The following is a 57,671-nucleotide window of genomic DNA, read 5'->3' as shown; positions in this document are numbered from 1 at the left end:
AAAAGTTAGTCTCTTCGTACATTTGACGTTATTTGGTATTAAAGGAATTAAATCAATGTTAGTTTCAACAAAAAAGGCAGATAAATAACTATCTGCCTTTGTGAAAATTGAAAATTTTTCTGATCTATTGCCTGTCCTAAACGGCTATTGCTTCTTCGACAATGTCTTTTTCTACTTTTAGATTATCAATGATAAACTGTTGCCTGTTGGGTGTGTTTTTTCCCATATAATAGCTTAAAAGGTTTTTAATATGCGTATCCTTATTAAGAATAATTGGGTCAAGTCGGATATTATCTCCAATAAAATTACCAAACTCATCCGGGGAAATTTCTCCAAGTCCCTTAAACCTGGTAATTTCTGGTTTGTTGCCCAGTTGGTCAATGGCTTTTTGTTTTTCTTCCTCCGAATAGCAATAGATTGTTTTTTTCTTGTTCCTTACCCTGAAAAGCGGAGTTTCTAGAATATATAAATGGCCTCCTCTTACCAAATCGGGGAAGAACTGCAAGAAAAATGTGAGCATAAGCAGCCGGATATGCATACCATCCACATCGGCATCAGTAGCGATTACTACCCGGTTGTACCTTAAGCCATCCAGTCCGTCTTCTATATTTAGCGCATGCTGAAGGAGGTTAAATTCCTCGTTTTCATAAACTACCTTTTTGGTTAAGGAATAACAGTTTAGGGGTTTTCCTCTCAAACTAAATACTGCCTGAGTATCCACATTTCTGGATTTTGTGATACTACCACTTGCAGAGTCACCCTCCGTAATGAACAAGGTACTGTTAAACTTTAATTCGTCATCTTTCTTTTTGTCATTAAGATGAGTCTTACAATCCCGCAATTTTTTGTTATGAAGGTTGGCCTTTTTAGCTCTATCATTAGCCAGTTTTTTTATTCCTGCAATATCCTTTCTTTCCCTTTCCGACTGTTGAATTCTCTTCAACATGGCCTGAGCGGTTTCCGGATTTTTATGCAGAAAATCATCTAATTCCTTTTTAAGGAAATCAACTACAAAACTCCTTACTGTAGGCCCTTCTGGTCCAATATTATTAGATCCTAATTTTGTTTTTGTCTGAGATTCAAAAACAGGTTCCTGCACTCTTACGCTTATGGCGCCAGCAATAGAAGCCCTTATATCAGCTGCGTCAAAGTTCTTGTTAAAATGCTCTCTTACAGTTCTTACAATTCCTTCTCTAAAAGCCGAAAGGTGAGTTCCTCCCTGAGTGGTGTACTGGCCATTTACAAAAGAATAGTATTCTTCTCCATATTGGTTGGTATGGGTAAGGGCAATTTCAACATCATTTCCTTTCAGGTGGATAATGGGATACCGCATACTTTCGACCTCAATCTTTCTTGAAAGCAGATCGTATAACCCTTTCTCTGAAAAATATTTCTTCCCATTGTAATTAATGGTAAGACCTGAATTTAGAAATGCGTAATTCCAAATTTGATTTTCAAGATATTCCGGGATAAACCTGAAATTTTTGAAAATAGTGCCATCCGGCTGGAAATGAACGGAGGTTCCGTTTTTACCTTTACTCGATTGAACCTTATGATCTTTGATGAGTTTACCCTGCTCAAATTCGGCCACCTTTTCCTGACCATCCCTGGTGGAAGTTACTTTAAAGTATTTTGATAAAGCATTTACTGCTTTGGTACCCACACCATTCAGTCCAACTGATTTTTGGAATGCATTAGAGTCGTATTTTGCTCCAGTGTTAATTTTTGATACACAATCTACCACCTTCCCCAATGGAATTCCCCTTCCAAAATCTCTTATCTCCACGTGATCTTCAGTGACCACAATATCAATAGACTTCCCAAAACCCATCATGTGTTCGTCAATACTATTATCAACTACCTCCTTCACCAATACATAAATGCCATCATCAGGAGCTGATCCATCTCCGAGCTTTCCGATATACATTCCAGGCCTCAGCCTGATATGTTCTCTGGGTTCTAAGGATTTTATGCTGTCTTCTGTGTAATTATGGTTTTGTGCCATTAATAATATCGATTAAAACAGTTTTGAAAAATATGACCTGAAATTTATAAGAGGAAAAAGTAAAATACAATCTTTAGGGAAATACTATTTCACAAAAAAATTACAAGAAAAATAGGTTGCTATTTTTTTAAACAAAGCTAACATAAATAGCATTGTAATGCTAACAAAAGCTTTGGAAATCTGAAAAACCAGAAGTGATGAAATTTAATATGGTAAATGAATGATGATTTTTTGAGTTTGGTGCTTGGGTCTTTTTAAAATTCAGGTTTGAACTGTTGGACTATACTATGTGCCACAGTAGCTAAATATATAGTTAAATTGTTGTGGTAATCAGTTGGTGACCCTACAACCTCACTTATTTCGTGTTATTCGCACGAATTAGAATTTATTTTTCCACATCATAGATTCCACAGGCTTCACTGTTCGGGTATTGTATTTGGCACTTCCTTTAATATTGTAATAGTTATTAATCTCTCCGTCAACCTTAAAATAAATCAATTGCCCAATTGGCATATTACAATAAATTCTAACAGGCTGGGTGGCAGAAATTTCCAATGTCCAGGTATTGCAAAAACCAACATCTCCTTTTCCCGCAGTAGCATGAATATCTATCCCCAATCTCCCTACACTTGATTTTCCTTCTAAAAATGGGACATGGGCCAATGTTTCAGTGTATTCCTTGGTAACACCTAAATAAAGTTTATTAGGATGAAGGACATAGCCCTCCTCCGGAATTTCAAACACCTCAATTTCATTATGCATTTTGGCATCCAATACCTCATCTTTATAAACAGCAAGGTATTTCCCAAGATGCACATCATAGGAATTGGTTCCAAGGCATTTTGGATCAAAAGGCTCAATTAAAATATTGTTATTTTCAATTTCTTTTAATATCTGTTTGTCGGATAAAATCATGTTTGCTTATTATTGTAGAATCTAAAAAAACCTTTTGTATTAATGCTATATTACTGAATTTGGAAATCAATGGAATAGCATTTTTAGGGCGCTATAGACCATTTATTCAAAAATATTGGTATATAATTTACTTGTTTCAGAATACTGACCTTTGACGGAAAATGAACTTGAAAAAGGGTTCAAATTTATAAAGTTTTGAAGGAAAAAAATGGGTTTTTTAAAATTCTTAGAAACTATTTTTTTAGGAGAAATTGATATTTTCTTATTTCAAAAAGAATAAAATTTAAAAACTCCAAATTTTAGCCTGATAAACAATGAGTTAGAAAACAGGCAGCGCTCCGTCTTGTCGAATTAAGAAGAAGGGTTTTTATAATAAAATAAAAGGTCCTCTCTGCAATTTTCCGTTTTTTCCAAATATCCCTGTAGCCGAGGGGCGGGAATTCCCTTTCCAAATTGAGTTTTACTTTTAAATACTCTTGCCTCATCCCATAAGTTACTTTCGATAAAAGCATTTAAGGTCTGGCTACCCCCTTCAATAATTACCGATTGCAAATTTTTAGCATTTAAATCGGAAACCAGGTTTTGAATAAAGTTATTTTTATCTAATTGAACAAACTCCAGGTTTTCCGAAACCTCACTTTTCATCAGGTTATAACAAAAGGTTTGCTGTTGCTGATTAAACAGGTTCAGTCCTTTATCAAGCTTTAATGATTTATCAATTACTATTCTTACCGGGTTTTTGCCAGTCCAATCCCGCACATTGAGACGGGGATTGTCATATTTGGCTGTATTTGTACCCACAAGTATAGCATCTTCTTCTGCCCGCCACTTATGCACCAGTTTTCTTGAATAAGTGTTACTGATCCATTTTGAATCGAAATTTTCCCTTGCTACAAATCCATCTCCGGTTTCCGCCCATTTCAGGATGATATAAGGCCTGTGTTTCAGGATTGAAGTGAAAAAACCTTTATTTAACATTTTACCCATCTCTTCCAAAATCCCGGTTACCACCTCAATTCCTGCATCCTTTAATTTTTTAATACCCCTTCCCGCAACTAATGGGTTAGGGTCGGTATTGCAGATAAACACTCTCGGAATTTTATGAGACACAATCAGGTCGGCACATGGAGGTGTTTTACCATAATGGCTGCAGGGTTCCAGGCTTACGAATAAAGTAGCCTCTTTAAGCAGATCTGTTTTTTTTACGTTATTTATAGCATTTACTTCCGCATGGGCTTCTCCATACTGCCTATGAAATCCTTCCCCAATAATTTCGCCCTGATGAACAATTACACAGCCAACCATTGGGTTTGGACTTACATTTCCCCTGCCTAATTCCGCTAAGGAAATAGCTCTCTGCATGTATTTTTCAATTTCCTCCAATGGATTTTATTTTTTGAGTTATTATCAAGAATTTTTGAAAATACAAAGGTTGTCAATTAAGGGAAATTTTTGCTACCTTTCTGACTTAAATTAAATCTAAATTATCAGAAAATGAAGAAAAACAGACGTACATTTATCAAGAATGTCGGGCAATATTCAGCAGGAATAGCACTTTTTTCCCAAGGTGCCATTTTATTAAATTCTTGTGGTAAGTCAACACAAGGTGAAGAGGGTGGAGAGGAAGTTGCCAAAGAAGAGACGGTGGTAAAGGAAGCTGCTCCAGGCTTATTTTTCGAAATATCTCTGGCTCAGTGGTCTTTGCACAAAGCATTTTTTGCCGGTGAACTGGATAATCTTGATTTTGCTGCCAAAGCCAAAAATGATTTTGGAATAAGTGCGGTGGAATATGTAAATCAGTTTTTCAAAGATAAAGGAAAAGATAAAGCCTATTTGGGGGAAATGAAGAAGCGCGCAGCGGATAATGGTGTGAAAAGTGTGCTGATCATGGTAGATGGTGAGGGAAATCTTGGTTCTACAGATGAGGCAGAAAGAGTAAAGGCGGTGGAAAACCACTATAAATGGGTGGAGGCCGCTCAGTTTTTAGGTTGCCATAGCATTCGGGTAAATGCTGCGGGGCAGGGTACTGCAGAAGAAGTTGCCAGCGCTGCGGTGGATGGATTAGGTAAACTTTCCACATTTGCCAAGGATTATGGAATTGGCGTGATCGTGGAAAATCATGGAGGTTATTCTTCAAATGGGGAGTGGTTGTCTGGGGTAATAAAAAATGTGGGACTAGACAATTGTGGTACTTTGCCAGATTTTGGAAATTTTTGTATTGAAAGAAGCAAGCCAGAAAGTAATACTCCGGAAGGATGGGCAAATACAGTTTGTCTTGAAGATTATGACAGGTATAAAGGAGTGAAAGAACTTATGCCATATGCCAAAGGAGTAAGCGCAAAATCTCATGATTTTGATGCAGAAGGGAACGAAACCCACACCGACTTTTTACAAATGTTACAGCTTGTAAAGGATGCCGGATACAAAGGATATATAGGTGTGGAATATGAAGGTCGTACACTTTCTGAAGATGAGGGAATTCTCGCGACTAAAAAACTATTGACAAAAGCCGGGGCTCAATTGTCCTAATACCAGGGCAACAAGTTAGAATTTGCACTTAGTTTTTTGAAATCCATAAAAGTAAATCATTTACTTCTGTTTTGTGTTAAAGAAGGTATAAATCAATCCTTATTTAGGAATTGATTATACCTTTTTTAATTCATGACCGACTATCACTAGCCCTTAAAAATGATAATCGGTGATAGAGTTTTTTATCCATTCTGCAAGGGTTGAATTGTGGAAATATTTTACTTAATTGAAACTGGTTACTAAACCATACTAACCTCTTTATTTTATGAAAACGAAGATAAATTTAACCGGTAGTTTCCTGTTCGTGTTTTTACTTTCATTTGGGCTTAATGCCCAGGATTTTTCACTGTTTGAAAAATTTGAATTTAATGGGGAAAGCGGAGGGAAAATGCCTTACAGACTTTTAAAGCCATTGGATTATAATCCTGAAAAATCATATCCCTTAGTGGTTTTTTTACATGGGTCAGGAGAAAGGGGAGATGATAATGAGGCACAGTTACAAAATGGCCTGGAGCCTTTTTTGGAAACATCCAACCGGGATAAATATCCCGCATTTGTATTGGTGCCACAATGCCCTAAAGATATGAAATGGGCAAAAACTGCGGATCCTGATGACATTGCCTTCACTTTCTCGGAGGAGCCCACCGAGCCAATGAAAATCTTAATGGAAACCATTGCCCAGGTGCAGCACGATTTCAAAATAGATGAAAGAAGACTTTACCTCACAGGCCTTTCCATGGGTGGATATGGTACTTTTGATTTACTTACCAGGAGACCTGATATGTTTGCAGCTGCTGTGGTAGTTTGTGGTGCAGGAGATGTGCGAATGGTAGATCGGTTTAAAGATGTTCCCCTTTGGATATTCCACGGGGAAGATGACGATGCTGTTCCTTCCGATTTATCGAAAGTGATGGTAAATGCCCTGACTTCCGTTGGTGCTAAGCCCAAATATACCCTATATCCCGAAGTTGGACACAATAGCTGGGATTTGGCTTATAATGAAGAAAAACTTTTCCCATGGTTATTTAAAAAGAAGAAATAACGAATTACCATATTTTAAATAGTGAAAAGAGCCTTTTCCAAAGGCTCTTTTTTTTTGGAGTTTTGGTTAGCCAGTCTTCAAATCTTACTACAGAAACATAAGCTTCAGTTTCGTTTTTCTCATTCCTGATTAATTTCCCGCCCGCTTTGGAAAAGGCGTTGACCTGTTCAACTTCAATTTCTTGTGTTAATTGATCCAGTAAGTGATCTGCTTTCTTTGGAGGTTTTGGTTCTCCCTTTTTGATAATGGTAAAAATATAAAAAGCAATAAGGGAAACTAAAAGTAATTCCCAAAAAGGAGCCGGAGCATCATGCGCATTTACAGTAAGTGTCAGGACCAAAAATGTATGGTCCTGACAAATGGATAGTAAAAGTTTGTTCATTAGTCTGATTGTAAGAAGTAGTGCCACAGGCATTAAAATAAGTAAGATGAGTTTGATATTCAGTCTGTTATATTATTGAAATGCCTCACTTATTTTATGAGGACAGACTTTCTGTTAGTAATATTAGCTGGTTGAAAGCCTAAATCTTTATTGTTGTCCTTTATGTTATCAAAAGTAGGAGAGTAGGCCGTAAAGGATTTACGGTCTGAAAAAAGTGGTTGATTTTTGGGGAAAAATATTCAGAAATATTGCTTGTAAGTCTTCAGTTTGTCTAAAAATCGTGTATCTATGGATGAATTTATCCCACTGAGTTTTTGATAGATAAATTCTGCTTCTTTATGATATTTTTTAATTTTATCCTTATTCCAATGGGATGGAGGTTTTTGCAGGTTGGTAATTCTGTCTGCCATTTTTACCAGCCTGATTTCCGGACTTTCCTCTAAAATTCTGGAAATACTATCAGCCATTTGCTCCGCCTTTGGTAATGCCTTGTCCTTGGTTAGTGCCAATACTCCATTGGCCACACTTTCTCCAAAAATTTTATTCAGGTCTTCCCATGTTACCTGTGTATCTTCAATGGTATCATGCAATAAGGCACATTGCATCCCCAGATTTATATCAAGGTCTTTTGCATAGGATAGGGCAAATAGTACTTCCATACATACATTGGAAAGGTGGACTACATAAGAATTCCTGCTTCCCGGAACTAATTGCCCTGAATGAGCCTCCCCTGCATATTTTATAGTTTTCTGATAAAGGTCTCTGTTCCACATTGGTTTTTATAGCTTTAATTAATGGTATACAATTTAAGAGATTTTCCCAAAAAAGAATACGGCTTTCTATAATTGACTGATGCTCAAGGTACTGAATTTAGTGGTTCCCCGTTTACAAGGAGGATTTTTAAACCTAAACATAAATAATATGAATAATATCCTCTTGAACTTTGGGAAACAGGAAAGGGTTTCCTACCTGGTGGCACTTTCTACGCTGGCTATGGCCGATGGAGAGGTGGAAGAAGGTGAAGTTAAATTAATTCAGACCATGTGTGAAAACTCTGAGCTGGATGGAAAGGAAACAGGAGTGGTAATGGCTGCAGTCTATGCTCCTGACAATGTGGATTTGGTAAGTCACCTGGATAACCTGACCAGTAGCGATCTCCGGTTTTCATTAATGACTGATATTTTACTTTTGGTGAATGCCGATGGAGAATTGGAGGAAGAGGAAATTGCCCAGGTTGCCCAATTGAAATTGAGGTTAAATATTTCCAATGAACAATATGCAACTTTAGGACAGTATGTAAATGCTCTACAAACTTTCAAAAATAAAGGTGCGCTAGATGGCCAGTTTTTAAAGGAGGTTGGTCTGGAGTCAGTTTTCCAAAAACACGGTATTCCGATAGCTGCTTTTGAGGCAGGGAATACTGTTGGTCAGGTGCTTACAAATGTGGCCTTGGGTGTAGTAGAAAAGCAACTTGAAGGTACAAAAGCCGGAGCAATTCTTGGGGTGGCCAAGGAGTTGGGACTTTTTAGTGGAAAGCGTAAAAACAGAAAAAATAAGAAAAAGAAGAAGAAAAGTAAATTTGGGAAATTTTTAGCAAAAGTAGTGTCAACCCCAATTAATCACGCTGCCTGATTCTTTTGCAAATTTAATTTTTCGGGTTAGCCCTGATAAAATAAAGCATGCTGTAATACTCAGCATGCTTTTTTATTTTACTTTTGTATTACAATCTGAAAAGAACGGAAGGCTTATGCTTATCCTATCTTTAAAATGTTACTAATCAGTAGCTTGTGATTGGATTTTTAGAGAGAAAAGTAAAAAAATTAAATAGGTTAAATTATGAATAAAGGATTAGATCCAAAAGAGATTCAGGCATTAAAAGATAAATGCGCGAAAAAAAATAAACCCTTCATTTTGAGAGAGGGGAAAGATGCATTACAGGAGGATGGCGCAAACTTTCTTTTCGTAGGAGAATATGAAGGTAAGGAAGTGATCTTTGATGCATTTTTATATACACTTGAAATGGAGTTTTTCTCAGAAGTAATTGATGATGCCATAGAAATGGTAAAAGAGGAAAATCCGAAATTTAAGGAGGCTAATTTCGATGCAATTGAAGGAGAGCATATCGATTTAATGGAAGACATAGCGGATAAACTAGCCGAAGATGATGATTATAAGGTTCAGGAGTTCATAGATTATGACGATGACTGCGAATATGGTGTAGCCATGGATATTTGCCTGAATATTCCTGAAGTTAATGAATCCGAAATTGAAAAGTTTGTAAAAGCCTTTAAAGATGGTTCATTAACACTTGATAAAACATTTTATGCTTTTAGTATTTCCTAAAACCATTTTTTTGGTTTTCTTTGATTTTGTATGAAAATCTTAATTGCAAAAACGGAATTCTTTGAAATAAATGTGGATAAGGAATTAAATCGCCTGTATCTGTTAAATGAAGGTATGTGGAAATCTGCCGATGCCTTAAGAATTTATGTGATTGAGATTAAAGATAGTTTGTCTTATATGGGGGCAAATTTTTCAGTTTTGCTGGATAATAGCAAACTGCTGCCCATGAGCCAGGAAGTACAGCGGAAAATTATCTTTCCTGTAACGGCCATGATTCAGCAGGCTGGAGTAGGAAAAACCGCGGTGATCCTGCCTGAAGAGGATGTGGCGGAGATAATGGTAGAATTAAATGTAAGCAGGCTAAAAAAAAATGATAAAGAAATCAATAGTTTTTCAACTATTGATGAAGCCGAATTCTGGCTCGATCATGAAATTGAAATATAAAATTAAGGCCATCCCAAACGGGATGGCCTTTTTGATTGTTGATTAACTGTGATATGCTTACGATTGCAAATCCTTAATTTTTATTTGACCATCTACTCCGGCTGCATATGGATATTGTTTAAATATATCGGCCACATCTTTCTTAATTCTATCCTCTACTCTTCTATTACTTTCCGTAATTTCCCTTTTTCCGGAGCCTAACCACACCAGCTTGTCTTCACTGCTATCTTCAATCTTGACGGTCAATTTTCCATTGTAGACAGAATATTCATTGGTGGTAGAAAATCCACCGCCACCACCATACATCCATGGACCATAACCATACCCATAATAGCCGTAATAACCTCCGTAATATGGCCCGTAATTGTTATAATGGTTTGTTCTGTATTCTTTATTTTCCTTTATATTCACCTGGTAAGAAACTTTCAAATCAGCTTCTTCTGTCAGTACATAACCCCTTTTCTCCATTTCAGCTATAATCGCCTTTTCCAGCCTTCTTTGATTAATTTCATTTATTGAAAGGTCCCTGGGAGCATTTGAATCTACATATTCTATGCTGAATGTTTTATAAGATCCGAAGTTAGCAACCGGATCAACATCACTAACTACTTTCATAGAAGTAGTACAACTTTGTATCATAAGAGCGCCAACTGCTGCTATTATTATCATTAACTTTTTCATGGCTCTAAAATTTAGTTATTAGTTTGCGTTATTGTTTGGTCCAAATATGTAGGGCTTCATTTACTTAGGCTACCGAAAAGTAGCAGGAGAGGGCAAAAGAGGAGTGATGGGGAATTTTTTAATATTTTTGGAAATGAAAAAACGCTCTTAGAAACAAATTCCAAAAGCGTTTGAGATTTGGTTTAATTAATCAGTTTTTAGAACTGAGCAGCTTCTGTACTTCCCTTTAAAGCTGTAGTGGAAGCCTTCCCGTTAGTTATCACTTTCTGTACTTCATCAAAATAACCGGTTCCAACAAAAGCCTGATGCTTCACAGCCTTAAATCCTTTTTCCTGAAGGGCAAATTCCCTTTGTTGCAGGGCTGAATATCCTGCCATTCCTCTTGCCTTATAAGCAGAAGACAATTCGAACATGGCTGTATTAAGTGCATGAAATCCTGCAAGGGTAATAAACTGGAATCTATAGCCTAGTTCTGCCAGGTTTTCCCTAAAAGTTTCCATTTGAGATTCCTTCAGATTTGAAGCCCAGTTAAAGGAAGGTGAACAATTATAGGCTAATAATTTCCCCGGGAATTTTTCATGAATGGCCTGAGCAAACTCTTTGGCCTCTCCCAAGTCCGGATGGGAAGTTTCCAGCCACAGCAAATCGGCATATGGGGCATAAGATAAACCTCTGTCAATACCTTGTTCCAATCCATTTTTTACTTTATAAAATCCCTCATGAGTCCGTTCTCCAGTAAGGAATTTAGCATCTCTTTCGTCAATATCGCTGGTAATTAAACCTGCAGCTTCCGCATCTGTTCTGGCAATTAATATGGTAGGTGTTCCACAAACATCAGTGGCTAACCTTGCGGCTATTAATTTATTAATGGCTTCACTGGTAGGAACCAGAACTTTTCCTCCAAGGTGGCCACATTTTTTAGCAGAAGAAAGCTGATCTTCAAAATGCACACCTGAGGCACCAGCTTCTATCATCATTTTCATGAGTTCAAAAGCATTTAGATTTCCTCCAAATCCTGCTTCTGCATCAGCAATTATTGGAGCCATCCAGTCAATATCTCCCTGTCCGGTTACCGATTGGATTTGATCTGCCCGCATAAGCGCGTTGTTGATTTTCTTCACTACATTGGGTACAGAATCTGCTGGATATAAAGATTGGTCAGGATACATTTGTCCGGCCAGATTGGCATCTGCAGCTACTTGCCATCCACTGAGGTAAATGGCTTTTAAACCAGCCTGTATTTCCTGGACTGCCTGGTTACCGGTAAGTGCACCAAGTCCTGCTACAAAAGATTCAGTATTCAGCATTTTCCAAAATTTTTCAGCACCCTGCCTTGCCAGTGAGTGGTCGATTATTACACTGCCCTGAAGTTTCACCACTTCTTCAGCAGTATAGGGTCTGAAAATACCTTTCCACCTTGGGTTCAGCTCCCAATCTGATAATAATGCATCAATTCTTTCTTCTTTGTTCATTTTTTAATAAGTTTGAGATTGATAAAAATTAATTATTTATGGAAGTGATAGGGACATCTTGCCTTTATCACTTTTTTTGTTGCAGGAAATGGAGGGAATCCATGGGAGATTCCAGCCCTGCAGGGATTATGTAGTTAGCTGATTGTAACATTTTGCCGGATCCTAAAAATTGATAGAGTAATTCTCTGCATGGCCAGCATTTTCGCAAACCTGAGCACTATCTTACACGGTACTTTAGTGCAGTGTTTCTCCAAAAAGAAGACCCTGCCAGAAAAATACATGTTTTTGGTATCATGCCTTGCAATCTGTAATAATCAGGAAATTTGAAATATTTGGGAGATTATTAGGATAGATATTGATATCCCGGTATCGTTAAAAACTCCTCAAACTCTTTATTCTCCACTAATTTATTGAGAATAATAACCGCTTTTTGGTAGTTGCGGTTTTTCGAGTGGTGTAAATCGCCAACTTCTCTTTTTATATTATCCATCACTTCGTGAAGCAATCTGTAATATAGAGCCAAAGTAACTGGTTTTCCATCATCCATCACCGCTTTGTTATGAATCCATTGCCACAGCTGGGCCCGGGAAATTTCTGCAGTGGCGGCATCTTCCATTAGATGGTAAATCGGAACGCAACCATTGCCACTTATCCAAGCATGGATATAGCGAATGGCAATATCGATATTGGTTTTAATGCCTTTGGAGGTAATTGTGCCTTCAGGAACAGCCATTAAATCCCCTTCTTCCACTTTTACGTCATAACGCTTTTTCTCTATCTGATTGGGGTTAGGCATATACCGGTCAAATTGTTCTTTGGCAATTTTCACCAAACCAGGATGAGCTACCCAGGTGCCATCATGACCTGCTCTGGCTTCTCTTTCTTTATCAGTGGCTACTTTTTGCAATGCCAGAAAGTTGGCCTGTTCGTCATTTTTTATCGGAATTTGTGCTGCCATTCCTCCCATGGCATGTACATTTCGTCTATGACAGGTTTTAATTACCAATTCGGTATAGGCTTTCATAAAAGGAACTGTCATGCCTACCTGATCTCTATTGGGTAAAATAAAACCAGGATGATTCCTGAATTTTTTGATAAATGAGAAGATATAATCCCATCGGCCACAATTGAGACCACAGGAATGTTCCTTAAGCTCAAACAAAATCTCATCCATTTCAAAGGCCGCAAGAATAGTTTCAATTAAAACCGTGGCCTTAATAGTGCCTTTCAGGATACCCAAATGGGTCTGGGCAAAATTAAAGACATCATTCCAGAGTCTGGCTTCCAGATGGGACTCCAGTTTTGGCAGGTAAAAATATGGACCTGAACCTTTGGCAATTAGGTGAATGGCATTGTGGAAAAAATATAATCCAAAATCCATCAAAGCTCCTGAAATGGGTTCTCCCCCGATCAGTAAATTTTTATCTTCTAAATGCCAGCCTCTTGGTCTTACCATTAGCGTAGCAGTTTGCTTATTGAGCTTATACTGCTTGCCATTTCCGGAGTTTTGGAAGGTTATTGTTCGCCTTACGGCATCCATCAGATTAATTTGTCCGTCCATGATGTTTTCCCAGGTGGGAGAAGTAGAATCTTCAAAGTCAGCCATAAAAACATTCGCTCCACTATTCAGGGCGTTGATGATCATCTTCCTTTCCACCGGACCGGTAATTTCTACTCTGCGATCAAGTAGATCTTTGGGCAACGGAGCAACTTTCCAATTTCCCAATCTGATTTTAGCAGTTTCATTTAAAAATTTAGGAAATTTTCCGGCATCAATTTCTTGTTGTCTTTCAATTCTTTTTGCCAAAAGGGCTTTTCTTCTGGAATTGAATTTTTTGTGTAATGCGGCTAAAAATTGGAGTGCATCTGGGGTGAGAATTTTTTCATAGTTGGAATTCAGCTGCTTGGTTAGCTCAATTTCCGGTTTCAAGGTAGTTTCAGTTGTGTGCATTTTATCTTTGCTTTGGGTTATTTAAAACGTTTTAACAAATATATGTTTGCGAAATTTAATAAACAAGCGAAATTTCGCTAAAAATTAAATATTCGCAATTGTTTAGAAATTTGCTTTTCTTCCAATTATTGTATTTTTTTAAGATTTGAAATGCAAAATTGTGTTTCAGAAAAAGAATAGAGTGCGCATTTGAAATCAAAATAATATGGGAGGGAAATTGAAAGAAATTACCCTTAGAGATACCTCAAAGCTGATATAAACATAACAACAGGAGTGATTACAGAAGACAACATTAAACTTATATTAGGATTAAAGATAAAGCTATTGAGGCAGGAAAAAGGCTTGTCATTATCCAATCTTTCCGAAAAAACTAAAATTTCCATTTCCTATTTAAATGAAATAGAAAAGGGAAAGAAATATCCAAAAACTGACAAAATTTCCCAACTAGCAGAAGCGTTAGGTGTTTCCTACGACTGGCTGGTATCCCTGAAATTGAGCAAAAAACTAGGTCCACTTGCCGAAATTTTAAAATCAAATATTCTGAATGAATTGCCTCTGGATGTCTTCGGATTACATCCCAGTAATTTATTGGAATTGATTTCAGGAGCTCCTGCCAAGCTAAATGCTTTCATCAGTACCTTAATTGAGATTTCCAGGAATTATAACCTTACCGTTGAAAACTTTTACAGCTCCGTTTTGAGGACTTATCAGGAAATGCACGAAAATTATTTCCCTGAAATAGAATCTGAGGCGGAAAGATTTAGAGAACGTTATCTGAATAACCAAAAGGATATACTTTCGGCTATTTGGGATTATATCGAGCAGGAAGGCTGTCTGGAAATTGACCAGACAACATTGGCAAGTTATCCTTCCCTCAAAAATTTCCGATCGGTTTTAAAGACTGGTGGAGAAAAGAATCAGCTGTTACTAAATGGCAGATTGACAGACCAGCAAAAAACTTTTATTTTAAGCAGGGAAGTAGGCTATCATTTAATGAATCTGAATCCCCGGTCAGCAATATATACTTCCCCTTCAGTGAACTCATTTGATGAAATCCTGAATAACTTCAAAGCCACTTATTTTGCCGGAGCTTTATTACTTCCCGAAAACGATTTAATTACCGATATAGAGGTGTTTTTTGGGTTGGAAAACTGGGATGCTGACCATTTTTTAAATATTATGTACAAACATAATAGTTCTCCGGAAACGTTTTTTCACCGGCTTACCAGTATACTGCCCAGATATTTTGATCTGAATAAATTGTTCTTTATCAAATTTACCCATGTTCCTGGTTCGGGGGAATATAACCTGTCCAAGGAATTACATTTGTCGGGTTTGCACAATCCCCATGGCACTATTGCCAGTGAACATTATTGCAGAAGGTGGTTATCGGTAACCATTTTGAATGATTTGGAAAAGCAAATGGCTCAGAACGCATATAATCAGCCTATCTGTGATGCCCAGATTTCCGATTACATCAATTCTGTGAACAAATATTTTTGTATCACCATAGCAAGGCCTCAATATCCCGATCCAAATTTTACCACCAGTTTAACTATTGGTTTCCAAATGGACAGCAATTTTAAAAACAAAGTAAATTTTTGGGATGCGGAAAATGTGAACACCAAAATAGTAAGTGAGACCTGTGAAAGATGTCCTATCACCAATTGTGAAGAAAGGGTTGCTCCTCCAACTATTTTAGAAAAAAGAAAAAAGGAGAAAAAAGTGGAAGAAGATTTAGTACAAATTTTGAACGAGTAAAACCCAGGCTTGTTCTTGTTGATATTCAAAGCGTTACAAACACTTTTCTTGTTCCTCCTCGTTGGTGCGCCACGAAGTGGTGCTTTTCCAGTGGGTGAAAATCCCATCAAGGTAATTGACTGTTCACCTTGAAGAAAAACAGACAGTTGTATCCGTGAGGGTAATGCTGAAGCTTTGTTGTTTCAAATAATCGAGCTGTAATGCGAAAGTGTGAACCCATAGTAGCTTCGAGATGTGTAACCGCAGATTTGGGGAGGTTTTCAACGGTGCTGAACCCTGTTATACTGAGAGGATTAACAGTCGTAAGAATCTCAGTAAACTGCCGGAGTCATAGGGATAGCGCGATTATAGATGGAAAAGTATTAAACGTGGGAGCTCTGTAAGTTTGGAGGTTGGCTACCGAAAACCATTCCTATAAGTATAACGAAATGGATGAGGGAACTTGCAGAAGTCGGAGAAGCCCATAGTACCACAGATTGTAAAGACAACAAAACTTTACATAGGGAAGGGGCTTTACTTTAGAGAAGCTTATATGAAAGATAGAACGACCTATATTGATGAAAATCTATTAGTAAGTCCATCACAGAGTGATGAGCGGGTTCGTATTTTTCAAAGGAAGCTATACATTAGAGCCAAGCAGGATAAAGGCTTCAAAGCATATAGTTTGAAAGATAAATGCTGTCTGGATTATGTACTGCTGGAAGCCTACCGGAGAGTAAAACAGAATTACTCCAAGGGTAGAGGTGTAGATGATATGAGTTTTTCGGAAATAGAGGAACAAGGAATACAACCTTTCCTTACCGAATTGCAAACTGAACTCCGCACTAATACTTATCATAGTGCAGCTGTTCGTCAAGTGAAGATTCCAAAAGAAAAGAAAGGAGAATATCGGAACTTGGGTATACCTACCATCAGAGACAGAATAGTCCAGATGGCAGTGAAAATGCTCATAGAGCCATTATGGGAAGCCGATTTCATCAATACTTCTTATGGATTCAGACCCAAGCGAGGGGCAAAGGATGCCATTAAGCAAATAAAACAGAACCTATATGAAGGTTACCAATTCATCTATGATGCGGATCTGTCGAAGTATTTTGATACCATACCTCATGATAAGTTGTTTAAATTGCTCAAGGAACGTATCAGTGATAAAGAAATTCTGGATTTGATAGCACAATGGTTAACTGCTCCAAAACACCTCCCAAATGGGGAGCTATTAAAATCAGAGGCAGGAACACCTCAAGGTGGGGTAATATCCCCCTTACTATCAAATATTTACCTCCATGCATTCGACCGGATAGTCAATAATCCGAAAGGTAAGTTTGCCAAGGCAGGCATCCGCATAGTCAGATATGCCGATGATTTTGTTTTGATGGGCAAACAGCGATACAGCCTGGAGATACGTAAGTATATTGGGCTAATTATGTACCGCATGGGATTGAAACTGAATCGGGAAAAGACCACGATTCTCCATATCAGTAAAAGTAGTTTGTGTTTTCTGGGATTTGAAATTCGTACTATACAGTCCAAGTTTGATTGGAATAAGAAACGTTACACGAACATTCGTCCCAGTAGAAAATCAAGGTCTAAATTATACTCCAAAATCCGAGAACTGTTGAGTAAACGGAGGCATTGGAAAATAGAGCCACTGGTTTACAAACTAAACGAATTATTGATAGGCTGGCTGAATTATTTTTCCATAAGCAAGGTAACTCATATTTGGGAAACCATAAAGCAGATCATTCCCCATCTGGATTATAAACTATTCAAATGGTTGAAAGGCAAAGGAAGAAAAGCACACAAGTTGCTCCGCCAGCAACCCTACAAGAACTTGGTGAAATACAAAAACTTGTTGGACTTGGGAAAGTATGCGCGCTTGAAAACTCTTGCGAAAGCTCAATGAAGAACTCTATCGGTAAGCCGTATGAGGGAAAACTTCACGTACGGTTTGATGAAGGGGGTACTGATAGTCTGAAAGTTTCATTATCTTCGAGATGAAATTAGAGGGCTATCAGGCTCTACTCTACCAAACAAGGAGGATTTTAGGTCCAAGTATGATACTTGAACCACAAAAAAGTTAACCTAATAAATTCGCTTAGTCATCATGTAGCGATCGTGTTCCTGAAAATCATAATTTCTGTATAATCGGTTGCCTCTGATGTTGTGTTTTTCTACTTCCAGATGAACGGCTTTTATGCCTAAATCCTTGGCTTGTTTTAGGGAAAAATCCAGCATTTTTCGTCCCAGTCCTCGTCCCCTGCAAGACTCTATAATGAAGAACTCGTCAATGAAGGCATCTCTTCCTCCAAACTCAAAACTGAAACTAAAGGAGAAAACTAAATAGCCAATTATTTTATGATTTTCTTCTAGCAACCAGAGCCGGCCAATATTTTCATTCCCTATAAACTGATTGAGGTTTTCTAAAGACTGTTGGTAATCGAAAGGGTAATGGTCGATTTCATAAAACGTTTTCATCATTTGCAAAATCACCTCAATATCGTCTGTCTTGGCCAGTCTGAATTTCAATAACATAATCTTTCAATTTTATTAAAGCTTTCTAAAAATATATTGCCTTTTTTTAGGATAAAACACCTAAATGATAAGCGGTTTTCTACTTTGCCTGAAGTTGGGAATTTAGCCCTCCAACAAGCTGATCCACATTTTTTCTGGTAAAACACATTGGTGGTTTTATTTTCAAAACATTATGGTCAGGGCCATCTGTGCCAATTAAAATACCCATTTCTTTTAATCCGTTTTGAATTTTTTTTGCCAATGCAGTTGCTGGTTGGTTAGGGTTTTGGTTTTGGATTAATTCTACCCCAAAAAACAAGCCTGATCCTCTCACATCGCCAATTTCAGGATGTATTTCCTTTAAATTTACTAATAAATTCTTTAAATAATCCCCTGTTTGAGTGGCATTTTCCTGTAATCTTTCCTCTTCTATTACTTCTAAAACTGCAGTTCCAATTGCACAGGAAACAGGATTTCCTCCAAAAGAGCTAAAGAATTCCATCCCGTTTGCGAAGGCATCGGCTATGACATCGGTGGTAACCACAGCTCCCATAGGATGTCCATTTCCCATCGGTTTGCCCAATACCACAATGTCTGGGACAACTTCCTGCATTTCAAAACCCCAGAAGCACTTTCCAAGCCTTCCAAAACCCACTTGCACTTCATCGGAAATACAAACACCACCCTGTTCCCTGATTGCAGGATATATATCCTTCAAATAACCCTTTGCCAGAGGAACCTGCCCACCGCAACCCACAACAGGTTCGGCAATAAAAGCCGCTATTTTCGAGTCGTCCTTTTTCATCAAATCAATGGCGAGTTGAGCATAGGCCTTGCCTGCCGAGCCATCATTATTTCTAAACTGACCTTTGTAAGTATCGGGAAGTGGTGCTTTCAAAATGTGTTCGGCCTGTCCTCTGCCCCCGCTTCCTCCATACTTATAATGACTCATTTCAATGCCCATTCTGGTGTTACCGTGATACCCATATTCCATGGCCATCAATTTCTCCTTCCCGGTGAAATTGGTGGCTAGCCGAATGGCCAAATCACTTGCTGCACTTCCAGAATTTACAAAAAACACTTTATTTAAACCCTCGGGAAATTTACTCAGCAATTTTTCTGCATAATCATTGAGCTGATCATAAATGTAGCGGGTATTGGTGTTGAGTTTTGCCATTTGCTTTTGACCAGCCTCCACCACTTTGGGATGGCAATGCCCCACATGAGGAATATTATTATAAGCATCCAAATAGATTTTTCCCGCAGCATCGAACATATATTGGAAGGCTGAGCCTGTCATTTTGATGGGTTGGGGAAAACTCAGAGAAAGGGCTTTGCTTAAATGGGTATCTCTTATTCCTTTTTCTTTTTGATAATCTTCCTGAATAATGGAATCAAATCTCAATGCATTCCGAAATGATTCAGCAGCAAAAGTTGGGTTGATGGCAATCCATTTTTCCAGTAGATTCCAGGCTGGTTTTTCGGAAATGGAAATGTATTCATTTTCAGGGTCCTGTTGCCTGGAATAAGCCGAATTACAAACACTGATACATAATCTGGCAGCCACCAGATAATATAATAAATCAATTTCTTCTGCGAGCAATGGCAGGTGTTTATGATATCCTTTGAGAATATAACTAGCCCATTCCAGAGGATTATCCTTGCCCATCATGCCATAAGTAATGGCAATAGCAACTTCATTTATCAGGGGGCTGTACGCCATATCACCAAAATCGATTATTCCGGAAACTTCCCCATTTTTAACCAAAACATTCCATTCATTGGCATCGGAATGAATAATGCTTGTTCTTAAATCATTTAATTGGGGTTGTACATTTTCCCGAAACTGGAGAAAGAAATAGGACACCAGTTTTCTTTTTTCAGGCTGGGAAATGCATGAAATGTATTTTTGGTTGAGATCGAGGTTTTTAAGGTCCCAATTTAATATCCGGGCTTTTATGGCAGAATTTCTGAAGTTGAGAAGCTGAGTATCCATTTTAGCCAAAAACTCACCGAAGGATAAGAATAAATCAGGTGTGTGTGTTACATCCCCCAAAAATGCGCCATCCACAAAGCTTAGCAATCGGGAAATGACACCATTTTCAAAGTTCAAAAAGCTTCCATCTAAATTGGGAATTGGTTTGGGGAAAATGTTTTCATTATCCTGATTGAGGTGAAGCAGGGTTTGATTTTCTCCTTCAATTAGTTCCTGTAAATCAGGCAGGGTTTTATAAGTTTTAAAAATAAACTTTCCTTTATCGGAATTGACTTTAAAATTCTGATTATCATAACCGTCAAGTTTGGTTATTTTAATTTCATTAAGTCCGTAAAATTCTTCCAGAATCCTTTTTTCCATTTTCATTTTCCCGTGCAAAAAACTATTTAATCTTTATTGGCTAAACTATAGAAAAAACTGAAATTAGGTATATTTAAACAGCAGTGCTTTTTATTTTTGAAAAGACTTACCCATATATCTAATTAAACACAAATAAAAAAAACATGCAATTGAACAAACTATACACCGCTTTATTTCACTGTTTTTTGCTAATCGGTTTAGTCCAATTTGGTTGTCAGGATAAGCCAGAAGAAAAGGATGCTGATCCACAGATTGATTCTGCTCTGGTAGCCAATACGATTAAAACCCTGTCAGATGATAGTTTTGAAGGGAGAATGCCTTTTACTCCCGGAGGTAAAAAAGCAATTTCTTACCTCGAAACCACATTTAAAGAAATTGGTCTTTCTCCGGGGAATGGGGATAGTTATTTACAGGAAGTGCCAATGGTGGAAATTACTTCCATGCCTGATGAAAAAATGAAGATAAGTGGGAAGAATGGAAATTTTGAATTGACTTATCTGGATGAATATGTGGCCGGAACAGAAAGGCCTGTAGAGGAAATTAACATTGAAAATTCTGAATTGGTTTTTGCAGGATTTGGCATTGTAGCCCCGGAATACAACTGGAATGATTATGAAGGGCTGGATGTGAAAGGGAAAACCGTAATTGTTTTGGTAAATGATCCCGGATTTGGCATGGGAGATACTACTTTTTTTAAAGGAAATACCATGACTTACTATGGCAGGTGGACTTACAAATATGAAGAAGCTGCCAGGCAAGGAGCCGAAGGCGTTTTGATTGTGCATGATACCCGACCAGCCAGTTATCCCTGGGCAGTAGTCAGGAATGGGTTTTCAGGGGCACAGTTGCATTTAATTGCTCCCGAAGGTACATACAAGTGTGGCTTTCAGGGTTGGATAGGCCTGGAACAAGCTATGGAACTGACCAAGGCTGCCGGAATTGAAAGTTTTATGGCTGAAGCTAAAAAGGAGGATTTTAAACCGATTCCCATGGGCATGAGTGTTTCTTTTAAAATGAAAAATAAACTTCAGAAAAATTCCTCCAATAATGTGGTCGGAATGCTTCCCGGAACCGATAAAAAAGATGAGTACATTATTTACAGTGCCCATTGGGATCATTTGGGAATTGGTGCTCCAGTTGATGGAGATTCTATTATGAATGGTGCGGTGGATAATGCTAGTGGGACTGGCGCATTAGTGGGAATTGCCAAAGCGTTTAAAGATTTACCCAATCCTGCTTCCAGGTCAATTGTATTCATTGCCCTGACAGCCGAAGAGCAAGGACTGTTGGGTTCTGCTTATTATGCCGAAAATCCTATTTTTCCTCCTAAACAGACTGTTGCGAATATCAACATGGATGCGATGAATCATCTGGGCAGGATGAAAGATTTTACCATCATCGGATATGGGCAGTCAGAATTAGAGGATGTTGCCGAGGAGTTCGCTAAAAAACAAGGCCGCTACATTGTTCCGGATGAGCATCCTGGTGCAGGTTATTTTTTCCGTTCCGATCATTTTAACTTTGCCAAAATTGGTATTCCGGCACTTTATGGCAAAGGAGGTTTGGACCATATTGAAAAGGGCAAGGAGTGGGGTGAAGCGCAATATCAGGAGCATCGGGCAAAAAATTATCACCGGCCTTCGGATGAATTCACCATGGATGTCTGGGATAATTCCGGGATTATGGAGGATACGCAATTGTTATTTGAAGTAGGCTTAAAAATCGCCAATGATGGTTCTTACCCAAAATGGAAAGAAGGCTCAGAATTTAAAGCTATTCGGGAGGGGGAGTAAAAAAATGGAATCCGTTTTATATGAGAAAACCTCCTGAATTTGAACTCAGGAGGTTTTCCTTGTATTTAAATGGATTTTTTATCCATCTATTCTTTCATTACTTTCCAAATTGCCTGACCTTCATTACTGATGAAGTTGATCATGTAAATTCCTTTCGAAAGTTTTTCCATGTCTAGTTCAAACTGGAAAGTGCTTTTCTTGAAGATTTGTTGATTTACTTCTCTACCTGAACTATCTAAAATTCTGATTTTTACACTGCCCTCTATTGGCTTTTTAGTTTCAATTACCAAGGTACTGGTCACCGGATTTGGGAATAGGGAAATTCCTTTTGCCAACAATTCATCTGAAATACCAGTGACAGATTCTACATTTACAATGATTTCCTTGTCTCCAATAAGTACAGATAAATTAAGGGTTGAATTCTCATTTTCCAGCGTGATTTTGGATGAACTTAATTCTATGGCTTTGCCCTGGTAATCAGCTTTGATCAGGTAGTTTCCAGTAGTTAAACCCTGTAATTTGAACCAGCCGGTTTCATCAGAAACAGCATTTGAAACAGTTTTTCCAGTACTTTCTGATTCCGCATATACCGGGACATTTGGAATTGGAGTTCCTGTAACCTCAAATCCCTGAGCTATTCTGCCTCCTGAGCTTTCTTCTTCTAATAATACAAAGCCCTCAATCACTCCTTTGCCTTCAGCTGTTTTTTCTATTTGTTGTAATGTCAGGCTATATTCTACATTATTATTGATATTGAAAAACTCAGCTTCCGCTTCAATAATAGTATTTCCCGAATAAGTGATAAGTAAATCGGAGTCAATATTAGGGACAGCTTTTATCAAATATTTTCCTCCATTTAAACCTGAAAAGTTTAAAGCAGCATTTGCCCACTGTTTTTCTTCAATAAGGTCCAGTCCCTCATTTGAGACTTTATATAGGAAAACATTAATTGTTGATGCAGTGGAATTGCCCGGAATAGACAGGGAAAGGTTTAGGGAAAATGTAGTGGGTGTTTCAATCTCCCCATCACAATCATTGTCCAGACCATCTTCCAGTTCAACCGCTCCAGGATAAGTATCCTTATTTTCATCATCACAATCGGTATTATCAGCCACATAGCCTACAGGTGGTACACAGGCTTGAGCACTTTCATTAGGATCGCCAAAGCCATCACCATCTTTATCTGCATACCAAGTGGATTTATCTGTAGCTTCTTCATCAATTTCCCCATCACAATCATTGTCCAAGCCATCACAAAGTTCTGGAGCTTCCGGATAGATATCTTTGTTGGAGTCATCGCAATCTGTGTGATTAGTTACATAACCTTCGGGTTGTTCACAGGCTTCCAGACTTTCATTCGGGTTTCCATAACCATCACCATCTTTATCAGCATACCAGGTCACCATATCCGTAGCCTCTTCATCAATTTCACCATCACAGTCATTGTCAATACCATCACAAAGTTCTGTTGCTCCCCGGTAGATATTTTTATTGGTATCATCACAATCTGTGTCATCTGCAACATAGCCTTTAGGCTGTTCGCAAGCTTCCTGACTTTCATTGGGATTACCAAAGCCATCTCCATCTTTATCGGCATACCAGGTGGCTAATTGAGTGGCGCCTTCATCTATTTCACCATCACAGTCATTATCAATTCCATCACAAAGTTCAACTGCTCCAGGATAGGTGTTTTTATTGGAGTCATTGCAATCGGTATTATCAGCTACATAACCCTCAGGTTGCTCACATGCCAGGATATTTTCATTAGGATCACCAAAACCATCAGCATCTTTATCAGCATACCAGGTGGCCATATCTGTAGCCTCTTCATCAATTTCCCCATCGCAATCATTGTCAAGGCCGTCACAAAGTTCTGGAGCACCAGGGTAAATATTTTTGTTGTCATCATTACAATCGGTATTATCCGCAACAAAGCCTGTTGGTTGCTCACAAGCTTGAATGCTTTGATTAGGATCACCGAATCCATCTTCATCTATATCTGCATACCAGGTTTTTTGATCTATGGCATCTTCATCAATTTCCCCATCACAATCATTGTCAAGGCCGTCACAAAGTTCCGGAGCACCAGGGTAAATATTTTTGTTGTCATCATTACAATCGGTATTATCCGCAACATAGCCTGTTGGTTGCCCACAAGCTTGAATGCTTTGATTAGGATCACCGAATCCATCTTCATCTATATCTGCATACCATGTAGTTTTATCAGTAGCCTCTTCCTCAATTTCCCCATCACAGTCATTGTCAAGTCCATCACAAAGTTCTGGGGCTTCTGGAAAAACAGTTTTATTTTCATCATCACAATCTGTATTATCAGCTACATAGCCTTCTGGCTGGTTGCATGCCTGAATACTTTCATTGAGATTGCCAAAACCATCACCATCATTATCAGCATACCATGTAGTTTTATCAGTAGCCTCTTCATCAATTTCCCCATCACAATCATTATCAATACCGTCACAAATCTCCGGAGCTCCCGGATACACAGTTTTAAGAGAATCATTACAATCGGTATTATCAACTATATAGCCTTTAGGCTGTTCACAAGCATAATAGATGTCTTTAGGATTACCAAAACCATCTCCATCTTTGTCAGCATACCAGGTGGATCTATCTGTGGCTTCTTCATCAATTTCCCCATCACAATCGTTGTCAATCCCATCGCAAATTTCCGGAGCTCCTGGAAAAACAGTTTTTAAAGAATCATTACAGTCTGATTTATTGGACACATAGTTAGCGGGTGGATCACATGTAAAAATACTATCTAAGGCATTACCAAAGCCATCCCCATCAAAATCAGCAAACCAAAGTGCTGGGTCTTCATCAATTTCCCCATCACAATCATTATCAATACCGTCACAAACATCTTTTAACCAAGGAGAAATATTCTTGTCATTATCGTTACAGTCCAAATTATTCCATTCATATCCAGGAGGTTTAGTACATGTTTGTATGCTGTCCAAAGGGTCACCAGCTCCATCTCCATCTTTATCGATATACCAAGTTTTAAGGATTTCTATTGTTTCAGGATTACAATCATTATCTAATCCGTCACAATATTCAGTATTTCCCGGATATATATTTTCGTTCGAATCATCACAATCCCCACTTATTGAAACATAACCACTTGGTTTAACGCAGGCAAAAATACTATCAGCAGCATTTCCATACCCATCATAATCATTGTCCACATACCAAACGCTTCTATTCTCTTCAATTAGTCCGTCACAGTTATTGTCTATTCCATCACATAATTCTGTGGCTCCTGGATATATTGCAGGGTTACTATCATGGCAGTCTCCACTAACTGAAACATAGCCTTCAGGTTTTTGACATGCGTAAATACTATCAGCAGCAGTTCCATACCCATCCTTATCATTATCAACATACCATACGCTTTTATTCTCATCAATTATTCCATCACAGTTATTGTCTATCCCATCGCAAACCTCTAAGGCATTTGGTCGAATATTCTTATCATTATCATCACAGTCCAGGTTGTTTTCAGAGTATCCCCACCCAAGACAACTTCGGGAGCAATATTTTTGGGGAAGCGGATCTGCATTTGCATCTCCATAACCATCACGATCCTTGTCAGGATATAAATTGAGTAGTTTCCCTTCTAAAAATGCATTGATGGAACCTGAAATAAAGTTTAGACCATCATAAACAACACCTACATTTTGAAGTGAATTAGACCATAATTTACCTGAAAAATCGAGGTTTTGGCCAGAAGTACCTGATGCTGTAATGATTAATTGCCAATCGAAAGAAATCGAATCTCCAATAGAACCACAAACGGTATAAGGATGAAAGGTCTCAAAATTAAAGTCTAAGGTAACAGAATCAACAAATGCTTTGTGAAGAAGTTCATATTCTCCATCCGCGTTAAACTCTACTTGGTTAATTGGTTGCCATTCAGAAAATATTATTGTCTTATGTCCTTCTATATTAGAATAATAATTAGATATTTTCAGCTTGACAGATGTTACGGAATCATTTGGCAATACAGAAAAAGAAACTGAAGGATTGTAGGTAGAGTTAATTTTACATTGGCTATAACCTGAAAATGGGAGACTTAGAAGGTATAAAAAGCCAAAAAATAGTATAACCTTATGTGATAGTTTAAATTTACCTGTGGTCGAAAATCTCATTTTTTTATGTTTTACTAATTCAAAATTGAACCTAACGGCTAAAGCTAAAGACTTTCTAAGACATTAAAAAAGCGTATTGTAATTGTTAACAATTATTTGGTTTCAATGAAGTATTTATTGTTTTGACCTGTTTTTATTGTATAATAAATACTTTTATTTCATTAAAATAGGAGTGTATTTAAATTATATTCTGTGATATTTTCCTTGTTTATTTGCAAACCATTATATATATCAATCCAAAAAATGGTCACTGGAAGGATAATACAAAAGCATAATAAAACCCCCATCCTGTTTTTGGGATGGGGGTTTATTTATGCCAGAGTCAGGTGGGTGTAGAGTTTGGATTTTAAATAATAATTTCCTTTGAGATAATTAATTACATCCATTTTTTATATTGTTGAGTGGTTGTAATCCGTTATTTGAGGGTTGTTGTTTTTTTTATTAATTTATTAATCAGGAGAAAGATGCAAAAAAATGCTTCATGGATAAATTTTATTTTTAAAATTTATGGGTATTGTCAATTTTTCCAAATAAACGGAAATGTGTTGTTAATTGTTCTTTTGGGAATGATTTTATTAGGTAATCCCTTTGGAAGTTCAGCTCAGGTTACTACTTATTGGGCTAATGGTATAGGAGGAATCTATGGAGATTACGGAAAATCCATAGCTATCGATACTATGGGTAATGTGTTTGTTGTAGGAGACTTTAATAGTAATTCTATAAATTTTGGAAATGGAATTACTTTAAATGGGAATGGAGGTACAGATATCTTTCTTGCAAAATATAATTCCTTTGGAGAAGTTGAGTGGGTTAAGGTTATTGGTGGTACAAATGATGAAAAGGGAAATACTGTAGCAGTGGATAGTATTGGAAATATTTATATTTCCGGGCTTTTTGGAAGTCCCTCAGTAGATTTTGGGAATTCTGTTACTGCTACTAGAAGTAAATTAGAGACATTGTTTATAACTAAGTTTAATAATGATGGTGAGGCTCAATGGGTGAAAACGGCAAATGGGTCAGGGGAAGGTAAATCCTTAGTATTGGATAAACTACATAATATATATCTTACTGGTAGCATCTTTGGTTCGTTGGATTTTGGAAATTCTATACAGGTAACCAAAGATGGTGGAAATAAAGGGTCTTTCATTGTAAAGTATGATAAAGACGGAATAGCTCAATGGGCTAAAGCTGCGGGAGGAGGAAATATTGAAGGAGGAAAGTCTGTTGCAGTAGATACACTAGGTAATATATATGTTACAGGAGAGGCAGATTCAGAAACTCTGGACTTTGGAAATGGGGTCTCTATTAGTTTGAGATACACTGGTCCAACTGATGCTTATATTGTTAAATTTAACAGTGAGGGAGCAGCTCAGTGGGCAAAAGAGATAAACGGAGTAGAATATGATGAAGGAAACTCTATAGTAGTAGATTTAGCAGGAAATGTTTATGCAACAGGTTATTTTATCAGTAATGAATTGGATTTTGGTAATTCCGTGAAAATTTCAGGGACATCTTGGTTTGATACTTATATTGTAAAGTACGATACAGATGGAATTGCCCAATGGGCAAAAACTCCTACAGATAGTAGTGAAGATGAAGGAAGAGCCATTGCTATTGATAAATTAGGGAATCTTTTTGTTGTGGGATCTTATGGTAGCGGAACCTTAGATTTTGGTAATGGGGTAACCATAAAAAACTTAGAAGGAGAAGATATTTATATTTCCAAGTTTAATACAGATGGGCAAGCTCAATGGGCAAAGTCTTATGGCGGAGAATCTTATTTTACCGAGAGTGGAAATTCAATGTCTGTGGATAAATATGGTAATTTATATATTTCAGGAACATTTGAAAATAATTCTCTGGATTTTGGGAATTCTTCATTAATAACAAGCAAAGGCCAAAAGGATGCCTTCGTTTTAAAGCTTGGTTTAAATGACCCGGATAATGTGGCTCCGTCTATTAAAAATAGTATGTTAGACTACAAACTAAATGAAGGGTTTGAAAAGTTAGAAATAAATTTATTGGACTACTTTCAGGATAGCAACAACGACCCTTTATATTTTAAAGTTACTTCTTCAAATCAAAGTCTGGTAACTTATGATGTAAGTGGTCAAACTTTAACAATCCTAGAAAAAGGGATAGGAACTGTTGATATTACGGTAATAGCAGATGATGGAAGAGGAGGAAAGGTGAGTGATTCCTTTACCATCATTGTTTTAGAAAATAAGAATCCTGTGGTCAGGAATACGATTCCAAGTCAGGTCTTTTATAAAGGTTTTGAAAAGGCTGAGTTTGATTTAACGAATATATTTGAGGATGAAAATGAGGATTCTCTTTCAATAACTGCCACCAGCAAAGATGTTAAAATTGTTGATGTAAATATTTCAGATAACCACCTTTCTATTATTGAAAAAGGAATTGGTAAAACAATGATTACTATTACCGCAAATGATGGAAATGGAGGCGAGATTTCAACCACATTTTATGTTACTGTAAAAACTAAAAATAAACCAGAAATTCAAAATTCTATAGAAGATCAATATTTAACTGAGGGTTTTGACAGTATAAAAATTGATTTATCTGATGTGTTTTTGGATGATAATGATGATACACTAAGCTTCTCAGCAGTAATAGAAAATGAAGGAATTGCAATTGTGTCAATTTCAGATTCTAATCTTATCATACATGAGAAAGGTATTGGAGCGACAAAAGTAATTGTAACAGCCACCGATCAAAATGAAGGTAGTGTCCAGGATAGCTTTTCTATTTCTATTGAAAAAATGAATTTAGCCCCCTTCGTAGTGGATTCAATTCAAAATCAAAGCCTAAGCAAGGGGTTTGGAACAGAAAAGATCGATTTTTCTTTGATGTTTTTCGATGATGACCAGGATTCACTTTCTATATCAGTATCAAGTAATAATGAGCAGGTTGTAAAAGTCTCGATCTCGGAAACGTTTTTGATTATTGAAGAAAAAGGTTCAGGTACTGCAATTGTCACTATAACGGCAGATGATGGAAGAGGGGGCAAGGTAGAGCAAACTTTTGAAATAGTAGTTTCAGCAATAGCAGCTCTTATTAACGATAAATTACAGACTTCAATTTCTTTTTATCCAAATCCTGTTAAAGATTTTTTAACTATTACTTCTGAACAATTTATAGGTAAACTGGTGAAATTTTCATTTTTTGATATTTCAGGAAGAAAGATACATTTCCCAGAACAAGAAGTCGGAATAAAAAATCATAAGTTTGATTTTTCCTCAATTCCAGAAGGGGTCTATACCATTATAATTGAAGTAGATGGGAAATTTGGAGTCCAAAAAGTTATGAAATAGTTATCTCAATAAAAGCATAAATAACCCCCATCCTGTTTTTGGGATGGGGGTTTTATTATGCCAAAGTCAGGCGGCTTTGGCGGGTGTAAAGCCGGTGATAGAATCCCTGCTTTGCCAACAGTGTTGCATGGTTGCCTTCTTCTAAAATTCTGCCTTTTTTGATCACCAAAATCCTGTCACAATGCTTAATGGTAGAAAGCCTGTGTGCAATAATGATGGAGGTTCTACCCTTTATGATTTTTTCAATGCCTTTCTGAATTTTTATTTCAGCCAGGGTATCAATAGAGGAAGTTGCTTCATCCATGATCAGGATTTTTGGATCTTTCAGAATCGTTCTGGCAAAGGAAATCAATTGTTTCTCCCCAATGGATAAATTGCCTCCTTCTTCTCCTACTTCCTGATCGAGCCTGTTGGAAAATTCTGACGCCCCAATTGTTTCCAATGCCTCAGCAATTTCTTCATCGGTGGCAGCCAGCTTTCCATATTTTATATTATCCCGAATGGTTCCTGAAAACAGATGCGGGGTTTGCAAAATAATGCCCAGTTGTTCTCGGAAACTTTTCAAGGTTCTTTCTCTATAGTCAGTTCCATCAATTAAAAGCTTGCCATTAACTGGTTCATAAAACCTGCTGATCAGACTAATTATGGTTGATTTCCCCTCACCAGTTGGCCCCACTAAAGCAATAGATTCTCCCGGCTGAATATTCAGGTTGAAATTTTTAAGAATGGGCTTCTCCGCAACATAATGGAAATCCACATTTTTAAAAGTAATTCCTCCTTTTAGTGGAGCAAAGTTCTTCACTCCGGGTTTATCTTTAATTTCAATGGGTTCATCAATAAGGGAAAAAATTCTTTCCCCTGCCGATAAACAACTTTGTGCCAGGGCATAAAATCGGGTAATATCGAAAATAGGCATAAAAATGCTTCTGGAATACACGAAAAATGCACCCAGTGTACCAATCGAAATTCCCGCCCAGCCGGCTATAAGCATGTTTCCCCCTGCATAAACTACCAATGCTGCGGCAATGGCCCCAACCATTAATACCAACGGAGTATACATGGCCGAATAAAAAGAAGATTTATAAGAACTTCCTCTCATTTTAGTGCTCAATACCTGAAACTTTTCAGAGGCTTTTGTTTCCTGTACAGTGGATTTATTTACCTCTATTCCATTCAGGTTTTCATTGAAACTGGCCGTGATTTCACTATTGAGTTTTCTGGATTTTCGGGAATATTTTAAAACCAGCATCCTGATTTTTATGGTAATCACCATTAAAATTGGGATGGTAACCAAAACCAGTAATGCTAAAACCCAATTGTAAATAAACATGGCAATGAAACAGAATACGATCATTCCCACTCCCCAAACCAATTCCAGAAAACCCCAGGAAATCAGTTCAGAAACCCTGTCGGTATCAGATGTAATTCGTGAGATTAACCAGCCAATAGCCGATTTATCATAATAAGAAAATGACAGATACTGAAGTTTGTTGAACATTTCCTTTCTTAAATCATAAATCACATATTCCATGATTCTTCCTCCACAAAAAATCAGGACTATGGTGCAAACAATCTGGATCAAAACGGCCAGAAAATAAATGATTCCATAATCGAATAATCCGTCTTTTACAATCTCCTTCGCTTCTAAGTTATCAGGATTTTCTTTTAATGAAGTTACCACCGGAACAATTAATTTATCGATAAAATCCAGCCAGATTAGTGGAAAAATGGCTTCGATTATTGCCACAATGGTAGTAGAAAGAAAAAGGGTCCAGAATAACTGTTTATACTTTAAACTATGTTTGAAAATTCGTTTGAGAAAGGGCCAAAGTGCCCGTTTCTCTTTAAATTCCTGTTCTTCCAATAAATTTTTCATTTTTTTAATGCTTTATTATTTGAGGGCAAAAGCCCGTTTTAGGTTTAAATAATTTTCCTGCTTAAAGAATCCCTCCAATCTCCTCTTCAAGGGCACTTTGTACATTTAGAATCTCCTTGTAATAGCCTTCCTTTCCAGCTAATTCTGCATGAGTTCCTTCCTGTACAATTTTCCCTTTATCCAGCACCAAAATTCTGTCTGCATACTGGATTGAGGTAATTCTATGGGAAATAATGATGGTGGTTTTGTTTTCCATTTCCTTTTCCAATTCTTTAAAAATGGCAAATTCTGTAGCTGTATCTACCGCAGAAGTGATATCATCCAATACCAGAATATCTGGTGCTGAAACAACCGTTCTCGCCAAAGACAGCCTTTGCTTTTGCCCTCCTGAAAGGGTCACTCCTTTTTCCCCAATCACGGTATCATAGCCATTTGGCAGAATGTCGTGAATGCTATCAATCTGGGAAATACGAGCAGCCTCCTCAATGGCTTCCCTGCCCACTTCCGGCCTGGCATAAGAAATGTTTTCGGCCACAGTGGTGGAAAATAAAAATGGCTTTTGAAGCACTACACCAATGTTTTTTCGCAAATAAGGTTTGGAAAACTCCTGAATATTTTTCCCATCCAATAGAATTTCGCCCTGCTGAGGATCGTAAAGCCGGGTGAGCAAATTGATAATAGTTGATTTACCCGAGCTTGTTGGTCCTACCAGTGCCACTTTTTCTCCTTTCCTAATTTTAAATGAAATACCATCTAAGACATTCTCCTTAGCCTTAGAATCATATTTGAAATGGATATTATTAAAAGAAATTTCTCCTTTTATCAAACCATGGTTAATGCCATCTTCTTCATACAATTCTGGTTTTGCATCCAAAATCTGGGTGATTCTATCCATGGCCACAATGGCCATCCCCATCTGGGATAAAATTCTACCAATTTGCCGCATAGGCCAGGAAACCATTACCAGATAGGTATAAGAGCTTAAAAGTTCCCCTACGGTAATCACATTTTCAATTACAAAATAGCCTCCAACTAGTATTGAAATCACGATTTGAGCCAATACTAGAAAATCGGAAAGTGGCCAATAATAGGTATGTAACAACATGTGCTGTAAGCCTATATTCAACTTTTCTCTATTTTGCTTTTCAAACTTGTCAATCTCGTGTTCCTCATTGGCAAATGCTGAAACCAGACGTATTCCATTCAAATTTTCCTGAACAATTTTATTCAGCTTATCGGCCTCATCTTCATGCTTTTCCCACACCTTTCGCTCTTTGTTAAAGAAAAACCATCCCCCAATACCTATAATTGGTACAAGCATAATGGAGATCAGGGCAAAGGTTGTGTTGATGTACATCATCATGAGAAAAGAAAAAATGAATAAAGATCCCAGCCGGATGATTTCCACAATCTGATTTTGGGCAAAATTTCTTACCGTATCAATATCTCCTGTACTTCTTTGTATCAGTTCTCCTTTTGAGGTATTTCCAAAATAACTCAAAGGCAATTCCTGGATATGTTTGAATAACCTGTCTCTTAAATGTTTGATAGCGCTTTCGGTACAGGCTGCATTCAGGCTGCTTGAAAACAAAAGCAGACTACCTCTGGAAATGGCAATGGCCATATAAATTCCACCCAAAGCCAACAGGATGAGTTTGAAATTTCCTGCTTCTAAAGTTGGCAGCAGGGCAGAAAAAGCTTTGGAAAATATATCAGTGGAAAAATGTCCTGTTTCCCCTTCCGACTGATAATATACCAGGATATTATCTACCGCTACCTGTAATACTTTTGGCTCCAATGTACTCATTGCAATGGCAATGATGGCCAGCATCCCGGCAGAAAAATACTGCCATTTCCATTTTCCTAATAATGCCAATAGGCTTTGTAGACTCTTTTTCATTTTAGGTATTGTTTGGGTAATTACTCGTTTTCAGGATTGGAAAAATCCTATTGTTTATTGCAAATTATTTTTGAATTATCGGGGCAGTAGGGAAATGAAAGGGCAAAAAAAAACCGCAATCAATTCAATGACTGCGGTTCGAAAAATATCTATTTATGATACTAAATATCCATAAAATCAGACTCGATTGAATTCCACAGTCGCACTATTCCCCAAATTGCCACCCTATGTAGTTTGGTGGAAGCAGTGATGGGCGAATAATTTTTATTAAAAAAGATTTTCATCTTGACTGTGGTTTGTTCAAATAATTACCAATATTGCTTGATAGTGAGCGCTTTCATCTCATTATCAAATCATCATGGTATGAATTAAACATGTTTAATTCTACTCAATTATTTGCAAAAGTAAGGATGTATTTAAAAAAGTCAAGTAAAATTTTTGTTTGAGGATGGATTTTTCTATAAAAGTCAAATTTGGCTATATTAAAGGTTAACCATAATGGAAAATTAATTACTTGCCAGGGGTGGAATTGGGTGTAATTAGAAGCTGTTTTTATAAAAAATAAAACCCATCAGAATTGAGAGGTTCAATTCTTGATTATTTAAAGGGATGTTTACCAACTAACACTATAGATTATGAATGTTTTCAATACCAAAAGGTTAAGAATACAACCATTTGAAACAACTGAACTTGAGCTTATTCATCAATTATTTACCAACCCATTTATTAGAAAATTTCTCTGGGATGATGAGGTTATTTCCAGGGAAAAATGCCTGGAGATACTTGCTGAAAATAACTCTCTTTTTGAAGAAAAGAAATTTGGCTTGTGGAAAATCACTGAAAAAAATCACAACAGGGTAGTGGGATTTGTAGGCCTATGGTATTTTTTTGATGAATCCCAACCTCAATTGCTTTATGGGCTTTTACCTGAGTTTACCGGAATTGGTTATGCAATAGAAGCCTCAGAAGCGGTAATTGACTATGCATTTCATACATTAGGCTTCTCCTATATCGATGCAGCCTGTGATCAGCCAAACCTGGCTTCCCAAAAGGTAGCCAAAGGTTTAGGAATGAAATTATTAAAGGAAGAAAATATAAAGGGAAAATCCACTCTTTTTTTCAGGATGGAAATAAAATAATATAAGTCCTTTAACCTAAAGGTAGTTAAACAATGCAACTGAAAGCTTTGGTTTTCTGTTAAATAAAGAACCAATATTTTTTAGTGAAGGATCTTTAAATCAGCTATTCGCAGAAGAGTAGCCTAAATACTAACTACCATGGAACAAATCACAAGGAAGTCGGAAATTGGGGAATTATTACCCAAGGTGTTGGAAAAATATTCAACAATAAACCACAATGCATTCATTGAAAAACTGGATGAAGTTTTTCTTACCAAAAAAATAAAATTCCCATTACTCGAATATATAGGAATAGAAATCGCCAAAGTTGTCCCTTACGAAAATCAGATTGAATTAATGGATGATATTATGCAGCTGGATAGGGAAGGAGGGAATGTTTTGGTGGGTATTATTTGCCAGTTGCGGCTGGAGGCCGATTTTGAAGAAGCCTTTCTTTTAGCCAAAAAATATATCATTAAAGGAGACAAATGGTATGTGTGTGATATTATTGGAGAACGGGTTCTTGGTTTTGGTTTACTTACTAATCCTAATAAGGCCTGGCCGGTTTTGAATAATTTCGCCAAACATGAAAATAAGTGGGTGGTGCGGTCTGTTGGAGTGGGTATTCACTATGCGGTGAAAAAAGGCCTTTCCATTGAACATACTGAAAGGTGTTTCCGTCTGCTGGTTTCCTTGTCCAAAACTACAGATTTCCATACCAAAAAGGGAATTGGCTGGGCGGCTAAAACGGTGGCAAAGTTTCATCCCGATTTCATTATGAACCGTCTGGAGGAAATCCAGAATAATAGCCAGATAAGGCAGTGGTTTAAAACAAAACTTAAAATAGGGCTGGGAAATACTTAGTACCAAAGAAATGTCATGAATAATAATAGTTTTGGCTTGATAATCAGTGTACTAACTCACTTAATTGTCTTACGAATTTCGGTCAGGTTACACTAGTGTTTTGCAGGAAATTGAAAGTAAATCCATTCTGAATAAAACCAAGCATCAGGACAGTTGGTTTTTGGATAATTATACGATCAATCCATACAGTGGGTGCTCGTTTAATTGCCTCTATTGTTATATAAGAGGAAGTAAGTATGGTATTCATATGGAGAAAAAAGTGTCTGTGAAAAGGAATGCAGTGGAACTTTTGGAGAAGCAACTGAAAAACCGGGCAAAAAAGGAGGCGTTCGGATATATCGTAATGGGTTCCTCTACTGATGCTTACCTTCATTTTGAGGAAGAATACCAACTCACCAGACAATTGCTTCAGGTTATTCTAAAATACAAATTTCCCGTTCACATCATTACCAAATCCAGCCTTGTATTAAGAGATTTAGATTTGCTTCATGAAATTGGAGAGCATGCTATTTTACCAGAAAACCTGAAGGGAAAGCTTAAACATAAAACGATTATTACTTTCTCCTTTTCTACTACTGATGCAAAAATTGGTAAAATTTTCGAGCCGGGTGCCCCTGCTCCCTCCGAAAGATTAGAGGCTTTAAAATTTTGCACAAAAAACAATTTCACTACGGGTGTAAGCCTGATGCCTTTACTGCCATTTATATCGGACAGGGGGGAACATTTGGTAGAAATGTTTGAAGCTTTTAAAGCCGTTGGAGCCAATTACATTTTACCAGCAACCATTACCCTGTTTGGTTTGGGAAAAGCAGATAGCAAAACCCTTGTATTTGAAGCAGTGAAAAAGCATTACCCTGATTTATTGGAAAAATATCATCAGTTTTTTGGGAATAGCCATGAAATGCCGCCTTATTATCGGGATGCTTTTTACAAAAAAATGCAGGAACTTTCTCTGGAATATGATCTGCCATTAAGGATCATTCCTTAAATCCCAGTTTATCTTTTAGCCACATTAATCCGATTATAGATTTTGCATCTACCAGTTTGCCCTCCTTGAAATATTGCCAGAGTTCCTCCATAGAAAAATGTACTTCCTTAATGTCCTCATTTTCATCATCTACACCTCCTCCCTGGGATTTTTTATCATCGCTTGTGACTTCTGTAAAATATAAAATGATTCGTTCTGAAGTGCCTCCCGGAGAAACATAAAATGTAGAAATATGTTCCACTTCGGCAACGTGATAACCTATCTCTTCTTCAATTTCCCTAATTAAGGCTGCTTCAGGGTTTTCTTCCTTTTTTAACCCACCAGCAATTATTTCAGTGATCCAGCCGGGCCCTTTCTCATAGGTTGGATAGCGGAATTGCTCTGTTAAAACGACTTTCTTTTTATCCTTATGCCAGATAATAGCGGCTACAGAATCCCCTCTTTCAAAATTTAGTAAACGGATTTCGGGCGTCATTTCCCCATTGTGTTTTTCGTATTGTAGTCGGGCGGCATCTATCTTGAAAAACTCATCAAATACCCTTTTTTTCTCTATTATGTTTACCTTCTTCATTTTATCTTCTAATCTTGAAAACCAGCCTAAACTATAAAATTTATCAGGAATTATAAATCCCAATCTTCAGGTTGGGAGGCAATTTCTTTAAGTTTCTTGTTATAAACTGGTAAAAACTCCTGATACTCTTCTTCTGATACCAATAATTTGAATTGTTCTTCCAGGGCTATTTTGGCGAATTCATCATAACGCATTTCAATACTGGTAAGGATATAAGCCTTTAAAATCCCCGCATTGAGGTCATTATTTTCTACTCCTTTTAGCAATAGCTCATAAGCCTTCTCAGGTTGATCATTTTCCTTAAAGAAATTTGCAGCTTTCAAATAAAACTCCGTTTTGAATGGATGCTCTTCTATGGCATTCTGGAAAAAACTTCCTGCTTTTTCCGTCTCTCCCTGTTTGGCAAAATAAGATGCTTTATAGAATGATTTTAGTCCGGCCTGAGGTTTCCCAAAACTGGTATTTTCCACTTTTTCTAAAAACTCCTGATCTGTTTTCCCCTGAAAATGTACATATCGGAGAAAGCTTAATTGGAAGTGGGACATAATCTGATCATTCAAATCCTCTGAGGTGATTTTTTTCATGTAAACTCCTGCGTTGGCTTCGTCTCCTGCATCTAAATAGGTATGAATTCTTTCAGCACCGATTATTACTCTGATATCATTATTTTCAATCTGACTATAGATTTTATCAAATTCCTCATTGCTGATATTGGACTGATTGTAATGCAAATATCTGTATTTTACCAGATCTGAAGTACTTGCTTCCATCAGCTTGAGAGAGTTAATGCTGTCGGGAACCAGATAATTGAGCATATCGGTAGCTACAAGGCCATATTCCCCCGGCTTTTCCTCTCTTAATTCCTGCCAGGTAGCAATTGCTTTTGCTTTATCGGGAAGTTCTGATAACGCAATGGCATAATTCAATTTTGCTCCTTCTTTTCCTCTTCTTACTGCAATTCGGAAGTAATCGGCTGCAGATTGGTAATCTTCCATTTCGAGTAACCACATGCCCAGCATATTGGCATAATGGGCGTTGGTTCTGCTGCTCGACTTATATATATTGGTCATCAACTCCAATGCATTTCCAAATTTTCCCTGATAATAATAAATGTTGGCCAGGGCGAAATTCAGGAATTCAAGAAACTGAAAATTTTCCTGAACTTTTGCAAATTCCTTTAATTTTCGAATGACTGTGGTATCTCCTTCTTTTCTCTGGTTGAGTGCATAATTATAAATATAACATAGCTCGGGAGTTCCCAAGACCGAATCTTTTAAATAGGATAAATCTAAAGTCTGGGAAGTTTTTTGTTCAAATGCATTCAGAAAAACCAATTCATTGCTTTTAGTTCCTATGTAGGGTTGTGGTGTCCAATCCTGGTAAATAGAATCCAGGCTGCTATAGATATCGTATTTGGTCCATAGTGAAAAAGAATTGCTCTCTGGTATCTGTGGATATTTGGCCAGGTTTCGGCTTTGATCAAAATAAACCAAAACACTGTCAGGAAGCATGTTTTTATCATTCACCAGCAAGGCAAGGTTATTATAAAGTTCTCCGCTATCAGGACATTTCTCAATACCTTTCTGGAGTGTTACAATTGCCCTTAAAAAGTCTTTGTCTTTCAGCTGAATTTCAGCCAATTGTGCATAGGCAAATGGGCTGGGATTTTTGGAAATAGATTCTTCAAAGAAAATTTGTGCTGCTGCTTCATTGTTTTCCTCCATGGCCAGTGCCCCCAATGAATAGTAGGACCTGTGATTTCTGGAGTCGAAGCCTGTGGCCAGGTTATAGTATTGTTTGCCCAGGTAATTGTCTTTCAGGGCAATATGCAAATCACCTAGTCCATTGAAATAACCGGCAAAAGCCTGCTTATAGGTAAAGAAATTATTGTTGAACAACAAAGCTCCCACAATTAACATACCGATAAAAAGATTGTACATGAAATCAATGGTTTTCGGTATGTAGAGAATTTTGTAGACAGGTTTTCCCGCCATCATAATTTCTTTGAAGTTACCAAACACATAGAGGAGAAAGCTTATCCCAAATCCTATATGTGAATACATAATGCTGTCCTCATAAACTTCGATTAGAGGATTATTATCGTTGGCAAAGGCAAAGGTGATACTGGCCATGGTGACTATTGCCATTCCCAGGTACAAAAAGGCTCCTGTCGGCTGGAAATCAAAATAATCTTTGTATTGATTTTCTCTTTGCTGAAATCCCCAAATCCCAAAAAAGGTAGTGCCAATAAACAATACAAACGGGGAAAGGAAATAAATATCTAGGTCAATGTTTTTGGTGAGATGGAGGTAAACATAAATCAGGTTGGCAAGGTAAACCAGCGTAATAAATAAGAATCTTCTCCATCCCTGGTTACCCTGATTAAAACCGGGATTGGTAGCGATGTAAACAAATACCCTTATAAATTCATGGGCATTGAGCAAAATAAAGATAATAGAAATTACAATGGGAACAGCAATACTATAGGTAGAAAGATGCATAAATGGCTGTTCAATTTCTGCAAACTCACTGATGATATAGGCAAAACCAATGGTTATTAAAGTATAGATGGAGAATCTTATCAGGTAGTTTACCCCTTTGATAAAACTATGAAAAATAAAACTGGTAATGCTAAAAGTGCCAATGACCAGGATTAGAAAAAATTTATCGTGAATATTTTTAAAAATCCTTAATAGCTCGAAGCTCATAGTTCCCCACAAAATAGCCAGCAAGGCAAGGCCTATAGCATACCAAATTGTTCTTAAGTCGGAAATACTGGTAAGCATAAGGTTTACCCCAATGCACAATACAATTAAGTAAAGATAATGTGCATCATAGTTAATCAGGATGCCAGTGGGCTTGAAGGTTTCGATTAAAAGGTAAGAATCGGCTTCTACTGTAAATTCGAAAAAGTTTTTTGAAAATCGGTCTAGTACTGTCTTTACTATATCAAGTTCTCCATCCCAAACCCATGCAATTACTGCCTCACTTCCCAGCATATAGTAATAGCTGTAAGCAATGGTAGATAAGATGAGGATAATTAAGGATAGAAAGTATAAAAATTTATAAGAAGCCTGCCAGTTACGCCAAAAAATAAAGTTGTTCATTGAATATGAAAGATTAAAAAATGCTTTTGAAGTGATTCAAATTTATTTCTTTAGGCTGCAAATTGCCTCAGAGGCGTCTTTCCGGTTCAAGAATCTCAGTTCACAGAAAAATTTAGTATGGTCCGGTATTCCTGTAGTTCCACTAACAAGTGTTGGCACAGTACAAATTTTTTACTTCCTGAGAAACTTAATCTGGCCATTTTCGCTCTCTAACAAAAAGATTAAATCACTTCTACGTTTCGGTAAACGGAAAACAAAGTAAGGTATTTTGTTTGATTCTTATAATTAAGTGCCTGAATTCCTTTTAAGAAATCCCAAAAATCGCATCCTATTCCTGGTAATCTCTTTAAAATTAGCAACTTCAGCTTATTGCCAATTGGCTGGACAAAAATAAGAGATCATTAATTAACACAAATCTCTAATTATAAATTAATTCTGAGGAGGAACAGGCTAATTGGCCTTTAGTATTATTCCTATCAGTTTTTCTAAGCTTAATTCAGATTTTATGATGCAAAAAACGCTGTTTTCCCTGAGCTTTGAAATGTACTGAAGCTAATAGAATTTTCTTCAGACGAATATAAGATTTTGTAACCAAAATTTTATAGCACAACTTTGCAGGCATAATTGTAATTTTAGAACAGTAAATATTTGTTTAAATAGTTTTGCAACTTTCTGATCATTAGGCTGTTATTGCCAGAAAAGAAAGGTGCTGATGTATAAACTTGAAGAATAATTCATGAAAGCTCAAAATATAAAAGTGGCCATTTTTGTAGGATTGTCTTTAATGTTTATAATGTTTTCCTTTTACTTCTATCAGACATTTTATAATCCAAATGTATTGATTCGGAAATATGAAGGAGAACTTTATATTCCCAAAGATGCCACGATGAAAAATGTAGTCGATTCCATGAAAAAGTACAATTATTTGGAAGATGTGGTCTCTTTCATGTTTGTATCTAAAATTCTGGGCTATCAGGAAAAAATTAAGCCGGGTCGTTATATCCTGAAGAAAGGAAAAGAAGATAAGGGAATTAGTAACCTGGATGCTGTTCGTTTTTTACGCTCGGGGGCGCAGACTCCGGTACAGGTTACTTTTAATAATATCAGACTGAAGAAAGATCTTGCCCCTAAAATTTGCCGGTGGGTAATGGCAGAAGAAGCTGAGTTTAACAGGTTAATCAATGATACCGATTTTGTAGCTTCTTTAGGTTTTGATACTACCACCATTACCACTATGTTCCTTCCCAATACTTATGAAATGTATTGGACTACTGATGCGGAGGCTCTGATTAAACGGATGAAGCGGGAGTACGATAAGTTTTGGAATGAAGAGCGGCTGGCTAAAGCGCAAAAGCTAAACATGACACCCGTAGAAGTTTCTGTTTTGGCTTCAATTGTTCAGTCTGAAACCAAAAAGCTTGATGAAAAACCAATTGTTGCCGGGTTATATCTCAACAGAATAGATAAGGGAATGACGCTGGACTCTGATCCTACTGTGGTATTTGCCATTGGTGATTTTTCCAAAAGACGTGTTTTAAAAGTGGATTTACAATACGATTCCCCGTACAATACCTATATGTATAAGGGATTACCTCCCGGGCCAATCACGCTGCCCGATGTGACTTCCATAGATGCAGTTTTGAATCATGAAAATCATAATTATATTTATATGTGTGCCAAAGAAGATTTTTCAGGCTATCATCGTTTTGCTACAAATTACAGGCAGCATATCAATAATGCCAAAAGGTACCAGCGGGAGTTGAATAGAAGGAAAGTTTTTAGATAAATTTTTCCTTTTGATTATCAATGAGTTAACTGTGTTGATTAATTTTTTTTATATTTTTTCTTCATTAAAGTTTGTACAAAATAAAAACGTAATTAGATTTGCACTCCCAAAACAAACGAATCGGACAACAAAAGATAAGTTTGGGGAGAGATCAGAAGGATCAAAAAAACATAAAGGGATCTTAGCTCAGTTGGTTCAGAGCACCTGCCTTACAAGCAGGGGGTCACTGGTTCGAATCCAGTAGGTCCCACACTTAATAATTCAGAACTCCAAGGGAGGTTATTTAAAGAGAAGTCTCAAATTAATATTGAGACTTTTTTTATTGTCTGTGGTTTTAATTTTTTTTTCACCCATAGAACCTAATAACCGAACATGCTGAAAATTAGATTTAAGTTGAGAGAAACTTCTCCCAACTCCTACCATCTCTATTGCACTATTAGGGCGAACAAGAAGCCCGCAAAATCTACATTGTCCACAGGGATTAGACTAGAAAAAAGTGATTGGGATAAAAAAAGGCAAATTATTACAAATTCTGAGCTGACCTTTGAAAATCAAAAATTACAACAAATCCGGAATGACCTCCAGGATACCTACAAGTTCCTTTCTAGCAAATTGAGCCCATACAATTTAACAGGTGATGTTGTTAAAAGGGCCTATTCGTTAAATGAAAAACCAAGTATTACTTTACTCCAGGTCTATAATAGTTTTTTTGAATGGCGACTTGAATTGAGAAAAAGAAAAAAGGTGAAGTTTAAGGATATTACTTTAGCCACTCAGATGGCCCATAGAGATTTTATTAAAAAATTTTTAGAGGAATTTTATGATACAGACTATAAATTAGAATTTATTGATGAAGATTTCATGGACGAAGTTTATGATTATGGAATTAAGGTAAAAGGCAATTCTCATAATCATTTAATGAAAATTTTTCAATTATTAAAGAGGGTTGTTAGGTTTTCTAAGGAAAAAGGGTGGATTAATTATAACCCTATTTCACTTTACCCATTATGTTTTGAGCCTGGTGTATCTGATAACTTTCTTTTTGATTACGAGCTGGATAAAATAACAAGTCACACATTATTTAGTGATGTTTTAATCAAAACAAGAGATTTGTTTGTTGCTCAATGTTGGAGTGGCTTTTCCTATGTGGAATTATATAATTTCAATTATGAGGAACATACCTTTCTTTATAAGGGAGGGAGATTCATAACCAAAGATAGATCAAAAACAAGTGTGGGAAGTCTGTTGCCTGTTTTTCCGGAATTTGAACGAATTCTTAAAAAGTATAATTATAAAATCCCTGTTTATAGCAATCAGGCTTATAATCGCTACCTCAAAGAACTAGGCGCAATTGTAGGTATTGATTTAAAACTAACCACCCATGTGGCTCGGAAAACTGCAGGAAATTTATGGCTTAATAAAGGAATAAAAATGGAGGTAGTAAGCAAAATGCTAGGCCATAAAAGCATAAAAACTACAGAGCGATTGTACGCCAAAGTACATCCCGAATTAGTTTTTCAGGAAACTAAGCATTTAATTTCATCTCCAGCATAATGCAATTTTGAAAAACTAGTAATTTATTTTGTTCGCCTATTTTTTAAGTTGATTATCTACCCGATTGAAAAAACTTGGAGGGTTATTCCTGGCATTTTGGTAATGGAAATTACAGTATATATCGCAAAATTGATACGCAATATTATTCCAAAAATTTGTCTTTAGTAAGTCAAGAAGTTTATTTATGCTTTAATAGGTAAAAATTCACTTCGAATCATCTGTTTACTGCAGACATCATATATTTAAAATTGGAATATTCCTTAAACTGCCTACTTTTAAGTAAAAAGGAATCGGATGTGTCTACATCTATGCACTGTTAAGTTATAACAGTAGTGTATTATCGAAATTTATAACTTTTTTTTTGCAAAAAACATTGAAAATATATTAGATTAGGAAAAATTAAAATACAACTAATGATATTAGAAACGGTAAAAATTAAAAACTTCAGAGGGTATCAAACTGAAACTATTATACCTATTTCAAGACTTACAGCATTTATAGGGAAAAATGATGCAGGAAAATCAACTGTTCTTGAAGCCCTAGAAATCTTTTTCAATAATTCATTAGTTAACTGTGAAAGAGATGATTTAAATATTTCCGCTGATAGTAATAAAATAGAAATAAGTTGTATTTTTTCTGACTTTCCAGACGACCTAATAATAGATGCTGCAAATCCAACATCATTAGAAATAGAATATTTATTAAATGAAGAAAATAAACTTGAAATAAAAAAGGTTTTTGCTGCTACGGCTGCAAAACCAAAAGAGAAAGTGTACATCATTTGTAATCATCCAAGTGTTGTAAATGGAAATGATTTACTAACTCTTAAAAAAGGAGAATTAAAACAGAGAGCTAATGAATTAGGAATCCCTACTGAGAATTATAATGGGAATGTTAATTCTTCTATTCGGCAAGCAATTAGAGAATCATTTGTAAATCTTGAACTTAAAGAAACAGAATTACTAGTTGATAAAGAAGATACCAAAAAAGTCTATGATACTTTAAAAGCATATTTACCTCTTTATGCATTATTCCAATCAGATAGACAAAGTAAAGATGATGACAAAGAAGTTACAGACCCAATGAAAATTGCAATACAGCAAGCATTGTCTGAACTAAAAACTGAACTAGAACATATTAAAGACCAGGTAAGAACTAAAGCTATTGATACCGCTAAAAGGACTTTAGCAAAACTTAAAGAAATGTCCCCAGATTTGGCTAACGAATTAATTCCTGACTTTAAAACTGAACCCAAATTTGATTCTCAATTCAAACTAACTATAAAGTCAGAAGAAGATATTCCAATTAATAAAAGAGGAAGTGGAATACGAAGGTTAATTTTATTAAACTTTTTTAGAGCAGAAGCTGAAAGGTTAAGGGTTCAAAATAAAGGAAATCAAATAATCTTTGCTTTCGAAGAACCTGAAACCTCTCAACATCCTGACCATCAAGAAATGCTAATACAAGCATTTATGGAATTATCAAATACGGGGAATTCACAAATTATTTTAACAACACATACACCAGCATTAGGAGGCTTACTTCCTCTAGAAAGTTTACGATTCATTCAAAAAAATGGAAATGATAGATCGGTTGAATTAGGATCAGAAGATGTATTTGAGAAAATTGCGGATGCCTTAGGTGTTTTAGCAGACCCTATTTCTAAAAACGCAAAGGCAATTCTACTTTTAGAAGGAAAAAGTGATGTCACTTTTGTAAGCCATACCGCAACTCAATTAAAAAGCGGAGGATATATTTCACACACATTTGAAGATAAAAGAATAGCTTTAGTTCCAATTGGTGGTTGCGGCAATTTAAAACATTGGATAACACTCCGTTTAATTGAGCAATTCGATATTCCATACTGCGTAATGTTTGATTCAGATAAAGGTACTAATGAAGAGCAGGATAATTTAGATAAAATTCAAGAATTGTGCAATAACGGGATTAAGGCATATTTAACTATAAAGAGAGAACCCGAAAATTATATACATCTTGATGTCTTGAATTTACCTACTGGAAGTACTTTTAGTTTTACGGATACCTGCGATGCTAAAGTATTGATAGCAACTGAAAAAACGTCAAGAAAACAAAATGTCCTTGAAAATTACTGGACACTTATGACAACAGAACAAATCAGAGAAGTTGAAAAATATGATGACAATGGAACTGATCGATTTGAATTTACTGAAATGTTTTCTGATTTTTTAAGTCTTGTGCCATAAATAAAGTCAATTTATCTATTTCTTCAAAAACATCTTTAAGGAAAGATAAATCAGGAAAATATTAATAAAACCCAAATTTCTTCCTGTTTTATTGATAAAAAAAATATTTTAACGAACTAGGTTACAGAAAATTTTATATTTTTAATTAATCTGGCTAAATCAGTTTCATATATTTTTTAAATTTTAATAGCTTTTAAAAGGCTAAAACAAACACCTAGACTTGATTTAGTTTACTACTAATAAAAGGAAAGCAATCCATAAGCAATGAATTACGAGAAAAACAGAGAGAATCTGAAAAATTTAATCGAATGGAACAAATCATATCAAGACAAAGATAGAAATGAAGCAACAACAAGGTTTCATTTAATTGACAGAATTTTATTAGAATGTTTAGGTTGGGAAAAAAGCGATATTTCAACAGAAGAAAATTATAATGGACAGTATACAGATTATACATTAAGTTTATCACGTCCAACAGTTATTCTTGAGGCCAAAAGAGAAGGAAATTATTTTGAAATAGCTGAAGGGAAAAAAGGTGTAATATATTCATTAAAAACTTTATGTAAAGATAATCCAAAGTTCAAAAAAGCAATAGAACAAGCCTGTGGATATTGTAATGAGCGCGGTGTTGAAATCGCCATTGTTTCAAATGGGTGGCAAATTGTTGCATTTGTTGCAAATAGACTTGACGGAGTGCCTCCTTTAACAGGGAATGCCATTGTTTTTGCTTCACTCGATAAAATGGAGGAAGAATTTTTGTGTTTTTGGAATTACTTATCCAAAAGTGGAATTCAATCCAAAAACTTAAAAAATAAATTATGTGGAATTGTACTTCCTGAATTACCTTCTAAACTGTCTTCTTCAATAAGTTACTATCCTGGGATCAAAAATAGAAATCCTTTCCAAGCTAATCTCCATTTATTAAGTGAGTTAGTTCTAGAAGATGTTCTTAGATACCAAGATTTAGAAAAAACTTTTTTAGAAGAATGCTATTGTAACGCTGGTGCTCTATCAAATTATGCAACAGTAAGTAAAGAAATTTTAAGAACAAGATATGAGAACCTATTTGAAGAGAATCAAGGAAACTTCGTTATTCAGTCTGCCGTAGAGAAAAAAGGAATAAATCAAGACTTTAAAAATATTTCAGCTCATAGTATGAGCAGAAGACCTATCCTTTTAATTGGAGATGTAGGTGCAGGAAAATCTACATTCATTAATCATTTAATTAAAGTTGAAGCGCCAGATATTTTCAATGATTGTATAACCTTAAAGATTGATTTAGGAAGTACAATTGTATTGTCAATGGATATTCGAGAAGCAATTTTAGATGAAATCATAAGGCTTTTATTAAAAGAATATTCAATTGATATTTATGAGTATGATTTTGTTCATGGTATTTACCATGGAGAATTTCAAAGATTTAAAAAAGGAATCTATAAAAAGTACTTCGATAATGATACTGATAAAGCTTTAGACTTAACAGTTGAATTCTTTGAGTCTAAACAAAAAATTAAGAGTGAACATATAAAATCTTCGCTTTTTCATCTAGCCAAAGGTAGAAAAAAACAGATTGTTATATTCCTTGATAATTGTGACCAAAGAAATTATGACACACAACAAATGGCATTTCTCATTTCACAAGAGATAACAGAAAATTGGCAACCTGTAACGGTATTTGTTTCTTTACGACCTGAGACATTTCATAACTCAATTAAAGGAGGTGCTCTCAGTGGATATCACCCTAAGGCATTTACAATTGCTCCACCGAGACTTGATTTAGTAATAGAAAAAAGGTTGGAATTCGCCAGAAAAATTGCTAATGGTGAAATTAATTTAGCACAATTTGAAGGCTCAGTTGGGGTAAACCTTTCTACCCTTAAAGGATTAATAGAAGTTTTAATACATTCATTTGAAAATAATGATGATTTATACCGATTCATTGATAATATCTGCAACGGAAATATTCGTCTAGGTATAGATATAGTAAAAAACTTTCTTGGAAGTGGACATATAGATACTGAAAAAATTGATCGAATCTATTCTGAAAAGGGTCGTTATACTATTCCATTACATGAATTTCTACGTGCCGTAATTTTTGGAAATAATGTTCATTATGATCCAGAGAGTTCCTACATAGTAAATGTATTTGATGTTCATTATAAGGATGAAAAAGAACATTTTCTGCTACTAATAATCCTTTCAATTTTAGAGTCAAAAGCCACATCTGGAAAAGATAATGGTTTTATCGAAACTCTCAAATTATCTAACCACCTGCAAGCATTAGGGTTTTCAATAGACCAAATTGATTTAATTACAAATATTGCTATAAGTAAAAAATTGATAGAAACCTCTGGAAGGGGAGCAACCATAGATGTCAACAATTTACCAACGTCTTTAAGAATTACAACTATGGGATCTTATCATCTGAATTATTTATGTAACCAGTTTACATACATTGATGCAATTATTGTAGATACACCCATATTTGATAACTCTATTAGACAAGAGGTTCAGGATACTTTTCTTATTCAAAAAAGAATTGACCGTGCAAGAATCTTTATCTATTACTTAGATGAAATTTGGCAAGATTTAGAAAACAAACCAACACAATTTAATTGGGTGAAAATTTCCCAACAAATAAAGAAAGATATTGATAAAGTTGAAGCAAAGGTAAAAACACCGTTAACTAACCCTAGAAAACCATAACCATTTTGTGGAAGAGCATTGTTTTTTAGCTCATATTGTATATCGATCAAAATAAAAATTCAACAAATGCAAGAAATTAAACTTTGGAATATCGAAGGAAAAACTGTTAATCAAATTTTACAATCAAAATTAGACTACGAGAATAGGCTTGAAAAATGGCTAATTGAAGATATTTCAATTCTTTCAAATAGTTTAGCTGTTATTGGTAGTCAAGTCATTACAGCCTATAATAATAAAATTGATATATTAGCAGTTAATTCAGTTGGAGAAATAATAATCATTGAATTAAAAAGAGATAAAACGTATAGGGAAATTGTTGCTCAATCATTAGATTATGCTACATGGGTAAAGGATTTAAATTATGATGAATTAAATGGAGTATTTAATAAGTACGGCAGATCCCAATACAATGATTTAGGTGAATATTTCTCATCTATATTTAAGAAAGATTCTGAAGAAATAGATTTTAATTCTGATCATAAAATACTTATTGTTGGTTCCGAAATTGACGATTCAACTGTTAGGATAATTGACTATTTATCCGGAGAACCATATTCAGTAAATATAAATGCCGTAAACTTCAATTATTTCAAGGATACTAATGGAAGGGAATTCTTAGCACAATCTTTTATCAAACCCGAAGAAAGCATTGTTGAAGAAAGTAAAAGTAAAAAACGAAAAAGAGCTAAGTCAATAGTTTCCCAACTCTTTGATTCACAAAAATTAAAAATAGGTCAAAAAGTATTTTTCAAACCTGCATTAGACAATAAAATTGAAAAAAGGTTAGTCGAAGCAGAAATTGTAAATACCAATCAAAGTTGTCTTAAAATAAATGGGAGTAATGAATTATTTGCTTTTAGTAAGCTGAGATATATCTGGGCAGAAAAGTTTAACCTTAATGAAGTGCGTAAAGACTGGGGGTTTGGAGTTAGATTTGACTGGATAGAAGAAAATGGCAAAAGTCTAAGTGATTTATTGGAGGAATAGAAACGAAAATAAAGAGTAAATCTCATTTACAAATATTTCACCCCCTCCCTCACTGATAAGACCTTAAATAATCAATCAGATAGTCAATAAAATCAGTGATTTCTTTGGAATTCCGGAGTTTGATTCTGCTTTCTCTGATGATTAAGAGGTAATCAATTAAATCATCCACACGCAGGAATGCTTCTTTGGTGGGCATGAGGATGAGGTATTTGAGATGTAGATCTTCTTTTTTGATGGCCAGGTCGTCTTTTAGTTTTTCCTCTATTTTTTTCAGCTCCAAATCCCTTTTCTGTCTTCTGGCCATTTTGGCAATTGCATGTTCCAGGTTTTCCACCAGCCTTGCGGTAAACTTTAAGAATTCTGTGGTCAGGTTTGGTTTATCATCCATCTCAGCTAAAAATTAATTTTTCAATGTTGGCCGCACATAACCTGATGGTCGCAATATCACTTTGTTCCAGAGATTTTTCCCGATTGAAAAATACCACCAGAGAATAAACCCGCTCAGCTCTGTTATTTAAGTAAATGGAAAAAATACTTCTGATGTCATAACTATCCAGGGTATCTTTCAATTCCCCATCCGGCATTTCTTCCAGATTGGATAAATACAGCCCTTTAGATCCTTCAGAAATGGTATCCACAATCAGGACTTGCGAAACCTGCTTATTGATCTGAATGCCCTGCCAAAAGTCTTTGATGGGCTCTACTCCGGATACCGCTTCATGGACCATGTAGCATTTGTAAAACTTCTCTTTTTCCTGCTCTTTGTAATCAAACCTGAAAACTGCAATTCGCACCGGACTGATTTTCATGAGCATGTACATGTAGGTATAAATGCTACTTATCCGGTCTGAAATCCCCTGAATAAATTGCCGGTTTCTCACGATAATGACATGGTGTATGAGGTAGGCCATTTTATTGGAAAAATTAATGAAGGCATCGGTGGCCTGCTCTCTTCGGCTAAAAAGCTGGAATAAAAATATTAAGGCAATGGCATAAAGCACGCCTGCAAAAAGTCCGTGTTTATCGAGTAATTCAACCAGATTGATGCCTCCATTTTCCATCATTAAAAAAGTGGTGGGGTAATTTTTTGCCTTTGAAAAGTGGCCGGAATGACTATTTCGCTGGTCAAATCTTTCACCGATATAGTATATTCCCCATCAGCCAGATTTTCAAAAACAGGGTTTTCCAAATAATTCCCATCATTGAGCTTATAAAACACAGTGCCATTACTTTCACTGACATTGACTGTGAATTTTCCATCTGCATTTATGGATTCATCCTCATTTTGAGTGGGAGGTTCCACATCCACAGAAAGCAACAAAGGCTGGTAAAAACTCAGGTTGTCCAGGTAACTAAAACACCTGGAGCCATACAAATGATTAATCAGGCCATTGAGCATTAAGCGACTGAAATACTGAATGAAAGTGAGGGAAATTGAAGTCAGGTCAAAACCTGCCAGTAAATCAAAACTTCTCATGTTCCCAAAACTGGCTGGCAACATACTTTCTGCATTAAACAGGATATTGTTTTCTGTTGAAATGGGCATGATATGAACTGCAGGATCACTCACATCTCCGTTTTCAGGAATATCTCCAATGAGGTAAATATTTTTAGTAGCCGTAATGGGCAGCCTTTTAAAAAGAAAATCCACTTTCAGGTTTTGGATGGCGTAGGCTTCCAATATTCCGTCTTTTTCATGCTCAAACTTGGGAATAAAAGCGTTTTCAGTTTTAACCAGTTTGAGTCTGGCCGGATTCCCCCGAATGGTAAAATCGAATTGTTCTATAGTTTCCATGTTATTTTTGGTTGCTGTTATTGATTGCTGTTTTAGGTTTTCATTAAGATCTCCCCCTTATCGGTTACAAAACATTGCCCCCGGACAAGGCCTCCGTTTCCTGCTTCATTTTGATTTTTAAATTCAGGAAGATTATTCACCGGCACTACAAAACCATTTTCATTGACAATACAAATGGTAAAAGGCGGCAATTCCTCTTCATGGTAAAGCTCTTCCAGGATCACTTGTCCCTGGGTATGTACTGATTTAAAAGCCATCACTCAAAAGTTTTTGTTGAACAAAAAAGTCTCAAATTCAGGGGCAACAATCAAATCCGGATCATACCTGAAACCCACATTTCGAGCCTTGTTCACCACTGGCTGAAAAGCAGGATGACCCACCATATTATTGCAAATATTATCATAGAAATAATACTCGAAACTCATTCCACTCCAGGCGCCAATCACAATGGTATCCGGGTTTAAACATTTAAAGCGATTGTTGATTAAAAAAATCTTGCTTCCAGTGGTATTGCCCCAGGTAGAAACCGCCCAGTTTCCCTGATCCACCATCAAAATATCAGAGTTTTTTACCATGATCCTGGAATTGACAATGGCTCCACTCCCTTGCTGATAAAGGTTTAAACCCACCGCCCATTGACCAAACATGCGCTGCCAACAATCTTCTACATGAATATGATTAACTCCAATCATGGGGACTACCTGACAATTATTCAAAAAGCAGTTTTTAAGCATTAAACCCGCCACGCTGTCATAGCCAGTATTTCTGGTATCTGCATTATTCAAAATAGATACCGTCAATTCTGCATTTTTCACAGCAAGGATCCCGTTTGATCCACTGGTATATTGGGAGTTTTGGATACCGGTAATTTTTTTGGCCTCAATTTTTATTTTAGTGTTGGTCACAGGGTAAATTCTAATGGCTTTATTGCGATTATAGCCATATTGGGCATCGGTGGAAATAAATTCTCCTCTTCCGGTAATTTCAATGTCTAAATCATTATCTCTACAAAAAATACAAAGTCCGGTTTTTTCAATTTTAGCCCCGTCTAAAAAGTGATAATTCACCTGTTTGGTTAATTCCAAATGGTTGGTATATACGCCAGGCATCACCATCACTGTTCCCCCTTCATTTACAGCTTCAGTAGCTTCTGAAAAGGTGGCAAATGGCCGGTTAATTCTGCCCACCTCAGCGGTCAAATCATTGCCATTCGGGTCAACAAATGCCATATTTAACAGTGCAGAATCGGTATTATTGGGCAGTTTGTCTCCCCAAATACTCACATCGATATAAGCCTTGGGATAATAGGGCAAACCAGTTCTTGAAGGACCATATATTAAGGGTTGGGAATTAATGGTAAAAGTGCCACTTGGATTGTTAGGTTCATCTATGGTACTTAGTCCTGATTCGTAATTAAAACTCACATAGATCTTCCCATCCGGAGCGATCTGCATTCCAAAATGAAATGGTGTAGTGGAATTATCCAGTCTTTCCCAATATGTATTTAAAGTAGCCGTCTGAATATCATAAATATAAATTTTATCCCAGGTATATTGGCCATAAGGTGTTTCTCCTACATATAAATAAGCATTATTGGGACTGAATTCAATGGAATAAGGATTGACATAAACTCCGGTATCTACAGGATTACTGATAATTCCGGTGGCATTGTCAAAATCAAACAATTCCACTTTGGCTTTTCCCCCACCGCCATAAGTACTCACGGCCAGCTTGTTTTGCGCAAAATTATCTTTGATAAATCCGGTTTTATCCGTCACATAATCATAGACAATTCCCGCACTACTCACCACCGGATTCATTTCCAAACCATCTTTAGTGAGAAGAAATGCATAAAAATTATTGTTGTTAAAACCATGGGTAATAATCCACCAGTCTACTCCATTCTGGTGCTGGACCATTCCGATTTTTTCTGTGGCATTACTGGCCGGTAAAAGGTTGATATTTTTCTCGGTCACTGTCCCCAATCCTTCGTTCTCCTTCATGTCCACAATGGAATAATTCATGCCTTTGGTGCCTACATTTTCATCTACGGTAAACACCCAATACAAACTTGTTCCTGGTTGCACGGCTACAACCGCACTGGTCGCACTACTTTGATCTCCACTCAAACCAGACTCCATTAAGGCATGGTTTCTATTGTAAATATTAATCCCATTGGTATAAAAAAGCAGATTGCCTTTGGCATCAGAAACCGTGTAGCCACCTTCTTCCTGATTGATTTGCCCACCGGACAAAGGTTTTACTTCTCCATTGGCAAAACGAAGCCCCACTCTTGAGCCAAAAAACCAGTTGATACTACTCAGACCGTTAATATCCAGCTGATCTCCCAGCTCATTTTCAATAATTTCAGGAGGCTGTGGCGAAGTAGTACCAGTCAGTACTTTGGAAATGCCTGGTACTTCCCAAATACGTTTAAATTCCCTAGTCATAGTAAGTCACCATTAGTTTGTGGGAAATGCCATTTTCAGTACTGATGGCCTTAAACCTTTCCATGTTCTTTCTACCCAGGATTTCATAAGCTCCGCCATCACTTAAAATCATGCCTTCTGAAGTTGTGGGATCATCTCCTGTCTCCCAGAAACGACCAGCTTTCAGTGGATTTGTGACCTGTTCATTCGCATCCATACTGATGATACAACTCACTGCGCCAGGTGGCACAGTTAAACCCTGTACAGTATTTCCAATCTGGATAATCGCTTTGGAAATGGCATTGCTTTTCATTTCAATTGGAAGTTTAAATTTTATTTGTAAGCCATGAATGCCGAATCATGGTGATATTATTTCTCAAAATTTGGGTCAAGCAGCATGCTTGTTTCATAGTATTTTATTTAAAATCTCTTCATCTTCTTCTTTTGATAATTCCAGTTTCGGAGAAAAAAGCGGAACTGTTTTTTTGGCAGCAATCAGGTATTTGTTTTCCAGGGAATTACCACGATTCTTTTCTGCAATGGCATAATTCCGGGCAAACGTGGGATCCACTGTAACCACTTTTAGTACCACTGGTGCATCAAATTCAGCGGCTACACCTCCTTTGGTGCCACCAAGAGCATTCTGCTGGAAAATGACAATAAAAATGGTATTGGGAAACTCACTTCTAAGCTCATCGAATCGGGTATTGGCTCCCCAGCTTTGCAGTTTTTGCCAACTGTCAATGACTACACAATCGAAAACGCTGGCAAACTTTTTAACCGTTTCAATCCCTTTTTCAGCTTCTCCGGTAATAGCCAACCGACTTCTGTTTTTGATTTTAATATTGGCTGTTACCAATTTTTCTGTATCCTTGGATTCCATTCCCCCTTGTTCCAAGCTGAAAAAACCGACTTTTCTTCCTGTATCCAAAAAGGCATCTATGAGTTGTGTGACCAAAGTGGTTTTCCCTCCTCCACGGTTTCCAGAGACCGTAATGGCCAGTTTATAAGGCTGAAGTTCTCCTAAAAACTTTCCCATTTCACCAGCCAGTTTAAAAGTAGGTGGCTTTGAAACCGGTTGATGCGCCAGCACAAAACCACCACTTTCAAGGACCGCTGGTTTAATGGTGTCAGGTACTTTTTGATCAGATTCAAGGGTCATGTTCTTATTTTTTGTAATCGTTTTTTCAGGGCTTTTCTTAGAACTTTTTTTAATAGTTTTTACCGTCCGGGCTTTTTTTTTAACAGGCTTTTTTCTTTTGACTGGAGGAGATAGATGCACTCCTGGAATTCCACTTAATCCCGCCAGACTTTCTTTCTGCAGGGAAATACTTTCCTTGTTTCCCCCAATAAAACCTTTTAGGGTACCGGTGATAGCTTTGAGCTTTTCAAAGTACTTATCTGCTTTTAAAATTCTTCGGTTGGAAATGGCATTTTCAATGCTCTTTTTCAGGAGTTGAGCGGACTTTTTGGTAATGCCTTCTTTTCCCTGCAGGTTTAAATAGCGAATGATCAATCGCACACTGGGCAGGATTTCCAATTGTTCCATCACTGACTGCATTTCCCTGAAAATCACTTCTGGAAATTTGATAGTGATATTGGTTTGCCTTTTATCCAGCATGCCATTATAAGTCTTTTCCAGCTCCCGGTAGATATTTCTTAAAAGCGGTTTGTTCTTTTGATCAAAGATTTCAGTTACCCCCTTTTTATTGAGCAATACCGCTGCATTTCTGATTTGGGTTCTGCTTTTTACTTTCTGATGCCAGTTTAAGAACTTTCGGATCTGCTTTTCGGATTCTGTGAAATTGGGCACCTGTTTTCGTGTACCCTTTTTTTCTTTGGATTTGGGTACATTTATCTTTTTAGGTGTGGTCCTTTGAATTGGGGGTTTTGCTGTTTTTATAGGACTCTCTTTTTTTGCTGCTTTTTGAATGGCAGTAGGATGTAACTCCTCTATCACTTCATACAAATCATTGAAATTATCCTGAAAGGCCTGAAGGGAAAGCACCTGTTGATCTGAAAACTGTTTACTCAAATTCTCCATCAACACCAGTTCCTCTTTTACTTTTTTGCTAAGTAAAGTCGGATTAATGGATTTATACCGGTTAAGTATTACTTGTGTGGCCATGTTGTCTCCTTAATTTAAACTGCTTAAATACCTGCCCAACCCAAACAGACTGGTTTGCTGTTTGGCTGCCTGAGCGATGTCATATTTTTTACCCAATAGTTTGTTAAGCTTATTGGATAGCCCCATATAATTATCCTGATAAGGCTCTAATAATTCCTGAGCTTTCTTCTTTGTTATTTTACCCTCATGCGCTCCTTTCAGAAGTTTTTCTGTTTTCTCCTTCAGCACATCCAGGGCTTTTTTCTTTTCCCTTTTTAGTGCCTCAACCTGTCTTTCATAATCCTCTTCTACAGGAGATTTGGACACTGTTTTTTTAAGATTGAGCCTTTTACCAGGGGGGATTTTCCCAAATTCAGTGATTTTATAAATGGCACTTTCCAATTTTTCCAGGAACATCCTTTTATTACTGACTTGTCCGGCCTTATTCCCGTAGGCACTTTTAATCAACCAGTCTGCAATTTCCTTTTCATGACTATCGGTTAATTCTGGAAACCTTACTCTTAATTCTCCAATCCAATCCGCAATGGTGTGCACCACAGATTTGCTTTGCACATCTGAGTTTTCCGTGGCCTTAATGCTATCCATCAGGAAACCTTCAGGATTCAGGTAAGATAAATTGAATATCTTTTTCCAGTTCTTTCCTTCATTCTTTTTGGCTATTTCAGCTACTTCCTTTTTGCTTTTTTTCTGCTTTTTTAAGGCCCTGTAATAATTGGCTCTTTCCGTGTCTGTTTCCCTGGTGGAAAGTGTGTTGGATTCCAGGGCAATTTTTTTGGCCTCGGCTTCACTTACCTGAATAATTTTGGCTGGAATACTGTTAAAGGTTTTGCCAGCTACTTTTTTCTGCTTTTTAGCCAATTCTTTGAATGCCTGGGTTCTGGAGTGACCGGAAAGTATAAACAGTTTTCCTTCCGGAGACTTCCAAAGCAAAACCGGATCAAAAACTTCCCATCTAAAATTCCCGCTTTCCACAGCCTCTAAAATTCTTTGCACCGATTCATGAGAATAATCGGTTTCCCTGTTTTGGAACAGCTTTTTATTGACATGAACTTTTGACAATGGAATAGGCTGAACTTTAGTTTGGGCAGCGTTTTTTTTACTTTTTAACTTCAGTAACCTAATCCTTTGTTTTTGGAGTTGAAGGTTTAATTCAAGATCGCTATTTACATTTCCAAGGCCTGATTTAGCCTTTAATTTCAAAATTCTAATGCGCTGTTTTTGCAAGGCCAAAGCCAGGGCTAAATCATCTTCTTTTCGTGATTCCTTTTGTACTTGTTTCTGTGCTCCGGGTTTATCGGCAATCACTAATCTGGATCTTACTCCAGTCTGTTTAAAAGCTTCAGCTCCTTTGAATGAATTTTCGGGTAATGGTTCTTCTACCCCATCAATTTGATGAAGCCAGTCTCTAAAAGCGGTTTCCTTTTTTCCCTGCCTGAAAAACGCACCTTCCCCAATAATGGCCACCACTCGGCCTCCAGGTTTCAGGATGGAAAAAGCATGTTGCAAATGTGCAATGTCCTGATTGTTTTCAAATGGTGGATTCATAATGATTTTATCCGGAGCTTTTCCTGCATCTGGCGTATAAAGCAAAAAATCATTGCCTACCAGGGTAAAACCTTTCAGTAAAAGGATTTGCTCCAGGCTCACCATTCTTTCAATCACTTGCAGATCATTTTCAGGGTGCAATTCCCGAATGACTTCTGCAATGTGACCAAGGCCGGCACTAGGTTCTAATACAATTTCTCNAGGTTGGATACCAGCTTCTTCCACCAGCCTTTTAGCCAGTGTTTTTGGAGTAGGAAAGAATCCCTTTTCTTTGATATTTCTCCACTTGTTTTCCAACTCCCTTAATTCCCTTTTTTTCTTATCTTCAGTGGAAATTTCAGTGTGGGCAATGGTTTTTAAAGCTTCCACCGCAGCATAGTAGGTATCCTCATTGGTGATGCCA

The 57,671-nt window shown here is 36.7% G+C and carries 39 protein-coding genes and 1 tRNA gene; 18 read left to right on the top strand and 22 right to left on the bottom strand.

Annotation, left to right across the window (positions count from 1 at the left end; genetic code table 11):
* Nucleotides 1-136: 136 nt before the first annotated feature.
* The 3 genes from A3EM_RS0130600 to ribD all read right to left on the bottom strand — a co-directional run bounded on the left by A3EM_RS0130600 (nt 137) and on the right by ribD (nt 4,303).
* Nucleotides 137-2,005: a DNA topoisomerase IV subunit B gene (locus A3EM_RS0130600; RefSeq protein WP_020532068.1), complete on the bottom strand. Its 1,869-nt coding sequence runs from the start codon at nt 2,003-2,005 to the stop codon at nt 137-139.
* A gap of 378 nt (nt 2,006-2,383) precedes the next feature.
* Nucleotides 2,384-2,920 (bottom strand): dCTP deaminase, encoded by a 537-nt coding sequence (gene dcd / locus A3EM_RS0130595; RefSeq protein WP_020532067.1) that lies wholly within the window; start codon nt 2,918-2,920, stop codon nt 2,384-2,386.
* Nucleotides 2,921-3,271: 351 nt separating this feature from the next.
* Nucleotides 3,272-4,303 (bottom strand): bifunctional diaminohydroxyphosphoribosylaminopyrimidine deaminase/5-amino-6-(5-phosphoribosylamino)uracil reductase RibD, encoded by a 1,032-nt coding sequence (gene ribD / locus A3EM_RS0130590; RefSeq protein WP_020532066.1) that lies wholly within the window; start codon nt 4,301-4,303, stop codon nt 3,272-3,274.
* 111 nt (nt 4,304-4,414) lie between these two features.
* Here ribD and A3EM_RS0130585 point away from each other — a divergent pair, with 111 nt between their 5' ends.
* Both A3EM_RS0130585 and A3EM_RS0130580 read left to right on the top strand, forming a co-directional pair.
* Complete coding sequence (locus A3EM_RS0130585) at nt 4,415-5,449, top strand: sugar phosphate isomerase/epimerase family protein (RefSeq protein ID WP_020532065.1); 1,035 nt, start codon at nt 4,415-4,417, stop codon at nt 5,447-5,449.
* A 265-nt stretch (nt 5,450-5,714) separates the two neighbouring features.
* Complete coding sequence (locus A3EM_RS0130580; protein WP_020532064.1) at nt 5,715-6,491, top strand: carboxylesterase family protein; 777 nt, start codon at nt 5,715-5,717, stop codon at nt 6,489-6,491.
* Between the two features lie 4 nt (nt 6,492-6,495).
* Here A3EM_RS0130580 and A3EM_RS0130575 read toward each other — a convergent pair whose 3' ends face one another.
* A complete protein-coding gene (locus tag A3EM_RS0130575; RefSeq protein WP_020532063.1) occupies nt 6,496-6,873 on the bottom strand; it encodes a hypothetical protein in 378 nt (125 codons plus the stop codon).
* Between the two features lie 239 nt (nt 6,874-7,112).
* A complete protein-coding gene (locus tag A3EM_RS0130570) occupies nt 7,113-7,646 on the bottom strand; it encodes an HD domain-containing protein (RefSeq protein WP_020532062.1) in 534 nt (177 codons plus the stop codon).
* A 148-nt stretch (nt 7,647-7,794) separates the two neighbouring features.
* On the opposite strand from A3EM_RS0130570, the gene A3EM_RS0130565 reads away from it, so the two are divergent.
* The 3 genes from A3EM_RS0130565 to A3EM_RS0130555 all read left to right on the top strand — a co-directional run bounded on the left by A3EM_RS0130565 (nt 7,795) and on the right by A3EM_RS0130555 (nt 9,660).
* On the top strand, nt 7,795-8,505 hold the full coding sequence (locus tag A3EM_RS0130565; RefSeq protein WP_157638181.1) for a tellurite resistance TerB family protein: 711 nt from the start codon (nt 7,795-7,797) through the stop codon (nt 8,503-8,505).
* Nucleotides 8,506-8,709: 204 nt separating this feature from the next.
* Nucleotides 8,710-9,216, top strand: a complete 507-nt coding sequence (locus A3EM_RS0130560; RefSeq protein WP_020532060.1) for a hypothetical protein — start codon at nt 8,710-8,712, stop codon at nt 9,214-9,216.
* 30 nt (nt 9,217-9,246) lie between these two features.
* Complete coding sequence (locus A3EM_RS0130555; protein ID WP_020532059.1) at nt 9,247-9,660, top strand: hypothetical protein; 414 nt, start codon at nt 9,247-9,249, stop codon at nt 9,658-9,660.
* Between the two features lie 57 nt (nt 9,661-9,717).
* On the opposite strand, the gene A3EM_RS44100 is transcribed toward A3EM_RS0130555, so the two are convergent.
* From A3EM_RS44100 to aceB, 3 genes are all read right to left on the bottom strand, one after another.
* Nucleotides 9,718-10,341: a DUF4136 domain-containing protein gene (locus tag A3EM_RS44100; protein ID WP_020532058.1), complete on the bottom strand. Its 624-nt coding sequence runs from the start codon at nt 10,339-10,341 to the stop codon at nt 9,718-9,720.
* Nucleotides 10,342-10,538: 197 nt separating this feature from the next.
* Complete coding sequence (aceA, locus tag A3EM_RS0130545; protein ID WP_020532057.1) at nt 10,539-11,813, bottom strand: isocitrate lyase; 1,275 nt, start codon at nt 11,811-11,813, stop codon at nt 10,539-10,541.
* Nucleotides 11,814-12,156: 343 nt separating this feature from the next.
* A complete protein-coding gene (aceB, locus tag A3EM_RS0130535) occupies nt 12,157-13,764 on the bottom strand; it encodes a malate synthase A (protein ID WP_020532056.1) in 1,608 nt (535 codons plus the stop codon).
* Between the two features lie 273 nt (nt 13,765-14,037).
* Between aceB and A3EM_RS0130530 the strand changes: the two genes are divergently transcribed.
* Both A3EM_RS0130530 and ltrA read left to right on the top strand, forming a co-directional pair.
* Complete coding sequence (locus A3EM_RS0130530) at nt 14,038-15,525, top strand: helix-turn-helix domain-containing protein (protein ID WP_083925332.1); 1,488 nt, start codon at nt 14,038-14,040, stop codon at nt 15,523-15,525.
* Nucleotides 15,526-16,057: 532 nt separating this feature from the next.
* On the top strand, nt 16,058-17,428 hold the full coding sequence (gene ltrA / locus A3EM_RS0130525; RefSeq protein ID WP_026210679.1) for a group II intron reverse transcriptase/maturase: 1,371 nt from the start codon (nt 16,058-16,060) through the stop codon (nt 17,426-17,428).
* 179 nt (nt 17,429-17,607) lie between these two features.
* Here ltrA and A3EM_RS0130520 read toward each other — a convergent pair whose 3' ends face one another.
* Together A3EM_RS0130520 and A3EM_RS0130515 are read right to left on the bottom strand one after the other, a co-directional pair.
* Nucleotides 17,608-18,057, bottom strand: coding sequence for a GNAT family N-acetyltransferase (locus A3EM_RS0130520; RefSeq protein WP_020532053.1), 450 nt, complete (start codon nt 18,055-18,057; stop codon nt 17,608-17,610).
* 79 nt (nt 18,058-18,136) lie between these two features.
* Nucleotides 18,137-20,392, bottom strand: coding sequence for an aminotransferase class III-fold pyridoxal phosphate-dependent enzyme (locus A3EM_RS0130515; RefSeq protein WP_157638180.1), 2,256 nt, complete (start codon nt 20,390-20,392; stop codon nt 18,137-18,139).
* Nucleotides 20,393-20,535: 143 nt separating this feature from the next.
* Between A3EM_RS0130515 and A3EM_RS0130510 the strand changes: the two genes are divergently transcribed.
* Nucleotides 20,536-22,185, top strand: coding sequence for a M28 family metallopeptidase (locus A3EM_RS0130510; RefSeq protein WP_020532051.1), 1,650 nt, complete (start codon nt 20,536-20,538; stop codon nt 22,183-22,185).
* Between the two features lie 86 nt (nt 22,186-22,271).
* Here the strand turns inward: A3EM_RS0130510 and A3EM_RS44095 are convergent, their stop codons facing one another.
* Entirely contained in the window at nt 22,272-26,357 is a 4,086-nt protein-coding gene (locus tag A3EM_RS44095; protein WP_020532050.1) for a MopE-related protein, read from the bottom strand.
* Between the two features lie 566 nt (nt 26,358-26,923).
* Here A3EM_RS44095 and A3EM_RS0130500 point away from each other — a divergent pair.
* A complete protein-coding gene (locus tag A3EM_RS0130500) occupies nt 26,924-29,689 on the top strand; it encodes an SBBP repeat-containing protein (protein ID WP_169513441.1) in 2,766 nt (921 codons plus the stop codon).
* Between the two features lie 55 nt (nt 29,690-29,744).
* Here the strand turns inward: A3EM_RS0130500 and A3EM_RS0130495 are convergent, their stop codons facing one another.
* Together A3EM_RS0130495 and A3EM_RS44090 are read right to left on the bottom strand one after the other, a co-directional pair.
* Entirely contained in the window at nt 29,745-31,565 is a 1,821-nt protein-coding gene (locus tag A3EM_RS0130495) for an ABC transporter ATP-binding protein (protein WP_020532048.1), read from the bottom strand.
* Between the two features lie 61 nt (nt 31,566-31,626).
* Nucleotides 31,627-33,465, bottom strand: a complete 1,839-nt coding sequence (locus A3EM_RS44090) for an ABC transporter ATP-binding protein (protein WP_083925331.1) — start codon at nt 33,463-33,465, stop codon at nt 31,627-31,629.
* A 635-nt stretch (nt 33,466-34,100) separates the two neighbouring features.
* On the opposite strand from A3EM_RS44090, the gene A3EM_RS0130480 reads away from it, so the two are divergent.
* From A3EM_RS0130480 to A3EM_RS0130470, 3 genes are all read left to right on the top strand, one after another.
* Complete coding sequence (locus A3EM_RS0130480; RefSeq protein WP_020532044.1) at nt 34,101-34,604, top strand: GNAT family N-acetyltransferase; 504 nt, start codon at nt 34,101-34,103, stop codon at nt 34,602-34,604.
* Between the two features lie 138 nt (nt 34,605-34,742).
* Nucleotides 34,743-35,447, top strand: a complete 705-nt coding sequence (locus tag A3EM_RS0130475; RefSeq protein WP_020532043.1) for a DNA alkylation repair protein — start codon at nt 34,743-34,745, stop codon at nt 35,445-35,447.
* A gap of 64 nt (nt 35,448-35,511) precedes the next feature.
* Complete coding sequence (locus tag A3EM_RS0130470; protein WP_044240312.1) at nt 35,512-36,435, top strand: SPL family radical SAM protein; 924 nt, start codon at nt 35,512-35,514, stop codon at nt 36,433-36,435.
* On the opposite strand, the gene A3EM_RS0130465 is transcribed toward A3EM_RS0130470, so the two are convergent.
* Together A3EM_RS0130465 and A3EM_RS0130460 are read right to left on the bottom strand one after the other, a co-directional pair.
* Entirely contained in the window at nt 36,425-37,006 is a 582-nt protein-coding gene (locus A3EM_RS0130465; protein WP_157638179.1) for an NUDIX domain-containing protein, read from the bottom strand. The genes A3EM_RS0130470 and A3EM_RS0130465 overlap by 11 nt on opposite strands.
* A gap of 50 nt (nt 37,007-37,056) precedes the next feature.
* On the bottom strand, nt 37,057-40,113 hold the full coding sequence (locus A3EM_RS0130460) for a tetratricopeptide repeat protein (RefSeq protein WP_020532040.1): 3,057 nt from the start codon (nt 40,111-40,113) through the stop codon (nt 37,057-37,059).
* 736 nt (nt 40,114-40,849) lie between these two features.
* On the opposite strand from A3EM_RS0130460, the gene mltG reads away from it, so the two are divergent.
* The 6 genes from mltG (at nt 40,850) to A3EM_RS44080 (ending at nt 49,371) form a co-directional block, all read left to right on the top strand.
* Nucleotides 40,850-41,899 (top strand): endolytic transglycosylase MltG, encoded by a 1,050-nt coding sequence (gene mltG / locus A3EM_RS0130450; RefSeq protein ID WP_020532038.1) that lies wholly within the window; start codon nt 40,850-40,852, stop codon nt 41,897-41,899.
* 175 nt (nt 41,900-42,074) lie between these two features.
* Nucleotides 42,075-42,149: transfer RNA gene (locus A3EM_RS0130445), tRNA-Val, on the top strand.
* Between the two features lie 122 nt (nt 42,150-42,271).
* Entirely contained in the window at nt 42,272-43,453 is a 1,182-nt protein-coding gene (locus A3EM_RS0130440; RefSeq protein WP_020532037.1) for a site-specific integrase, read from the top strand.
* Between the two features lie 413 nt (nt 43,454-43,866).
* Nucleotides 43,867-45,678 (top strand): AAA family ATPase, encoded by a 1,812-nt coding sequence (locus A3EM_RS0130435; RefSeq protein ID WP_020532036.1) that lies wholly within the window; start codon nt 43,867-43,869, stop codon nt 45,676-45,678.
* A 264-nt stretch (nt 45,679-45,942) separates the two neighbouring features.
* Entirely contained in the window at nt 45,943-48,384 is a 2,442-nt protein-coding gene (locus tag A3EM_RS44085; RefSeq protein ID WP_020532035.1) for a hypothetical protein, read from the top strand.
* A 66-nt stretch (nt 48,385-48,450) separates the two neighbouring features.
* The gene (locus A3EM_RS44080) at nt 48,451-49,371 is read left to right on the top strand and encodes a PDDEXK family nuclease (protein ID WP_020532034.1); all 921 of its coding nucleotides are present in this window, start codon (nt 48,451-48,453) and stop codon (nt 49,369-49,371) included.
* A gap of 49 nt (nt 49,372-49,420) precedes the next feature.
* On the opposite strand, the gene A3EM_RS0130420 is transcribed toward A3EM_RS44080, so the two are convergent.
* From A3EM_RS0130420 to A3EM_RS0130390, 7 genes are all read right to left on the bottom strand, one after another.
* Nucleotides 49,421-49,759 carry a hypothetical protein gene (locus A3EM_RS0130420; protein ID WP_020532033.1) on the bottom strand — a complete coding sequence of 113 codons (339 nt, stop codon included), beginning with the start codon at nt 49,757-49,759 and terminating at the stop codon, nt 49,421-49,423.
* Between the two features lies 1 nt (nt 49,760).
* The gene (locus tag A3EM_RS0130415; RefSeq protein WP_020532032.1) at nt 49,761-50,435 is read right to left on the bottom strand and encodes a hypothetical protein; all 675 of its coding nucleotides are present in this window, start codon (nt 50,433-50,435) and stop codon (nt 49,761-49,763) included.
* Nucleotides 50,435-51,166, bottom strand: coding sequence for a hypothetical protein (locus tag A3EM_RS0130410; RefSeq protein WP_020532031.1), 732 nt, complete (start codon nt 51,164-51,166; stop codon nt 50,435-50,437). The genes A3EM_RS0130415 and A3EM_RS0130410 overlap by 1 nt, the downstream gene beginning before the upstream one ends.
* Nucleotides 51,167-51,198: 32 nt before the next feature.
* Nucleotides 51,199-51,423: a hypothetical protein gene (locus A3EM_RS0130405; protein ID WP_020532030.1), complete on the bottom strand. Its 225-nt coding sequence runs from the start codon at nt 51,421-51,423 to the stop codon at nt 51,199-51,201.
* A gap of 3 nt (nt 51,424-51,426) precedes the next feature.
* Nucleotides 51,427-53,616: a lactonase family protein gene (locus A3EM_RS0130400; RefSeq protein ID WP_020532029.1), complete on the bottom strand. Its 2,190-nt coding sequence runs from the start codon at nt 53,614-53,616 to the stop codon at nt 51,427-51,429.
* Nucleotides 53,609-53,908 (bottom strand): hypothetical protein, encoded by a 300-nt coding sequence (locus A3EM_RS0130395; RefSeq protein ID WP_020532028.1) that lies wholly within the window; start codon nt 53,906-53,908, stop codon nt 53,609-53,611. Before A3EM_RS0130395 ends, A3EM_RS0130400 begins: the two co-directional genes overlap by 8 nt.
* A 93-nt stretch (nt 53,909-54,001) precedes the next feature.
* Nucleotides 54,002-55,723, bottom strand: a complete 1,722-nt coding sequence (locus A3EM_RS0130390; RefSeq protein ID WP_020532027.1) for a hypothetical protein — start codon at nt 55,721-55,723, stop codon at nt 54,002-54,004.
* Nucleotides 55,724-57,671 lie beyond the last annotated feature (1,948 nt).

The organism is Flexithrix dorotheae DSM 6795 (assembly GCF_000379765.1).
Classification (GTDB): domain Bacteria; phylum Bacteroidota; class Bacteroidia; order Cytophagales; family Flammeovirgaceae; genus Flexithrix; species Flexithrix dorotheae.
The sequence above is the reverse complement of the archived record's forward strand: the minus strand, read 5'-3'. Positions and strand labels throughout refer to the sequence as shown.

Bases quoted from the DNA above. Each gene is read 5' to 3' on its own strand.
- A3EM_RS44085 (WP_020532035.1), top strand. From the start codon at position 45,943: ATGAATTACGAGAAAAACAGAGAGAATCTGAAAAATTTAATCGAATGG.
- A3EM_RS44090 (WP_083925331.1), bottom strand. From the start codon at position 33,465: ATGAAAAAGAGTCTACAAAGCCTATTGGCATTATTAGGAAAATGGAAA.
- A3EM_RS0130475 (WP_020532043.1), top strand. From the start codon at position 34,743: ATGGAACAAATCACAAGGAAGTCGGAAATTGGGGAATTATTACCCAAG.
- A3EM_RS0130510 (WP_020532051.1), top strand. From the start codon at position 20,536: ATGCAATTGAACAAACTATACACCGCTTTATTTCACTGTTTTTTGCTA.
- mltG (WP_020532038.1), top strand. From the start codon at position 40,850: ATGAAAGCTCAAAATATAAAAGTGGCCATTTTTGTAGGATTGTCTTTA.
- aceA (WP_020532057.1), bottom strand. From the start codon at position 11,813: ATGAACAAAGAAGAAAGAATTGATGCATTATTATCAGATTGGGAGCTG.
- A3EM_RS0130440 (WP_020532037.1), top strand. From the start codon at position 42,272: ATGCTGAAAATTAGATTTAAGTTGAGAGAAACTTCTCCCAACTCCTAC.
- A3EM_RS0130570 (WP_020532062.1), bottom strand. From the start codon at position 7,646: ATGTGGAACAGAGACCTTTATCAGAAAACTATAAAATATGCAGGGGAG.
- A3EM_RS44095 (WP_020532050.1), bottom strand. From the start codon at position 26,357: ATGAGATTTTCGACCACAGGTAAATTTAAACTATCACATAAGGTTATA.
- A3EM_RS0130400 (WP_020532029.1), bottom strand. From the start codon at position 53,616: ATGACTAGGGAATTTAAACGTATTTGGGAAGTACCAGGCATTTCCAAA.
- A3EM_RS0130515 (WP_157638180.1), bottom strand. From the start codon at position 20,392: ATGGAAAAAAGGATTCTGGAAGAATTTTACGGACTTAATGAAATTAAA.
- A3EM_RS0130415 (WP_020532032.1), bottom strand. From the start codon at position 50,435: ATGATGGAAAATGGAGGCATCAATCTGGTTGAATTACTCGATAAACAC.
- A3EM_RS0130580 (WP_020532064.1), top strand. From the start codon at position 5,715: ATGAAAACGAAGATAAATTTAACCGGTAGTTTCCTGTTCGTGTTTTTA.
- A3EM_RS0130575 (WP_020532063.1), bottom strand. From the start codon at position 6,873: ATGAACAAACTTTTACTATCCATTTGTCAGGACCATACATTTTTGGTC.
- A3EM_RS0130410 (WP_020532031.1), bottom strand. From the start codon at position 51,166: ATGGAAACTATAGAACAATTCGATTTTACCATTCGGGGGAATCCGGCC.
- A3EM_RS0130395 (WP_020532028.1), bottom strand. From the start codon at position 53,908: ATGAAAAGCAATGCCATTTCCAAAGCGATTATCCAGATTGGAAATACT.
- A3EM_RS0130600 (WP_020532068.1), bottom strand. From the start codon at position 2,005: ATGGCACAAAACCATAATTACACAGAAGACAGCATAAAATCCTTAGAA.
- A3EM_RS0130460 (WP_020532040.1), bottom strand. From the start codon at position 40,113: ATGAACAACTTTATTTTTTGGCGTAACTGGCAGGCTTCTTATAAATTT.
- dcd (WP_020532067.1), bottom strand. From the start codon at position 2,920: ATGATTTTATCCGACAAACAGATATTAAAAGAAATTGAAAATAACAAT.
- aceB (WP_020532056.1), bottom strand. From the start codon at position 13,764: ATGCACACAACTGAAACTACCTTGAAACCGGAAATTGAGCTAACCAAG.
- A3EM_RS0130500 (WP_169513441.1), top strand. From the start codon at position 26,924: ATGATTTTATTAGGTAATCCCTTTGGAAGTTCAGCTCAGGTTACTACT.
- A3EM_RS0130560 (WP_020532060.1), top strand. From the start codon at position 8,710: ATGAATAAAGGATTAGATCCAAAAGAGATTCAGGCATTAAAAGATAAA.
- A3EM_RS0130390 (WP_020532027.1), bottom strand. From the start codon at position 55,723: ATGGCCACACAAGTAATACTTAACCGGTATAAATCCATTAATCCGACT.
- A3EM_RS0130435 (WP_020532036.1), top strand. From the start codon at position 43,867: ATGATATTAGAAACGGTAAAAATTAAAAACTTCAGAGGGTATCAAACT.
- A3EM_RS0130495 (WP_020532048.1), bottom strand. From the start codon at position 31,565: ATGAAAAATTTATTGGAAGAACAGGAATTTAAAGAGAAACGGGCACTT.
- A3EM_RS0130420 (WP_020532033.1), bottom strand. From the start codon at position 49,759: ATGGATGATAAACCAAACCTGACCACAGAATTCTTAAAGTTTACCGCA.
- A3EM_RS0130465 (WP_157638179.1), bottom strand. From the start codon at position 37,006: ATGAAGAAGGTAAACATAATAGAGAAAAAAAGGGTATTTGATGAGTTT.
- A3EM_RS0130585 (WP_020532065.1), top strand. From the start codon at position 4,415: ATGAAGAAAAACAGACGTACATTTATCAAGAATGTCGGGCAATATTCA.
- A3EM_RS0130565 (WP_157638181.1), top strand. From the start codon at position 7,795: ATGAATAATATCCTCTTGAACTTTGGGAAACAGGAAAGGGTTTCCTAC.
- A3EM_RS44080 (WP_020532034.1), top strand. From the start codon at position 48,451: ATGCAAGAAATTAAACTTTGGAATATCGAAGGAAAAACTGTTAATCAA.
- ltrA (WP_026210679.1), top strand. From the start codon at position 16,058: ATGAAAGATAGAACGACCTATATTGATGAAAATCTATTAGTAAGTCCA.
- A3EM_RS0130480 (WP_020532044.1), top strand. From the start codon at position 34,101: ATGAATGTTTTCAATACCAAAAGGTTAAGAATACAACCATTTGAAACA.
- A3EM_RS0130405 (WP_020532030.1), bottom strand. From the start codon at position 51,423: ATGGCTTTTAAATCAGTACATACCCAGGGACAAGTGATCCTGGAAGAG.
- A3EM_RS0130520 (WP_020532053.1), bottom strand. From the start codon at position 18,057: ATGTTATTGAAATTCAGACTGGCCAAGACAGACGATATTGAGGTGATT.
- A3EM_RS0130555 (WP_020532059.1), top strand. From the start codon at position 9,247: ATGAAAATCTTAATTGCAAAAACGGAATTCTTTGAAATAAATGTGGAT.
- A3EM_RS44100 (WP_020532058.1), bottom strand. From the start codon at position 10,341: ATGAAAAAGTTAATGATAATAATAGCAGCAGTTGGCGCTCTTATGATA.